This is a genomic window from Longimicrobium sp., from assembly GCF_036388275.1.
Classification (GTDB): Bacteria; Gemmatimonadota; Gemmatimonadetes; order Longimicrobiales; family Longimicrobiaceae; genus Longimicrobium.
Genome location: NZ_DASVSF010000076.1, coordinates 1 through 55,489, shown reverse-complemented (window position 1 = coordinate 55,489; position 55,489 = coordinate 1). Strand labels below are relative to the sequence as shown.

Annotated in this window: 58 protein-coding genes (1 of these 58 cut by a window edge); 27 read left to right on the top strand and 31 right to left on the bottom strand. The window is 70.2% G+C overall.

The genetic code is table 11. The features are described 5' to 3' along the window. The 4 genes from VF632_RS15720 to VF632_RS15705 all read left to right on the top strand — a co-directional run. Window positions 1-72, top strand: the final stretch of a protein-coding gene (locus VF632_RS15720) for a PAS domain S-box protein (protein ID WP_331023868.1). The gene continues 3,273 nt to the left of window position 1, outside the view; only the last 72 of its 3,345 coding nucleotides appear in the window; its start codon lies beyond the left edge, outside the window; its stop codon occupies window positions 70-72. Next, the gene (locus VF632_RS15715; protein WP_331023867.1) at window positions 56-481 is read left to right on the top strand and encodes a response regulator; all 426 of its coding nucleotides are present in this window, start codon (window positions 56-58) and stop codon (window positions 479-481) included. Before VF632_RS15720 ends, VF632_RS15715 begins: the two co-directional genes overlap by 17 nt. Before the next feature lie 2 nt (window positions 482-483). Further along, window positions 484-1,980 (top strand): ATP-binding response regulator, encoded by a 1,497-nt coding sequence (locus tag VF632_RS15710; protein WP_331023866.1) that lies wholly within the window; start codon window positions 484-486, stop codon window positions 1,978-1,980. Between the two features lie 184 nt (window positions 1,981-2,164). Further along, a complete protein-coding gene (locus tag VF632_RS15705; protein WP_331023865.1) occupies window positions 2,165-3,181 on the top strand; it encodes a transglutaminase domain-containing protein in 1,017 nt (338 codons plus the stop codon). Between the two features lie 80 nt (window positions 3,182-3,261). Here VF632_RS15705 and idi read toward each other — a convergent pair whose 3' ends face one another. Genes idi through VF632_RS15675 form a run of 6 tightly spaced genes read right to left on the bottom strand, consistent with a single transcriptional unit; the run spans window position 3,262 to window position 8,899 of the window. Then, on the bottom strand, window positions 3,262-3,786 hold the full coding sequence (gene idi, locus VF632_RS15700; RefSeq protein ID WP_331023864.1) for an isopentenyl-diphosphate Delta-isomerase: 525 nt from the start codon (window positions 3,784-3,786) through the stop codon (window positions 3,262-3,264). After that, window positions 3,783-4,916, bottom strand: coding sequence for a glycosyltransferase family 2 protein (locus tag VF632_RS15695; protein ID WP_331023863.1), 1,134 nt, complete (start codon window positions 4,914-4,916; stop codon window positions 3,783-3,785). The genes idi and VF632_RS15695 overlap by 4 nt, the downstream gene beginning before the upstream one ends. Next, the gene (locus VF632_RS15690; protein WP_331023862.1) at window positions 4,913-5,572 is read right to left on the bottom strand and encodes a lysophospholipid acyltransferase family protein; all 660 of its coding nucleotides are present in this window, start codon (window positions 5,570-5,572) and stop codon (window positions 4,913-4,915) included. Before VF632_RS15690 ends, VF632_RS15695 begins: the two co-directional genes overlap by 4 nt. After that, window positions 5,569-6,147, bottom strand: a complete 579-nt coding sequence (locus tag VF632_RS15685; protein ID WP_331023861.1) for a hypothetical protein — start codon at window positions 6,145-6,147, stop codon at window positions 5,569-5,571. The genes VF632_RS15690 and VF632_RS15685 overlap by 4 nt, the downstream gene beginning before the upstream one ends. Further along, window positions 6,138-8,048 carry a squalene/phytoene synthase family protein gene (locus VF632_RS15680; RefSeq protein WP_331023860.1) on the bottom strand — a complete coding sequence of 637 codons (1,911 nt, stop codon included), beginning with the start codon at window positions 8,046-8,048 and terminating at the stop codon, window positions 6,138-6,140. The genes VF632_RS15685 and VF632_RS15680 overlap by 10 nt, the downstream gene beginning before the upstream one ends. Further along, window positions 8,045-8,899, bottom strand: coding sequence for a carotenoid biosynthesis protein (locus VF632_RS15675; protein WP_331023859.1), 855 nt, complete (start codon window positions 8,897-8,899; stop codon window positions 8,045-8,047). Before VF632_RS15675 ends, VF632_RS15680 begins: the two co-directional genes overlap by 4 nt. 146 nt (window positions 8,900-9,045) lie before the next feature. Here VF632_RS15675 and VF632_RS15670 point away from each other — a divergent pair, with 146 nt between their 5' ends. The 8 genes from VF632_RS15670 to VF632_RS15635 all read left to right on the top strand — a co-directional run bounded on the left by VF632_RS15670 (window position 9,046) and on the right by VF632_RS15635 (window position 17,186). Next, window positions 9,046-9,987 carry a MerR family transcriptional regulator gene (locus tag VF632_RS15670; RefSeq protein ID WP_331023858.1) on the top strand — a complete coding sequence of 314 codons (942 nt, stop codon included), beginning with the start codon at window positions 9,046-9,048 and terminating at the stop codon, window positions 9,985-9,987. Beyond that, window positions 9,984-11,471, top strand: a complete 1,488-nt coding sequence (locus tag VF632_RS15665; protein WP_331023857.1) for a phytoene desaturase — start codon at window positions 9,984-9,986, stop codon at window positions 11,469-11,471. The genes VF632_RS15670 and VF632_RS15665 overlap by 4 nt, the downstream gene beginning before the upstream one ends. Further along, window positions 11,468-12,172, top strand: coding sequence for a lycopene cyclase domain-containing protein (locus tag VF632_RS15660; protein ID WP_331023856.1), 705 nt, complete (start codon window positions 11,468-11,470; stop codon window positions 12,170-12,172). Before VF632_RS15665 ends, VF632_RS15660 begins: the two co-directional genes overlap by 4 nt. After that, window positions 12,169-13,716, top strand: a complete 1,548-nt coding sequence (locus tag VF632_RS15655) for an NAD(P)/FAD-dependent oxidoreductase (protein ID WP_331023855.1) — start codon at window positions 12,169-12,171, stop codon at window positions 13,714-13,716. The genes VF632_RS15660 and VF632_RS15655 overlap by 4 nt, the downstream gene beginning before the upstream one ends. 1,050 nt (window positions 13,717-14,766) lie before the next feature. Beyond that, the gene (locus VF632_RS15650) at window positions 14,767-15,114 is read left to right on the top strand and encodes a hypothetical protein (RefSeq protein ID WP_331023854.1); all 348 of its coding nucleotides are present in this window, start codon (window positions 14,767-14,769) and stop codon (window positions 15,112-15,114) included. A gap of 261 nt (window positions 15,115-15,375) precedes the next feature. Continuing rightward, entirely contained in the window at window positions 15,376-15,825 is a 450-nt protein-coding gene (locus VF632_RS15645; RefSeq protein WP_331023853.1) for a hypothetical protein, read from the top strand. Window positions 15,826-15,907: 82 nt separating this feature from the next. Next, on the top strand, window positions 15,908-16,684 hold the full coding sequence (locus tag VF632_RS15640) for a metallophosphoesterase family protein (protein WP_331023852.1): 777 nt from the start codon (window positions 15,908-15,910) through the stop codon (window positions 16,682-16,684). Between the two features lie 25 nt (window positions 16,685-16,709). Next, the gene (locus VF632_RS15635; protein WP_331023851.1) at window positions 16,710-17,186 is read left to right on the top strand and encodes a DUF4112 domain-containing protein; all 477 of its coding nucleotides are present in this window, start codon (window positions 16,710-16,712) and stop codon (window positions 17,184-17,186) included. A gap of 121 nt (window positions 17,187-17,307) precedes the next feature. Here the strand turns inward: VF632_RS15635 and VF632_RS15630 are convergent, their stop codons facing one another. From VF632_RS15630 to VF632_RS15580, 11 genes are all read right to left on the bottom strand, one after another. Beyond that, a complete protein-coding gene (locus tag VF632_RS15630) occupies window positions 17,308-17,640 on the bottom strand; it encodes a hypothetical protein (protein WP_331023850.1) in 333 nt (110 codons plus the stop codon). Between the two features lie 899 nt (window positions 17,641-18,539). After that, window positions 18,540-19,151 (bottom strand): GTPase domain-containing protein, encoded by a 612-nt coding sequence (locus VF632_RS15625; RefSeq protein ID WP_331023849.1) that lies wholly within the window; start codon window positions 19,149-19,151, stop codon window positions 18,540-18,542. A gap of 6 nt (window positions 19,152-19,157) precedes the next feature. Beyond that, a complete protein-coding gene (locus tag VF632_RS15620; RefSeq protein ID WP_331023848.1) occupies window positions 19,158-19,655 on the bottom strand; it encodes a roadblock/LC7 domain-containing protein in 498 nt (165 codons plus the stop codon). Then, window positions 19,652-20,005, bottom strand: coding sequence for a roadblock/LC7 domain-containing protein (locus tag VF632_RS15615; RefSeq protein WP_331023847.1), 354 nt, complete (start codon window positions 20,003-20,005; stop codon window positions 19,652-19,654). Before VF632_RS15615 ends, VF632_RS15620 begins: the two co-directional genes overlap by 4 nt. Beyond that, window positions 20,002-20,922 carry a roadblock/LC7 domain-containing protein gene (locus tag VF632_RS15610; RefSeq protein ID WP_331023846.1) on the bottom strand — a complete coding sequence of 307 codons (921 nt, stop codon included), beginning with the start codon at window positions 20,920-20,922 and terminating at the stop codon, window positions 20,002-20,004. The genes VF632_RS15615 and VF632_RS15610 overlap by 4 nt, the downstream gene beginning before the upstream one ends. Next, window positions 20,919-22,073, bottom strand: a complete 1,155-nt coding sequence (locus VF632_RS15605; protein WP_331023845.1) for a DUF4388 domain-containing protein — start codon at window positions 22,071-22,073, stop codon at window positions 20,919-20,921. Before VF632_RS15605 ends, VF632_RS15610 begins: the two co-directional genes overlap by 4 nt. A gap of 3 nt (window positions 22,074-22,076) precedes the next feature. Then, window positions 22,077-24,818 (bottom strand): tetratricopeptide repeat protein, encoded by a 2,742-nt coding sequence (locus VF632_RS15600; protein ID WP_331023844.1) that lies wholly within the window; start codon window positions 24,816-24,818, stop codon window positions 22,077-22,079. Between the two features lies 1 nt (window position 24,819). After that, a complete protein-coding gene (locus VF632_RS15595; protein WP_331023843.1) occupies window positions 24,820-25,440 on the bottom strand; it encodes a chemotaxis protein CheC in 621 nt (206 codons plus the stop codon). Window positions 25,441-25,481: 41 nt separating this feature from the next. Further along, complete coding sequence (locus VF632_RS15590; RefSeq protein WP_331023842.1) at window positions 25,482-27,437, bottom strand: chemotaxis protein CheA; 1,956 nt, start codon at window positions 27,435-27,437, stop codon at window positions 25,482-25,484. Window positions 27,438-27,535: 98 nt separating this feature from the next. Beyond that, window positions 27,536-27,898: a response regulator gene (locus tag VF632_RS15585; RefSeq protein WP_331023841.1), complete on the bottom strand. Its 363-nt coding sequence runs from the start codon at window positions 27,896-27,898 to the stop codon at window positions 27,536-27,538. Window positions 27,899-27,932: 34 nt separating this feature from the next. Further along, a complete protein-coding gene (locus VF632_RS15580) occupies window positions 27,933-28,424 on the bottom strand; it encodes a chemotaxis protein CheW (protein ID WP_331023840.1) in 492 nt (163 codons plus the stop codon). Window positions 28,425-28,681: 257 nt separating this feature from the next. Between VF632_RS15580 and VF632_RS15575 the strand changes: the two genes are divergently transcribed. Further along, entirely contained in the window at window positions 28,682-29,119 is a 438-nt protein-coding gene (locus tag VF632_RS15575) for a hypothetical protein (RefSeq protein ID WP_331023839.1), read from the top strand. A gap of 70 nt (window positions 29,120-29,189) precedes the next feature. On the opposite strand, the gene VF632_RS15570 is transcribed toward VF632_RS15575, so the two are convergent. Together VF632_RS15570 and VF632_RS15565 are read right to left on the bottom strand one after the other, a co-directional pair. Then, window positions 29,190-30,182 (bottom strand): hypothetical protein, encoded by a 993-nt coding sequence (locus tag VF632_RS15570; RefSeq protein ID WP_331023838.1) that lies wholly within the window; start codon window positions 30,180-30,182, stop codon window positions 29,190-29,192. 139 nt (window positions 30,183-30,321) lie between these two features. Further along, a complete protein-coding gene (locus VF632_RS15565) occupies window positions 30,322-30,579 on the bottom strand; it encodes a hypothetical protein (RefSeq protein WP_331023837.1) in 258 nt (85 codons plus the stop codon). Between the two features lie 262 nt (window positions 30,580-30,841). Between VF632_RS15565 and VF632_RS15560 the strand changes: the two genes are divergently transcribed. The 6 genes from VF632_RS15560 (at window position 30,842) to VF632_RS15535 (ending at window position 34,936) form a co-directional block, all read left to right on the top strand. Then, on the top strand, window positions 30,842-31,393 hold the full coding sequence (locus VF632_RS15560; RefSeq protein ID WP_331023836.1) for a DinB family protein: 552 nt from the start codon (window positions 30,842-30,844) through the stop codon (window positions 31,391-31,393). A gap of 87 nt (window positions 31,394-31,480) precedes the next feature. Beyond that, on the top strand, window positions 31,481-32,269 hold the full coding sequence (locus tag VF632_RS15555) for a cyclase family protein (protein WP_331023835.1): 789 nt from the start codon (window positions 31,481-31,483) through the stop codon (window positions 32,267-32,269). Between the two features lie 32 nt (window positions 32,270-32,301). After that, complete coding sequence (locus tag VF632_RS28265; RefSeq protein WP_414682899.1) at window positions 32,302-32,922, top strand: serine hydrolase; 621 nt, start codon at window positions 32,302-32,304, stop codon at window positions 32,920-32,922. Window positions 32,923-33,092: 170 nt separating this feature from the next. Then, complete coding sequence (locus tag VF632_RS15545) at window positions 33,093-33,791, top strand: DUF433 domain-containing protein (RefSeq protein ID WP_331023833.1); 699 nt, start codon at window positions 33,093-33,095, stop codon at window positions 33,789-33,791. Window position 33,792: 1 nt separating this feature from the next. Further along, a complete protein-coding gene (locus tag VF632_RS15540) occupies window positions 33,793-34,266 on the top strand; it encodes a hypothetical protein (protein WP_331023832.1) in 474 nt (157 codons plus the stop codon). 223 nt (window positions 34,267-34,489) lie between these two features. Next, a complete protein-coding gene (locus VF632_RS15535) occupies window positions 34,490-34,936 on the top strand; it encodes a hypothetical protein (RefSeq protein ID WP_331023831.1) in 447 nt (148 codons plus the stop codon). Between the two features lie 36 nt (window positions 34,937-34,972). On the opposite strand, the gene VF632_RS15530 is transcribed toward VF632_RS15535, so the two are convergent. Further along, complete coding sequence (locus VF632_RS15530) at window positions 34,973-35,149, bottom strand: hypothetical protein (RefSeq protein WP_331023830.1); 177 nt, start codon at window positions 35,147-35,149, stop codon at window positions 34,973-34,975. Window positions 35,150-35,490: 341 nt separating this feature from the next. Between VF632_RS15530 and VF632_RS15525 the strand changes: the two genes are divergently transcribed. Beyond that, the gene (locus tag VF632_RS15525) at window positions 35,491-35,664 is read left to right on the top strand and encodes a hypothetical protein (protein WP_331023829.1); all 174 of its coding nucleotides are present in this window, start codon (window positions 35,491-35,493) and stop codon (window positions 35,662-35,664) included. 150 nt (window positions 35,665-35,814) lie between these two features. Here the strand turns inward: VF632_RS15525 and VF632_RS15520 are convergent, their stop codons facing one another. Next, a complete protein-coding gene (locus VF632_RS15520; RefSeq protein WP_331023828.1) occupies window positions 35,815-36,123 on the bottom strand; it encodes a hypothetical protein in 309 nt (102 codons plus the stop codon). 846 nt (window positions 36,124-36,969) lie between these two features. After that, window positions 36,970-37,377 (bottom strand): OsmC family protein, encoded by a 408-nt coding sequence (locus VF632_RS15515; RefSeq protein WP_331023827.1) that lies wholly within the window; start codon window positions 37,375-37,377, stop codon window positions 36,970-36,972. Window positions 37,378-37,640: 263 nt separating this feature from the next. Here VF632_RS15515 and VF632_RS15510 point away from each other — a divergent pair, with 263 nt between their 5' ends. Continuing rightward, the gene (locus tag VF632_RS15510; RefSeq protein ID WP_331023826.1) at window positions 37,641-38,387 is read left to right on the top strand and encodes a hypothetical protein; all 747 of its coding nucleotides are present in this window, start codon (window positions 37,641-37,643) and stop codon (window positions 38,385-38,387) included. A 131-nt stretch (window positions 38,388-38,518) separates the two neighbouring features. On the opposite strand, the gene VF632_RS15505 is transcribed toward VF632_RS15510, so the two are convergent. Next, window positions 38,519-39,703: a class I SAM-dependent rRNA methyltransferase gene (locus VF632_RS15505; RefSeq protein WP_331023825.1), complete on the bottom strand. Its 1,185-nt coding sequence runs from the start codon at window positions 39,701-39,703 to the stop codon at window positions 38,519-38,521. Window positions 39,704-39,807: 104 nt separating this feature from the next. On the opposite strand from VF632_RS15505, the gene VF632_RS15500 reads away from it, so the two are divergent. Continuing rightward, window positions 39,808-41,001 (top strand): HAMP domain-containing sensor histidine kinase, encoded by a 1,194-nt coding sequence (locus tag VF632_RS15500; protein ID WP_331023824.1) that lies wholly within the window; start codon window positions 39,808-39,810, stop codon window positions 40,999-41,001. Window positions 41,002-41,065: 64 nt separating this feature from the next. Next, window positions 41,066-41,683, top strand: coding sequence for a hypothetical protein (locus VF632_RS15495; RefSeq protein WP_331023823.1), 618 nt, complete (start codon window positions 41,066-41,068; stop codon window positions 41,681-41,683). 182 nt (window positions 41,684-41,865) lie between these two features. Here the strand turns inward: VF632_RS15495 and VF632_RS15490 are convergent, their stop codons facing one another. Both VF632_RS15490 and VF632_RS15485 read right to left on the bottom strand, forming a co-directional pair. Continuing rightward, entirely contained in the window at window positions 41,866-42,750 is an 885-nt protein-coding gene (locus VF632_RS15490) for a DUF72 domain-containing protein (protein WP_331023822.1), read from the bottom strand. Window positions 42,751-42,805: 55 nt separating this feature from the next. Next, window positions 42,806-43,141, bottom strand: coding sequence for a hypothetical protein (locus tag VF632_RS15485; RefSeq protein WP_331023821.1), 336 nt, complete (start codon window positions 43,139-43,141; stop codon window positions 42,806-42,808). A 148-nt stretch (window positions 43,142-43,289) separates the two neighbouring features. Between VF632_RS15485 and VF632_RS15480 the strand changes: the two genes are divergently transcribed. Beyond that, the gene (locus VF632_RS15480) at window positions 43,290-43,823 is read left to right on the top strand and encodes a hypothetical protein (protein ID WP_331023820.1); all 534 of its coding nucleotides are present in this window, start codon (window positions 43,290-43,292) and stop codon (window positions 43,821-43,823) included. An 80-nt stretch (window positions 43,824-43,903) separates the two neighbouring features. Here VF632_RS15480 and fusA read toward each other — a convergent pair whose 3' ends face one another. Continuing rightward, on the bottom strand, window positions 43,904-46,012 hold the full coding sequence (fusA, locus tag VF632_RS15475; RefSeq protein ID WP_331023819.1) for an elongation factor G: 2,109 nt from the start codon (window positions 46,010-46,012) through the stop codon (window positions 43,904-43,906). A gap of 721 nt (window positions 46,013-46,733) precedes the next feature. On the opposite strand from fusA, the gene VF632_RS15470 reads away from it, so the two are divergent. Beyond that, window positions 46,734-47,417 carry a hypothetical protein gene (locus tag VF632_RS15470; RefSeq protein ID WP_331023818.1) on the top strand — a complete coding sequence of 228 codons (684 nt, stop codon included), beginning with the start codon at window positions 46,734-46,736 and terminating at the stop codon, window positions 47,415-47,417. An 80-nt stretch (window positions 47,418-47,497) separates the two neighbouring features. Here VF632_RS15470 and VF632_RS15465 read toward each other — a convergent pair whose 3' ends face one another. The 5 genes from VF632_RS15465 to VF632_RS15445 form a co-directional block, all read right to left on the bottom strand. Next, on the bottom strand, window positions 47,498-48,631 hold the full coding sequence (locus VF632_RS15465) for a carboxylate-amine ligase (RefSeq protein ID WP_331023817.1): 1,134 nt from the start codon (window positions 48,629-48,631) through the stop codon (window positions 47,498-47,500). 557 nt (window positions 48,632-49,188) lie between these two features. Further along, window positions 49,189-50,559 carry a hypothetical protein gene (locus VF632_RS15460; protein WP_331023816.1) on the bottom strand — a complete coding sequence of 457 codons (1,371 nt, stop codon included), beginning with the start codon at window positions 50,557-50,559 and terminating at the stop codon, window positions 49,189-49,191. Next, window positions 50,556-51,680: a hypothetical protein gene (locus VF632_RS15455; RefSeq protein ID WP_331023815.1), complete on the bottom strand. Its 1,125-nt coding sequence runs from the start codon at window positions 51,678-51,680 to the stop codon at window positions 50,556-50,558. Before VF632_RS15455 ends, VF632_RS15460 begins: the two co-directional genes overlap by 4 nt. 75 nt (window positions 51,681-51,755) lie before the next feature. Beyond that, a complete protein-coding gene (locus VF632_RS15450; protein ID WP_331023814.1) occupies window positions 51,756-52,475 on the bottom strand; it encodes an esterase family protein in 720 nt (239 codons plus the stop codon). Window positions 52,476-52,665: 190 nt separating this feature from the next. Further along, a complete protein-coding gene (locus VF632_RS15445; protein WP_331023813.1) occupies window positions 52,666-53,907 on the bottom strand; it encodes a 6-bladed beta-propeller in 1,242 nt (413 codons plus the stop codon). Window positions 53,908-54,162: 255 nt separating this feature from the next. On the opposite strand from VF632_RS15445, the gene VF632_RS15440 reads away from it, so the two are divergent. Next, the gene (locus VF632_RS15440; RefSeq protein WP_331023812.1) at window positions 54,163-54,357 is read left to right on the top strand and encodes a hypothetical protein; all 195 of its coding nucleotides are present in this window, start codon (window positions 54,163-54,165) and stop codon (window positions 54,355-54,357) included. Further along, on the top strand, window positions 54,354-54,971 hold the full coding sequence (locus VF632_RS15435) for a hypothetical protein (RefSeq protein ID WP_331023811.1): 618 nt from the start codon (window positions 54,354-54,356) through the stop codon (window positions 54,969-54,971). Before VF632_RS15440 ends, VF632_RS15435 begins: the two co-directional genes overlap by 4 nt. The last annotated feature ends 518 nt before the right edge of the window (window positions 54,972-55,489 follow it).

Below are 55,489 nucleotides of genomic sequence, written 5' to 3'. Positions count from 1 at the left end.
TCTCCCCCCCAGGGGGGCGCCACCTTCCGGTTTACGTGGCCCAGGAGAGCGGACGATGTCACAGGCCGATGAGAAAATGCTGAACATTCTGCTGGTGGAAGACGACGAGGTGGACGTGATGAACGTTCGCCGCGCCTTCAAGAAGAACAACATCTGCAACCCGCTGTGGGTGGCCGGCAACGGGCTGGATGCCCTGGAGATGCTGCGGACGGGCGACATGCCCCGCGAGCGCCGGCTGGTGCTGCTGGACCTGAACATGCCGCGGATGAACGGCATCGAGTTCCTGCGGGAGCTGCGCGCGGACCCCGAGCTGCGGCCCGTGCCGGTGGTGGTGCTCACCACCAGCGACGACGAGCGCGACCGGGTGGAGGCATACAACCTGAACGTGGCGGGCTACATCCTGAAGCCGGTGACGCTGATGAACTTCGTCGAGGCGATGGCCACGCTGAACAAGTACTGGTCGCTCGTAGAGCTGCCGTAGCCATGGAGCCGGAAGAAACGCTTCGCATCCTGATCGTCGACGACGACCAGGTAGACCGCATGGCCGTCCGCCGCGCCCTTCGCGCCGGCGGGGTGACGGCCGAGGTGACCGACGCCGTGGACGTGGCCAGCGCGCTCGACGCCGTGAAGGGCGAGCCGTTCGACTGCGTGTTCCTGGACTACAACCTTCCGGGGGGCGACGGCCTGCGGGTGCTGCGCGGCATGCGCGAGTCGGGGGTAGACGCGCCCGTCATCATGCTCACCGGCCAGCAGGACACGCAGACGGCCGTGGGGCTGATGAAGGAGGGCGCCTCCGACTACCTGCAGAAGGACGGGCTGACCCCCGAGCGGCTGGCCCAGAGCCTTCGCCACGCCGTGCGCCTTTTCCGCGCCGAGGCCCAGGCGCGCGAGGCGGAGATCCGCTTCCGCACCGTGCAGGAAACCTCCCCCGACGCCTTCGTGGTGCTGCACAGCGTGCGCGGCGCGGATGGGGCCATCCAGGACTTCCGCTTCGAATACCTGAACCCCGCCGCCTGCCGCATGCTGGGGCGCACGCCCGAGGAGCTGCGGGGCCGCGCCATCATCGAAGAGTATCCCGGCAACCTCGACGCGGGGCTGTTCCGCCTGTACGCCGACGTGGTGGAAACGGGCGAGCCGCGCGAAAGCGAGGTGCACTACGCGCACGACGGGCTGGACCTGTGGCTTCGCGTGACGGCGGTGAAGCTGGGCGACGGCATCGCCGTGGGCGCCGCCGACATCTCGGGCCGCAAGCGGGCCGAGCAGGAGCGCGAGCACGCGGTGCAGGCGCGCAGCCGCTTCTACACGGTGATGAGCCACGAGCTGCGCACCCCCATCAACGCCATCCTGGGCTACAACGATCTGGTGCTGGCCGAGGTGTTCGGCCCGGTGGCCGGCGGGATCCAGGAGAGCATCGAGCGGTCGCAGCGGGCCACGCGCCACCTGCTGGAACTGGTGAACGACGTGCTGGACCTGTCCAAGCTCGAGGCGGGAAAGATGGAGATCGCCTCGGAGCCGGTGCACGTGCCGCAGCTGATCGAGGAGCTGCTTTCCACCGTGCGCCCGGTGGCCGAAAGCCGCAACACGCCGCTGGACGTGGCCGAGGGCGACTGCCCCGACCCCATCATCACCGACCCGCGGCGCGTGCGGCAGATCCTGCTGAACCTGGTGTCCAACGCCATCAAATTCGGCGAGGGCAAGCCGGTGGTCATCCGCTGCAAGCGGCGGGAGGGCGGCTGGATGGAGCTGGAGGTGGTCGACATGGGGCTGGGGATTCCCGCCGAGGACCTGCCGCGCATCTTCGACGAGTTCGTGCAGCTTCCGAATTCCGCCGAGGGAGGCACCGGGCTGGGGCTTCCCATCTCGCAGCGCTTGGCCCAGCTGCTTGGGGGCGAGCTGCAGGCCGAGTCCACCCCGGGCGCGGGCAGCCTCTTCCGGCTTCGGCTTCCGGCCGTGCACCCCGGCCACGTCGCCGTCAACTAGCGGCGTCGACGGCTGACGCCGGACTTTGGCGAAGGACGTAGGGCGCCTCCGGGATGATCTCCGGGGGCGCCTTCTTCCGTTCTCGCGAGAGTTGGATCTAGCGGAATTTCTCGAAACGCCCGATTCTACCGGCGTAGAGTTCCCCGCTGCCAGCCCCGTCCTGTCTCGCCCCCGTTTCTCCAACATGACCTTCCGCGGACCATCCCTCTGCGCGGGCCTGCTCGCGCTCGCGACGCTCGTTTCTCCCGTCCAGGCACAGAACGCGAGCATCTACGCCACGGCGGACTCCGTCGCGCTCGCCACGCCGGAGACGGTGACCCGCCAGATCGCCACGCTGGGCGCCCACTTCCAGGCAGCGCTCCCCGGTGAGCGCGACCGGGCGCGGGCGATCTATCGCTGGATGGTGGAAAACATCGCGTACGATGCGCCGCTGTTCTTTCGCGGCGGGGGCGTCCTGGCGACCAACTCACAGTTCCCGGAGCGAGTGCTCCGGCGCCGCCTGGGGGTTTGCGAGGGATTCTCCGGCCTGTACACGGCCGTGGCCCAGGCGGCGGGGCTGGAGGCGCGCTCGGTGGTGGGTGACGCCAAGGCGTACAGCACGGACCCGCGCCGGCCGTTCCGCATCCAGCAGCATGCCTGGAACGCGGTCCGGGCCGATGGCGAGTGGCTGCTCCTGGATGCATCCTGGGGAGCGGGCGACATCGAGGGGCGGCAGTTCGTCCGCCGGCCTCGCGACTTCTACTTTGCCACCCCACCCGAAATCCTCGTGTGGTCGCACCGCGGCCGGACCGCGGCCGACCAGCTCCTCGACCAGCCGGTTTCGGCCCAGGAGTTCGAGCGGATGCCCTTTACGCACCCGGGGCTCTGGTCGCTCGGTTTTTCGCCGGACCAGCTTCGCCAGGCGTACCAGCAGCCGCGGTGGCCTGGCCTGGTGAGCGCGTACGGCGCCCCCGGCCTGGACGTCACCGTGGTGGAAGCGCCGCTGACGGCCAACCTGCCCAGTGGCGTTCCGCAGCGGTTCTCGCTGCGCGCGGGCGCGGCGACCGAGGTGGTGGTGGTGAGCGGAACCACGTGGACCAAGCTGCAGCGGGAGAACGACACGTTCACCGGAAACGCGGCGCTGACGGGACCTGAACTGGTCGTGATGACCCGGTATCCCGAGCGGCCCGAAGGCGTCATCGTGCTGAAGTACACGCAGTAAGCCTTGTCCCGTGGATCGATGGACGGAGGGCCGGCCCCGCGATGCGGAGCCGGCCCTCTCCTTTTCTCCCCCGGACGCGATCAGTACCGGGCGCCTTCCGCGGCAAGCTCGTCGACCAGCAGCGGGAACCACGCCGTGTAGCGTTCCGGCTCCTCGTCCACGTCGCGGCGGATTTCTTCCAACGGCACCCAGCGCCATGCCTGCACCTCCGCGGGGTTCGGCCGCGGCTCGTCGCCGTCGTACAAGGCCGTGAACACGTGGTCATACTCGTTCTCCACCAGGCCGCCGCCGACATCCGCGTGATAGCGAAGGTGGAACAGGGGCTTCAGCTTGCAGTCGATGCCCATCTCTTCGGCCAGGCGGCGCCGCGCGGCCTTGCGCACGTCCTCGCCCGGGCGGGGATGCCCGCAGCAGGCGTTGGACCACAGCCCGGCCGAGTGGTACTTGCCCGCGGCGCGGCACTGCAGCAGCATCTCGCCCGCGCGGTTGAAGACGACCACGGAAAAGGCGCGGTGAAGCGCGCCCTCAGCGTGGGCGGCCAGCTTTTCGGCCGTCCCGCACTCCACGTCGTCCCCATCTACCAGGATCACCCGTTCTTCGCTCACGCCGCGCTCCTCATCCGCGCACCCGCCTCGCCAATCCGCCTTCCCTTCCACTCCATGGTACCCCGCCGCGTTCCCACGTACGACTTCAGCGCGATCGCCGTCAGCAAAATGCTACCCGCAGGATGGAGGAGCGCGGAGCGGATGCCGTGCCGAAACAGAAGCACGCCGCACGCCCGCACCGCCGCCAGCAAGGCCAGCGGCACCAGGGCGCCGCGCACCCCCAGAGCGACGCCCAGCCACGGGTAGATGGCCACGATGCCGAACACCGCCAGGGCCGCCACGAAGGGCGCGGGCCGTCCTCCCGCCAGCGCGTAGACGTTCTTGCCGAAGCCTTCCCACAGCGCCGTGGGATCGCGGTACATCCGCACGCTCACCATCGAGTGGGAGACGAGGGGTAGCAGGCGATGCCCCGCCTCCTTCACCCGTCGGCCGAGCGCGACATCCTCGAGAACCGTCTCCCTCACGCCGGCGTGCCCGCCGCACGCGGCGTACGCGGCGCGGGTGAACGCCAGCCACTGCCCGTTCGCCATGGACAGCGACGGTGCGCGCACCCGGGGGACCAGGGCCAGCGGCAGGAGCGCCAGCACGGGCAGCTGCGCCACCAGCGGCACCACGGCGCTTTCGATCCACCCGTCCAGCTGGTGCCGGGGGATGACGGTCGCGGCCCCGGCGTTCGCGGACTGCATGGCGGCGATCGTCCGCTCCAGCGCGGTGGGGAGGGGAAGGACGTCCGCGTCGCAGAACACCAGCACCTCACCGCTGGCGGCCGCGGCCAGTTGGTGGCACGCCCACGACTTTCCCATCCACCCCGGCGGCGGCGGGCGTCCCGGCAGCAGGCGGAGCCGCGCACCGCCGATCGACGCGTGCTCCTGGACCACGGCCGCCGTGTCGTCGTCCGAGCCGTCGTCCAGCACCAGGATCTCCAGCTTGGGATAGTCCAGCCGAAGCAGGGCGGGGAGCAGGGCGCGCAGGTTGGCCTCCTCGTTCCGCGCGGGCACCAGGATGCTGACCACAGGGTGCGAAGACGGATCGCCCGCCGCTTCCAGCCGTCGTGCGGCTGCCAGGTTCCACAGTGCGACCGCCAGCATGACCGCGAGCAGGATGGTGGAGGCCAGTGATACGACCATCATCGCGTCCCCTCCGACCACGCATCTCCGGCTTCCTCGCCGTGCTCCGCCAGGAAACCGAGCACGGCATCGATCTCCTTTTCCACACGCCGCTCCAGTTCCTCCGCCGCCACGCGTCCCTCGACACCTTCGCCGACGGAGACGAAGAACGTCGGCGCGACGGTATTCAGTGGCTCGGCGTGGATGCCTACGGGAAGGACGTGGGCGGAGAGGCGCCGGGCGAAGACCTCCACCCCGCGCCGGAAGCCCAGCGGACGGCGGTGCGAGGGCCAGATGCGCCCCTGCGGAAAGAAGACGACCGTGGATTCCGGTCGTTCCCGGAGCCGCGCCCGCAGGAATCCCAGGGCGCGGGAAACGGAGCCCGCAGACGTGGGATCTACGCCCACGACGCCCATCAGCCGGAAGTAGGGAAAGCGCGCCAGCTCCGCGCTCGACATCACCGTGTACATCGGCGCGCCCGGGCGAAGAGTGCGCTGCACCTCGCGCAGCACGAAGCCGTCCCACCAGCTCACGTGGTTGGTGGCCAGCAGCAGCGGCCGGTCCGTCGGGGGAGGAGGCGCGGCGAAGGAGACGCGCACGGCGTGCACGCGCCGCCGCATCCACGGGCGAAAGAACAGCTCGAACGCCGCCACCGCCGGGCGCGAAAAGCGGCTGTTCATCCGCCCGATGCCTCCAACGCCGCCTCCAGCGCAAGCCGCTGCCCCGCCGTGGGGTTGCCGTGCCTGAGGACGAATTGCGTGATGGCAGCGTACAGCTCCGGCGGATACTCCCCGCGCGCTTCCGGGAGCAGCCGCGCCAGCGCCGCGAAGTCTTCGCGCACTGATGCGGTCCGGCCCAGGATCGCCGGCAGGTAGTAGCAGCTCATCAGCCGCAGATAGCGCACTTCCGGGTGATCCGGGTGCGCGGCGACGACGGCGTCCATCGCGGCCAGCCCCTCGCGAAGGTGCCGCAGGCGGGCGGGGGGCCAGGTGCCGTGCTTGGCCCGGAGCGTCGCCAGCGCGCCATCGTACGCGGTCAGCGCGGCATCCAGGCCGCTCCCCGCCCGTACCGCGCCGGCCGCGCGCACCTCGCGAAGCGCCCGCATCCCCCGTGCGATGGCCGACTCGTCCTGGACGGCGGACAGGTAGAGCTGGCGGACCCGCTGCAGCGGGTCCTGCCCGTGCGCCCGTGCGGGGACGGTGGAGAGCACGGCCGCGAGCAGCAGCGGAAACGCGAGACGCTGGATCAGTTCCACGTGCCTGCCTGCAGGGTTCGGCTCCGGCCGAGGCTCGCCGAGCCGCGGGAGGCGCGGAAGAGCTCCCAGAGTGCAGCAAGCGCCAGGCTCACCTTGGCGCTCGAGCGGGTGTGTGCGCGGCGCCGCAGGTTGTCGTGGCCGTTGCGTCGGATTTCGCGGTGGATGCCGCGGTACACGTGCGCCGCCACCGCCACGGGGCGGGCGAACGACGGCGGAAGGGAGGGCACCGCCTCCAGCGCGGTGCGGTAGTCGTCCTCGGCCACGGCCATCAGCTCCTCCACCAGCGCGCGCCAGGCCGGGGAGATCGTCCCGCCCGCGCACATCCGCGCCAGCATCGGCTCGGTGATGCCATGCTTGGCCATCAACTCCGCGGGCAGGTACATCCGGCCGTTCGCCCGGTCTTCGCCCACGTCGCGCAGGATGTTCGTCAGCTGCATGGCGTGCCCCATCCGCTCCGCGCGCTCCAGCACCACGGCATCGTCCACCCCCATCAATTGCGTGAGCCACAGGCCAACGGTGGATGCCACGCAAAAGGTGTAGCGGCGCAGCTCGGCCAGGGTGGCGTACCGCTCGCCGCGCAGGTCCATCCGCATTCCCTCCACCAGCGACGCGGCGTGGCGAAAGGGCACGCCGCGCGCCCCCATCTCTCCCATCACGCGGTCCAGCAGCGGCAGCCCCGTGGGATGCCCGTCGTACGCGCGGCGGGAGAGCCCGAGCCAGGCGTCCAGCAATTCCGCGGCGTCGACCCCGGCTGGCGGATCGTCCACCAGGTCGTCAGTGACGCGGCACCAGGCGTACACCCGTGCCACCCGCCCAGCGTCGTCGGGCGAGAAGAGACGAGAGGCGAAGCGGAACGAGCGGCTCCCCGTCGCCAGGTAGGCATCGACCGCATCCAGCGCCGGCACACGTGCCCGCAGCGCCGCCGCCAGGTCCGCCGCGGGGACGGTGGGAGGGACGGCGATCGGGGTCTCGACGACGACAGCCTCGCGCGCCACCGCCTCGCGAGCGCGGCCGATCCATTCATCGACGAGGCCGACCGTCGTCACGTCGTCCGGCAGGTGGCGGGAAAGCGCGTCGCGAAGCAGCCTGCCCTCCGCCTCCAGCTGCGTCAGCGCGCGCGCCATCGGGCAGCCTCGCGGCGTCGAGCGGTGAAGCGCACGCGCCGCGTGGGCCGGCTCGCCGCCGAAGCGAAGGTCCGGCGCCTGGCCGAGGATCCAGGTCCACCGCCCCTGCGCGTAGTCGCCCAAGGGCGGCTTTCCGGTGTCCGTCTGCGGGCAGTAGTCCAGCAGGTCGTCCAGCATCTGGTACAGCAGCCCCAGCCGGCGGCCCAGTTCGAACACCTCTCCCGCGTCCGCCCGCCCCTCCAGCACCGCCGCGGACGCCAGCGCGCACCCCAGCAGCTCGCCCGCCTTGCCCAGGGCGATCTCGTCGTATGCGGCGCGGGTGAGCACCTGCCCCACCGCGCGCCCCTGCGCGGCCTCGGCGGCGACGGTGCGCTCCACGGCGCGGGCGAAGAGCGTCACGAATTTCAGGCTGCCGGTGCGCGCCGCGGCCCGGTAGGCGGCGGTCAGCAGGTGGTCGCCCTGCACCAGCGCGCAGGCCACGCCGCGCGCCTTCGCCAGCGTCGGCTGGCCGCGGCGCACCGCCGCCTGGTCGATCACGTCGTCGTGAAGCAGCGACGCCTCGTGCGCCAGCTGCACGGCCAGCACCGCGTCCCAGAACCCCGCCGGCGGCTCGCCGCGCACGCCGGCGAAGGCCACCATGGGCCGCAGCAGCTGCCCCGCGGCGTCCGTCCCGGGCAGCCCCTGCGCGCCGGCCGCGGCGGACGCACCCAGGAGTCCTTCGCGAACCCGCGGCAGCAGCTCCCGCTCGCGCTCGGCGGTCACGGTCGGCGCGCTCATGCGGTCGCCCCCACCATGCTCGCGTGCGCCTGCCCGCTTCGGCCCAGCGCCCGCGCGACGAAGGCCGCACCGGCCAGCGCGGCGGCGGTGGCGGCCACGGCGCCCCACATCCCCGCGGCGACGCTCATTCCCACGGGAAGCAGCAGGTTGGCGCCGTAGAAGGCCAGCATCCACCGCGTGGGCACCCGGGCCACCCACGCATCCGCCCGCAGCGCCGCCAGCGCCGCCATCAATCCCAATCCCGTGACGTACCAGCCGAACAGGTTCAGCCAGGGCATTCCGTAGTACGCACCCGGCTGGCCCCACACCCAGTACGCGGTCGCGTGGCTCATGGCCGGGTCCAGCGCCAGGTCCCAGCTCAGCAGGATCAAGGACGCGACGAGGACTCGCGCGACCGGCCGCTCCGGCAGTGCCGCGCGTGCAGCCGCGTACGAGGGCAGCGCCATGAAGAACCAGCTGAGCGGAATGACGATGGGCACCGCGCCGAACCACCGTGCGCCCAGCGCCTCGGTGTAGTGGTACTCGCCGAAGGGAATGCCCGCGCCGGTGCCCAGCAGCTCGCTACACAGGCTCAGCAGGTACAGCGCGCAGAAGGCCGGCACCCAGCGCCTCCCCGCGTACAGCGACAGCACCGCGGCCAGCACCGCCCAGGCAAGGTAGATCTGCGCCTGCGCAAAGAACTGGAAGGAGATGCCGTAGAAGCGCGCGAACTGGGGATAGCGGGCCAGGAGCCCGGGATGCAGCCCAAAGGTGGCGTAGCCGAACAGGGCGAACGCCGTGAACGCGTACAGCACCATCAGCCCCGCGCCGGGAAGGCGGGCCGACAAGGATGGGGCGGATGAGCTGCGCATTCGGTATTTCCCTGCGGCTGATGTCACGCCGTGCTCGCCCGGCCGGGGACGGCCGTGAGCGTCGCAGGGACGATACATGGTTTGTATAAGGCTTGTCAAGCATCTGTTCATAGGGTAGCTTGACGGTACTTCGACAGGGAGCGCAGATGCAGGCGTCCGAAACGCTGCCGCGGTACCCCATCCGCGTCGCGGCCCGTATGACCCGGCTTTCGCCCCACGTGCTGCGCGCCTGGGAGCGCCGGTACGACGTGGTGCAGCCCGGGCGCGACGCCGCGGGAGGCCGCCTGTACTCCGAGGCCGACATCTCACGGCTCCGCCAGCTGCGCCTGGCCACGGAGGCGGGGCACGGCATCAGCCAGGCGGCCTCGCTGTCTGTCGGCGAGCTGGCCGCGCTGGTGGGCGACGATGACCTCCCCCGCGCGCCGCAGGGCCGGCCGCGCGCGGGGGCGGGCGCCTTCGTCTCGTCCGCGCTCGATGCGGTGGAAGCGATGGACGCGCCGCGCCTGTATGCCACGCTGATGGGTGCCGCGGTGACGCTGCCCTCGCACGAGTTCACCGACGGCGTGGTGGTTCCCCTGCTGCACCGCGTGGGTGACCGGTGGGCGCAGGGCCGCATCACCCCGGCGCACGAGCACGTGCTTTCCGCGCAGGTGGGCCGCGTGCTGGCCTGGCTGGCGGAGTCGCTTCCCGTGCCGCGCGGCGCCCCGGACGCCGTAGCCGTGGCGCCCCGCGGCCACCGGCACGAGTTCGGCGCGCTGCTGGCCGCCGTGGCGGCGGCGCAGGAGGGGTGGCGCGTCACCTACCTGGGCGCCGACCTCCCGGCGGCCGACATCGCCACGGCCGTCGCCGTCCGCGGCGCCCGCGTGGTGCTGCTGAGCGCGGTGCTGGAAGACGATGCGGATGCGCTTCATACGGAAGTACGCGAAATACGCGCCGCCGTGGCAGAGGGCGTCACTCTTTTCGTGGGCGGGCCCGGCGCCCAGGCGGCGGCCGTGCCCCTGCGGCGCGCGGGCGCCGTGCCGCTGCGCGACCTCGACGAGCTGCGCACGGCGTTGAACGACCTTCATCCTGGTGGGGCAGAGGCATGAGCGGCAGCCGCGCGGTGGTCATCGGCAGCGGGTTCGGGGGATTGGCGGCGGCGGTGCGGCTGCGCGCCCGGGGCTACGCGGTCACGCTCCTGGAGGCGCTGGACCAGCCCGGGGGCCGGGCGCGCGTCTTTCGCCAGGACGGCTTCACCTGGGATGCCGGGCCCACGGTGATCACCGCGCCCTACCTGCTGGAAGAGCTGTTCGCGCTCGCCGGCCGCGACATGGCGGACTACGTCAAGCTGGTGCCGGTGGATCCCTTCTACCGCATCCTGTATCCCGACGGCAGCACCTTCGACTACGTGGGCGACGAGGAGCGGCTGATCGCGCAGATCCGCGCCATGAGCCCGCGCGACGTGGACGGCTATCGAAAGCTGGCCGCCCACGCCGAACGCATCTTCGACGTGGGCTACACACAGCTGGCCGACCAGCCGTTCGATCGCGTGGCGGACATGGCGCGGGTGATCCCCCAGATGATCCGCCTGGGCAGCCACCGCAGCGTGTACGGGATGGTGTCGCGCTACATCCACGACGAGCGGCTGCGGCAGGCGCTCACCTTCGAGCCCCTGCTGGTGGGCGGCAACCCGTTCAGCACCACGTCCATCTACCTGCTGATCCACTGGCTGGAGCGAAAGTGGGGCGTGCACTTCGCCCTGGGCGGCACCACCAGCATCGTGGCCGGGCTGGTGAAGCTGCTGGGGGAGATGGACGTGGACGTGCGGATGAACTCGCCCGTGGAGGAGATCGAGGTGTCCGGCGGGCGGGCCGTGGCGGTGAGGACGGCGGATGGGCAGCGCTTCGCCGCCGACGTCGTCGTCAGCAACGCCGACCCGTCGCGCGTCTATGGGCAGATGATTGCGCCCGCGCATCGGCGGCGGCACACGGACCGGTCGCTTCGCCGCCGCAGGCAGTCGATGAGCCTGTTCGTCGCTTACTTCGGCAGCCGCAAGCAGTTCCCGGAGCTGGCCCACCACACCATCGTCCTGGGAAACCGCTACAAGCCGCTGCTGGACGACATCTTCACCCGCCGCGTGCTGGCCGACGACTTCTCCCTCTATCTGCACGCGCCGACGAGGACGGACCCGTCGCTGGCGCCGGAGGGGAACGAAGGGTTCTACGTCCTGTCCCCCGTCCCCAACACCCGCGCGGGGATCGACTGGAGCCGCGAAGCGCAACCGTACTGGGAGCGCATCCGGGACTCGCTGGAAAAGCGCCTCCTCCCCGGCTTGGGGGAGAGCCCGGTGAAGCCGTTCTTCCTGACGCCGCACGACTTCGAGCACACGCTGCGGTCGGAGGATGGCGCGGCGTTCGGGCTGGAGCCCATCCTCACCCAGTCCGCGTACTTCCGCTACCACAACCGGTCTGAGGATGTGGGCGGGCTGTACTTCGTCGGCGCGGGAACGCACCCGGGCGGCGGCGTTCCCGGCGTGCTCTGCTCGGCGCGGGTGCTGGACCGCGTGGTCCCCGCTCCCCGGCGCGCCGCGTGAGCTATCTCGCCTTTCTGCTGGTGTTCATCGTCCCGCCCCTTCTCGTCCTGGCGTGGACGCAGCGGCGGCGCCTGCCCGGCATCCATCTGCGTGCGGGGCGGTTCCTGGCACTGATGGCGCTGATCGCGCTCGTCTACACCACGCCGTGGGACAACTACCTGATCTGGCGCGGGGTGTGGAACTACGGAAGCGACCGCGTGGTGGGCACCATCGGCTACGTGCCGGTGGAGGAGTACCTGTTCTTTCTCCTGCAGCCGCTGCTGACCGGCCTGTTGCTCTGCTCGCTACTTCCCACCAGCCCATCGATGGCGGGCAACGCCAGCCGGTGGACGGGCGCGCTGGTCTACGCCGCCGCGGCGCTGGCGGGCGGGCTGCTGCTGACGTTCGAGAAGGGCACCTACCTGGGTCTGATCCTGGCCTGGGCGGCGCCGGTGCTGGCGCTGCAGTGGGCGTACGCCGGGCGCGAGATCTGGGCGCGGCGCCGCGTCTTCGCGCTCGCCGTCGGCATCCCCACGCTGTACCTGTGGATGGCGGACGCCGTGGCCATCCACCTCGAAATCTGGCGGATCAGCCCGGCGCACACGCTGGGGCCCTCGCTGGGCGTGCTGCCGCTGGAGGAAGCGGTGTTCTTCCTGGTCACCAACCTCCTCGTGGTGCAGGGGATGATCCTCTTTCTCCATCCACCCGCGAGGGCCGCGTGAGGGGCGGGCACGATTACGACGTCATCGTGGTCGGCGCCGGGCACAACGGGCTGATCACGGCCGCGTACCTGGCGCAGGCGGGCTACCGCGTGGGGGTCTTCGAGAAGCGTTCGATCGTCGGCGGGGCCGTGGCCACGGAGGAGATCGTCCCCGGCTACCGCTTCGACCTGGGCGGCAGCGCGCACATCCTCATCCGCCTGACGCCCGTGGTCGAGGAGCTGGGGCTGGAGCGCTTCGGGCTGGAGTACCTGGAGCTGGACCCGCTCTTCTTCGCCCCGTTCGAGGACGGCGACTCGCTGTTCATCCACCGCGACGCCGACCGCACGGCCCAGGAGCTGGAGCAAAAGTACCCGGGCGAGGGCGATGCGTACCGCCGCCTGATGGACGACTGGCGCCCCTTCGCGCGGCTGGTGAAGGACGCCTTCCTGGAGGTGCCCAGCCCTTTTCAGCTGGGGAAGCGCTTCCTCTTCAACCGGGCCTTCGGGCGCGACTGGCAGCGCGCGCTGCGCACCATCCTGCGCCCGTACGGCGAGGTGGTCGACGAGTACTTTCGCGAGGAAAAGGTGAAGGCGCCGCTGGTGTGGATGGCCGCGCAGTCCGGCCCGCCGCCCACGGAGCCGCTGACGGCGCCCTTCCTCCTCTGGCAGCCGCTCTACCACGAGGGCGGCATCGCCCGGCCGCGCGGCGGCTCGGGGGTGCTCACGCAGGCGCTGGCCCGGCACGTAGAGGCGCACGGCGGCTACGTCCACACGGGCGCGGGGGTGGACGAGATCCTGGTCGACGACGGACGGGCCGTGGGAATCCGGGTGCGCGGCCAGCCGTACACCGCCCGCGCCGTGGTGTCGGGAACGCACGCGGTGGAAACGTTCGGACGGCTGCTGCCGGTGGAGCACCGGCCACCCGCCGCGCGCGGGATGCAGGTGGGGAACGGCTTCGGCGCGGTGCTGCGGCTGGCGCTGGACTCGCCAGTGGAGTACGTGGCGCACCCAGGACGCGAGGCAAGGGTAGGGCTCCAGCTGCTGTGCCGCGACCGCCAGCAGATCCTGTCGGCGTACGGCGACTACCTGCGCCGCGAGCCCACGCGCGACCCGCCCATCGTGGCGATGACGTTCAGCGCCGTCGACGACTCGCTGGCCCCGCCCGGGGGCGAGGTGCTGTGGCTGTGGGCGCAGTACTACCCGTACGAGCTGGCGGGCGGCGCCCATTGGGACGACATCGGGGAGCGCGTGGCCGACGGCATCCTGGACGCCTTCGAGAAGTACGCGCCGGGGACGCGCGGCAAGGTGGTGGGCAGCCTGTTTCAGCATCCGCTCTGGCTGGAGCGGGAGCTGGGGCTGGTGCGGGGAAACGTGATGCACCTGGAGATGAGCGTCACGCAGATGTTCGCGCTGCGGCCGTTCGGGGGGATGGCGCAGTACCGGGGGCCGCTGCGCGGGATGTACCTGACGGGCGCCAGCACGCATCCGGGCGGCGGGATCATGGGCGCCTCGGGCCGCAACGCCGCGCGTGTGGTGCTGCGGGATCTGGAGAAGCGGAAGGTGTGATGGGGTGGAGCCCCTCTGGCTTCACCTGCACGCACATCCGATCCGCCGAAGCGCAGCTGTTGTAGGAATCTTCACCCCACCCGTCTAAGCGCACCTGGTGTGGGAATCTCCACCCCACCCGCCGAAGCGCACCTGTCATCCCGATGGAGCGGCCCCGGCGAACCTGCCCGTACGCCGAGATCAGCAGCGACTGAGGGATCCGCCACACAGCGCGCACGAACGCTCCAACGCTGAGGAAACACCTTGGCCAGCGGGGTTTGGGTGCGCTTCGATTGGTTGCCGGTGCATGCCGCGGGAGGCCCCTCCCCCGGCCCCTCTCCGCATGCTGCGCATGCGGAGAGGGGAGAATTCGATCGCGAATCGGCAGGTGCGGTGCGCGTGAAACACCTTGGCCGGGGTCTGGGCGCGCTTCACCGGCTGCCGGTGCACGCCGCGGCAGCCCCCTCTCCCCGGCCCTCTCCCCCGCTTCGCAGGGGAAAGGGAGAATTCGATCGTGCTCCGGCAGGTGCGGTGCGCGTGCAGGTGAAGCTCCGAACAGGACGACGCGCCAGCGGCCTGTGTCGGGGCTTTCCGCACTTCCAGCGGCGGGCTCACCCGCTCAACGCAGCGGCGACGCCACTCGCCACCGAGATGCAATCGGTAGCGGGAGGGCGCAATTCAGGTCTCCCCCTCCCCTGCGCAGCGGGGGACGGGGGCCGGGGGGAGGGGGCTCCCAAGGCATGCACCGACACCCCGTCGAACCCCGACCGACGTTCCCCCCTCTCCCGGCGCAGTTTGCCGGGGGAGGGGCCCATCCGCGGCATTCACCGACACCCTGTCGGACCCCGATCGAAGGTCTCCTCTCTCCCGCGCTGTTTGCGGGGGAGAGGCCGGGAGAGGGGCCGTTGGCGGCAACCGTGTGCCGCCTGCTTCACGGCACTTGACCCGGCCGGGACGGGACTTTACGCTGTGTTCCGCCGCGCCGAACACGGCCCGGCACCAAACCTGGCGGCCCAGGCGCGGACGCCGCGCGAGAGCGCCAACCCAACCGTGAAGAGAGACGTAACCGGGATGAGCAATTCGAAGGTGGAAGAGCGGTTCGATTCGCTGGTGGCCGAGGTGCACGACTGGGTCGAGTCGGCGGTGGCGCTGGACGAAGGCCACTTTCCCACGGAGCTGGTCAGCGACTTCAAGGACCTACTCGACGAGCTGAAGGCGTTCCTGGACGACGAGGAGTCCGTCGACTACAAGCGGAGCGAGGTCCTTGAGATCTTCGTGACGCCTGAAATGGCCGAGGTCATGCGCCGCTTCCCGCGCGTGCGGCGCCTGCTGGAGAGCGCCTGGGGCAGCGGGCTGACCGAGCGCATCGAGGAAGAAGCCTCGGGCTTCGAGTCCGACGACGAAGAAGACGACGACTGAGCACGCCGCGCGGTGGGCGGGGCTCGCGCGGCCCCGCTCCAGCCCTGCGTTCTCCGCTCCTTCGGACGCAATCGGAACCGATAACCGCGGCGTTATACGCCACGTCTGGTACGGAGTTGATCGGGATGGCGTCACGGGGCAGGGTCTCGCCTTGCGCTGGGGGGACCGCGCTTCTACAATCCCCAGTGTCCGAAAACGCTTAGTGGACAAAATGGTCGCAAGACCGGCGCCCCCGTCAGCTATGACGAAGAGTGGCGCTCGGTGCGACTCGAAGAGCTGCGCAGCTTCATGCGCGAGCTCGTACTCGAGTCGTCCCTGCGTCCCGCGGCCAAGCGCGTGGGCCTGGGGCACGAGGCGCTGCGCAAGTTCATCATCGGCGAAACCGAGCGTCCGCACGAGCGCAGCCGCCGGGCCATGGGCCAGCTGTACCTGGAGCGGAAGCGGCTTTCGGTGGCCGAGGGCGAGGCGGCGCCCACCGCGGGGCAGCTGAAGCTGCTCCTGCCGCGCGGGCTGGAAAAGGCCAGCGCCGAGATCAGCGCCGTATTCGAAGTCTTCCGAGGGATGTCGCGGCCGCCCGCGCTGGCGGCAGACCTGGAGCGCTGGCTTCTGCGGCGCCTGCAGGCCGAGTACGCGCGAGAGGTGCCCTACCCCTCGGCCAGCCGCAGGCGCCGCGAAAAGGCGCCACCGGGCGACGCCGCCCCCACGAAGTGAGTCCGCCCGCCCTCGTTCGCGACGGCGGGCGTTCTTTTTGAGGAGGGGGCGATCGGGCCCGTACGTTCCTTGGATTCTGCTGATGCGCATCTACGCGATTTCCGACCTTCACACCGACTTTCGCGAGAACCGCGAGGCGCTCGAACGCGCGGTGGGGCACGGCCACCGGGGCGACGCGCTGATCATCGCCGGTGACGTGGCAGATTCCGAGGCGGTGCTGCGCGACACGCTGCAGCTGCTGGTGTCGCGCTTCGCCGAGGTGTTCTTCGTTCCGGGCAACCACGAGCTGTGGGTGCGGGCGGAGGAGCGCACGTCGGTAGACAAGTTCCACGCAGTGCTGCGAGTGTGCGAGCAGGTGGGGGTGCGCACGCGCCCGGCGCGGGTGGGCGGCGCGTGGGTGGTGCCGCTCTTCTCGTGGTACGACGCCTCGTTCGACGTGCGCGGCGAAGGCGTGCAGGCCGAGCTGGAGGCGTGGTCGGACCTGTACTTTTGCCGCTGGCCGGACGACGTGGAGCGGGTGGACCAGTTCTTCCTGGCGATGAACGAGCCGCACGTGCACGAGTACGACGCCCCGGCCATCACCTTTTCGCACTTCGTCCCCCGGCCGGAGCTGCTGCCCCGCGTCCACTCGCTGAGCTTCAAGGGCCTGCCGCTGGTGGCCGGATCACTGGGCATCGACGAGCAGGTGCGGCGCGCCGGCGCGGCGGTGCACGTCTTCGGGCACTCGCACATCGCACGGGACGAGGTGATCGAGGGCGTGCGCTACGTGCAGAACTACTTCCGCCGCGCCGAGGTGGCCGCCGGCGCCAGCCCCTTCCAGCTGGTGTGGGACGGAGAAATGCATCCGCTCTCCTCCTGACCGCTCACCCGTTCCCCGGCCCGCCATGGACGCACCTACCCCCGCCCGCCAGACCGCCCTGCGCCGCCTGGACGCGCTGAGCCACCTGCTCGACAACTCCATCCGGGTACCCGGAACGCAGGCGCGCTTCGGGCTGGACGCCGTGATCGGGCTGATCCCCGGCTTCGGCGACGCGGCGGGCGCCGTGGTTTCGGCCTACGTGGTGGTGCAGGCGGCGCGGCTGGGCGCATCCGTCCCCACGCTGATCCGGATGCTGCTGAACGTGGGGGTCGAGGCGGTGGCGGGGGCGGTGCCCGTGCTGGGCGACCTGTTCGACGCGGCGTTCAAGGCCAATGCGCGCAACGTGACGCTGCTGCGGCGGGAGATGGACCTGCCGGGCAGCACGCGCCGCTCCAGCAAGTCCGTGGTCGGCGCGGTGATCGTCGCCCTCGTCGTGATCCTGGGCGGCATCGGCATCCTGGCGTACCTGGCGGCGCGGGCGGTCTGGAACGTGATTACCTGAACGGAAAAGAAGGCATCACACGGAGGGCACGGAGGGCACAGAGGAGGAAACAACGGAGCCCTCCGCCGTTCCCCCGTGACCTCCGTGCCCTCCGTGTGAGACCCGCAGTTGCCGTTTAGCTTTAGCTGAGGCCGCCGCCTGACGCGGGGTCTTCGCGCGGGGCCGGGCGCGCGCTGCCCGAAGTTCCCGGCATGGGATCGCTGCGGTCGCCCGGACGGTTCTCCATTCCGCCGGAGCGGCTGCCGTTCAGGATGTTCTCGCGGCCCACCTGCCCCGGCCCGTCGAACGCCTCGCGCGGGGTGATCTGCCCGCCGTCTTCCCGCTCGCGCTCCCTCACGGGCCCGCCGCGCAGCCCCTCGTTCTCGCTGTTCTCCGCGCCCTGCGTGGGCGCCGCGTCCAGGCCGCGCTCCACGCGGCCGGGGTTCACCTCGCTCTGGGCTTCACGATCCTGCATCTGCGCCTCCTGTCAGGGTTTCCGTCATCCGTCTGGGAACCGGGACGTCGCAAGCCACGGGCCGGAGGGGGCCCCTCGCAAACTGCGCGGGAGTTGGGAGCCAGCCATCTGTCATCCAGAGGCCCAAGCGCGTCAGACCAGCCCCGAGCACATCCTTGGCGGGCCGAAGGATCTTGCCTGGGGCACCTTGAAGCTTGGGCGCGGCAGCGGCACGGATGCGTGGGCCTCGGTCTCGGCGCGGATGGGGGATGGTGGGGCGTTTCGATGGGCGCCGGTGCATGCCCCGGGTGGCCCCTCCCCCGGCCCCTCCCCGCATGCTGCGCATGCGGAGAGGGGAGAATTCGATTGCGGTTCGATCGGCACCGGTGCATGCCTCTGGGAGCCCCCTCCCCCCGGCCCCCCTTCCCCCGCTTCGCAGGGGAGGGGGAGACCTGAATTGCGCTTCGGCAGGCCGCGTGCACTGAAGCACGCGTGCAGTCCGCGAAGGCGGACTTCGTGATGTGCCAGCTGCGCTTTCAACCGCCGGGCGCAGGGCCGAGGCCTCAACTGTGTGCCCGCTGCCGCGCCCGAGCGTCGAGGCACCCGCGGCTAGATCCTTCGGCGCGCGAAGGTTGTCGTACGGGAGGGTTCGGTGCGCCTGCGCCTCAGGATGACAAGCCCTCGCGACTGGGCGGATGTCGTGCGCTCGACTGCGCATGCAGTCCGCGAAGGCGGACTTCGGGCCGTTGTTGCCGCGAAGCCGCGAATTCATTCGCCCCAGCACAGCCGAGGCCGGGGCATCGCCGAGGACCAGAACGGCACCCATCCGCCTGGACAGGTGCCGTTCGCATTGACGAGGGCCGCAGTCACCCTCCCGACCGTGGTGACCGTAGTTACCGTCCCGACCGTAGTGACCGCAGTTACCCCGCCGCCGTCACCGTCCGCCCGAACCGCTGCGAAAGCCGCCGCAGCACCAGCTCGCTGATCCCCTTGAGCGTGTGGAATACGCCGTCCCCGCTCAACGCCTCGGCCTCGAAACGCGGCAGGTCGCGGTAGTTCAGCAGGTCGTCCATCTCGTCCAGCGACATCACGTCCGGCAGGTCGCGCTTGTTGTACTGCAGCACGATGGGAATCGTCCGCGGGTCTACTCCCTGCTCCAGCAGGTTCACCTGCAGGTTGCGGAAGCTTTCCACGTTCTCGTCGCGCTGCGCGCGCTGGCTGTCGGCCACGAACACCACGCCGTCCGCCCCCTGCAGCACCAGCTTGCGGGTGGCATCGTAGTACACCTGCCCGGGAACCGTGTACAGCTGGAACCGCGTCTGGAACCCGGAGATGGTGCCCAGGTCCAGCGGCAGGAAGTCGAAGAAGAGCGTGCGGTCCGTCTCGGTGGCGAGCGACACCATGCGGCCGCGCCGGTCTTCGGGCACCTGGCCGTGGATGTACTGGAGGTTGGTGGTCTTGCCGCTTCGCCCAGGACCGTAGTACACGATCTTGGACGTGATCTCGCGGGTGCTGTAGTTGACCAGCGACATGGTTCCTCAGGGATCGCTCGGGCGGACCTGGCCGCTGAACACGTTCTCCACGCCGGCATTCAGGTCGCGCTCGAAGGCGCGCGCGTCGGCCGTGGGCCTCACCACGTTCCACCCGGGCAGCTGCGCCACCTGCCCCGTGAACTCGGCGAAAAACACCTGCACCAGCCCGATGGACGAGTCTTCGCCAAAGACGGCGATGACGATCAGGTTTTCCGCCGGGGTGCGGAACGGGCCGATGAACACCTGCGACTGCGCGCCCCCCTGGTGAAGGTGGGCAAAGCCGGCCTCCCCCAGCATCTGCGCCAGCGCGCGCGACGACGCGTGGATGCCGGCCCCGAGCGAGGCCACCCCCATCACGTCCAGCGCCCGCGCGAATCCCCGCTGCGCCAGCACCTGCCCGCTCTCGTTGATCAGCAGCACCAGCCGCAGGCCGGCCTCGCGGGCAAAGCGCTCCACCGGCGCCTCCAGCGCGCCCACGAACTCGGCAAGGTCGCCGCGCCTCATGCCAGCGCCTCGACCACCTTCTGCGCCTCCAGCCGTACGAGCCCCACGTTCACCCGGCTGTCGGCGATCACCACCAGCAGCAGGTCGCCCAGCTGCGGCGGCGCGGCGGCGAAGAGCAGGCCATCGTCGCCCTCCACCTGCATGTACGAGGCGCTTCCGAACTCCGCCGCCTGCACGGACCGGCGCGCGCGGCGGAAGAGCGAGGCCACCAGGGCCGCGGCGGCGGGGCCGGGAACGCCCACCATCAGCTCCTCTTCCACGATGAGCCCGTCCGCGGCCGCAACCACCATGGAGCCGCGGACGCCGGGGATGCGGTTGATGCGCCCCAGCATCTCGCCGAACGCGCTCACGCCCCCCCTCCCAGGAACTTCAGCGCCGACTCGCGCGCCCGGGCGGCCACCCGCAGCACCCATCCCGTGGGCACCTGCCGGCTTCCCGCGACGGCGACGAGCCCGTCTCCCGCGGGGGCGATGCGGACGATCGCCTCCGGCGTTTCCACCAGGATGCCCTTCCATCCGCCCAGCCCCAGGTGGCGCAGCGCCCGTTCGGCCTCGGGTGACGCGCCGGAAAGGACGGCGGCCACGTCCGGCGCGCGGTCCGTGCCGCCCACGCGGATCTCCCCCGCCAGCACGAACCCCTGGTCGTCCAGCAGCACCGCTCCCGCGATCCCCCGCTCGCCCGCGATGGCGTGGAACTCGTTCATCACCACGCTGAACGGGTCCGCCGCGTCGGTCGAAGGCGCTGGCGGGGCCGCGGGCGCCGGGGGAACGGCGTCCACGGGGGGAGCGGCCGCGGGGGCCGGTGGAGGCGCGGGCGGTGTCGCGTCCACAGGCGCGGAAGCGGACGGCGCACCGCCGTCGCGGCGGGCCCACGCGTCCTCGAGCGCGGACCGCACCTCCTGGTCGAAGGAGTCCAGCTCCAGCGCCTTTTCCAGATGCCGAACGGCCGCGCCCCAGTCGCCCTGGGCGTGGCACAGCAGGCCGATTTCGCGGCGCGAGCCCGCGTGCTCGGGCGAAAGCGCCAGGGCAATGTCCCACTCGTCGAACGCCTTGACGGTGTCGCCGCCCTCGCGGTACAGCAGCCCCAGCAGGTAGTGCGCGTCGACGTTGTCGGGGTGCCGCTCCAGCCCGCGGATGCACAGCTTCTGCGCTGCCTCGCGGCGCCCCTGCTCGCGGTACGCCCGGGCCAGCGGCAGGAACGAGAGCGAGCCGCGGTCGGCGGCCACCTCTTCGCTCCACTGGTGCACCTGCGTCGCGGAGGCGCTCACTGGCCCTCCTCGCCCATGACGGAGAGCAGCGCGTCGGCCGCGTCGCGGGCGCGGGCCGCGCGCTGGCGGCGGGGCGCGTCGCCGGCGTCGTCCAGGCGCAGGTAGGTGTCCCACGCCTCGCGGGCCCGGTGAAGGTCGCCCGTGTGCGCGGCGGCGAAGCCCATCTGGTAGTGCACCGGCCCGGCCAGGGGATCCAGCGCGGCGGCCCGGCCCAGCGAGATCATGGCCTCGCCCCAGCGGCCCAGCCGGCGCTGCGCCTCGGCCAGCAGGGTGTAGACCTCCGGCCGGTCCGGGTGCGCGCGGGCCAGCTCGTCGAGCACGCGGCGCGCGCGGTCCGCGGCCCCGTCGGCCAGGGCCAGCTGCGCCTCGCCCAGGGCGTCGCGCAGCGGACGGTCCAACCCCCCGGCGGTGGGAGTGAGCACGCGCTCCGCCGGCTCTTCGCGGATGTCGGCCACGCCGGTGGCCACCAGGCCGTAGGCGATCTTGGCGACGTCGAAGTCTGCCCGGCCCAGCGTCTGGGCGATCTCCTTCAGCGTGCGGGTGCCGTCGATCTCGGCCAGCACCTCCCACTCCTTGGGGTGCAGGTCCAGCGTGGGCCCGTCGGGCGAGTCCATCACGAACACGGGGATCACCCCCATGTGCGGGATCTTGGTTTCCAGCGTGGACCACTCGTCCACCCGCCGCGCCGCCTCCATCAGCAGCGACTCGGTGCTCACCCGCACCGGCACGTTGCCGTTGGCGGTGACGGTGCCTTCCTCGAAGCGGAAGTAGCCGTCCTTCCACTGGATCAGCTCGAAGACGATCTCCTGGATCTGGAACTTCAGCTGCCGGCGCACCTCGTCGGCCGACACCGCGCCCTGCTCCACCAGGATCGCCCCGAGACCCCGCCCCGGCGCGTACTTCTGCGCCAGGTGGGCCGCCTCGATCTGCGCCTCGGTCACCTTGCCGGCGCGCCGCAGCAGGTGGCCCAATCGCTCGTGCGCGTGCCCCAGCTCGGCCGCGACGACGGCGCCGCGGTCGAAGCGCACCAGCGCGGGGCGGCTGCGCCCGTCTTCGGGGGTGATGGTGAGCGTGCCCGTCTTGCGCGACAGGTCCAGCAGCTGAAAGACGTCGGTCAGCGCCAGCTCGCGGAGCGGCCCTTCGATGGCCATGCGCTACACCCCCGCCGTCTCGGTGCGGAACACGCGCGCGACGTCCAGGGCCGTGGCGATGTTGTCGCGCGCCGCCTCGGAGAACGGGCCGCGCGGGTCTTCGTCCACCACGCGGCGCCAGTGCTCGATGGCTTCGCGGAAGTGCCGGTCGGCCGCGGCCACCACGCCCAGGTGAAAGTGCGCGTCCACCCGCCCCGCGTCGAACTTCAGCACCCGCCCGAAGGCCCGCCGCGCGTCGTCGCGCCGCCCCTCGTCGGCCAGCGCCTGGCCCAGCAGCACCAGCCCCTCCATGTGGTACGGATCGCCGCCCAGCAGGTCGATCAGCGTGCCCACCGCCTCGCCCGGTCGCCCGGCGCGGCGCAGGGCCATGGCGAGGAGAAGCGCGGCCTCGCTGTACGTGGGCAGCACGTCGAGCGCGGCGCGGCACTCCACCACCGCCTCTTCCACGCGGCCGGCGGAAAGGAGGAGCCGACCCAGCTCCACGTGCGCGGCCACGAAGTCGGGGTCCAGCGCCACGGCCCGCCGCAGCGCCCGCTCGGCGTCGTCGGCCCGGCCGGCGGCCAGCGCGGCGCGGCCCAGGTGGCGGAGGAGCGAGGGATCGCGGGGGGCAAGCGCGCAGGCCTGGGAAAAGACGCGCACGGCCCCGACGGCCTCGCCCTGCAGGAGCAGCACCTCGCCCAGCACCTGCAGCGTCTCGCCGTCGTCCTCCACGTGCTCCAGCACGGTCTCGGCCGCCTCGCGCGCGTCCGCCAGCCGGCCCAGTCGCAGGAGCGCGCGGGCGCGGCCGCCCAGGACGCGGGCGTGATCGGGGGTCCACGCCTGCCCCTCCAGCCGAATGAGCGCGGCGTCGAAGCGCTCCAGCGCCTCGCCGTCCAGCCCCTGGCGCAAGAAGATGCGCGCGGTCAGCAGCGCGGCCTGCACGGGGTTGGCGCCGCCCACGGCAGCCCGGCGGATCTCGGCCAGGGCGCGGTCCAGCAGCCCCTTGGAAAGGTAGTCCTCGGCCAGGGCGAACGCGTCGGCCGCGGGGGCCGGGGCCGCGGGGGCGGCGACGGGCTGCAGCTCGGCGAAGATGCTGTCGAGGGCGCCCTCCTCGAAGGTGAACGCCTCCACCCCCCGCTCCTCGCCGCTGATGCGCTCGGCGGCGTCCAGCTCGGGCGCCAGCACCTCGGCGTACTCGAACTGCAGGTCGATCGCCAGCTTGTAGCGGGGCGTGGTGTAGTACGGGTTCAGCTCCAGCGCGCGCTTGGTTTCGCGCAGCGCGCCCTCGAAGTCGCCCAGGTTGCTGAGGACGAACGACAGGTTGTAGCGCGCCTCGGCGTGGTTGGGGTCGCCCTCCACCGCCCGGACGAAGGCGTTGCGGGCCTCCTCGTAGCGCCGCGTTTCCATCAGCACGGCGCCCACGCCGTTCCACGCGGCCGCCGCCTCGGCGTTGGCGCGCAGGGCGGCGCGGTAGGCATCCAGCGCGGGCGAGTGGCGGCCGCGGCGCAGGTACATCAGCCCGCGGTTGCACCACGCGTCCACGAACTCCGGGCGCAGCCGCACGGCCTCGGTGAACGCCGCATCGGCGCCGTCGGGGTCCGAGCGGTGCAGGCGGACGACGCCCAGGTTGTTCCACGCCAGCGCGTACCCGGGATCGGCCTCCAGCGCGCGGCGGTAGCTGATCTCGGCCCCGCCCACGTCGCCCGGCTGGTGAAGGCAGGCGCCGCGCTCGTTCCACAGCTTGGGGCTGCGCTCGTCCTCGGCCAGCAGCCGGTCGTACAGGTCCAGCGCCTGCCCCGCCTTGCCCTGGAGAAGGTAGACCTCGGCCATGGCCTGGCGGGTGAGCGAAGGCTCCTCGCCGGCGTCCAGCGCGCGGGTGAACTCGCGCAGCGCCTCTTCGTACAGCGCCTTCTGGCGGAAGGCGATGCCCAGGTTGTAGTGCGCCAGCACCCCGTCGGCGGCCACCTCGGGGCGGCGCACCCGGCCGCCCACCATCTCCTGGTACCGGGCCGACGAGTAGCGGTCCAGCGACAGGTTGGTCTGGGCCTTGGCGTAGTTGGGGTTGAGCTGCGTGGCCCGGCGCGAGCTGGCGGAGGCGCGCTCCATGTCGCCCATGTCGCCGTACACGAAGGCCAGGACGTAGTGGGCGTCGGCCAGGTCGGGGTTCAGCTCGATGGCGCGGGTGAGCGCCCGCAGCGCCTCTTCGTTCAGGCCGCGGTTGTAGTACAGCTCGCCCAGGGAGAAGTGGAGGACGGCGCTGCCGGGGTCGCGGCGGACGGCCTGCTGGAACCACTCCATGGCCGCCTCGAAGTGCCCGCCGGCCTTTTCGGCCTGGCCCAGCGCGATGAGCGTAGCCAGGTCGTCGGGGTGCTGGGCCAGGACGCGCTTGAGCTCGGCGACGGAGCCCGCGCTGTCGCCGGTGTGCAGGTAGGCCTGGGCCAGGCGGCGCCGTGCGCCGGCGTCGGTGGGGTCTTCGCGCAGCCGCTCGCGAAGCTCGCTGATCAGCCGGTCGTAGTAGCCGGTGTTGAAGTAGGCGATCTCCAGGTTTCGCTGGGCCACCTGCATCTTGGGATCGATGGCCAGCGCCCGCTGGAACTGGCCGATCGCCTCCTCGTACATTCCCTTGTTGAAGTACAGGACGCCGAGGTTGTTGTGCGCGCCGGCATCGGCCGCGTCGATGCGCTGCGCGAAGCCGCGCAGGATGCGGAGATCCCGCTCCGAGTGGGGCGGGCGGGCCGCCGCTTCGGGTGCGGTGGTATCCGTCACGTCAGGCGAGCCTGATGCTTTCGAGGATCTTCTGCAGCGACTCCACGTCGGGCAGCAGCAGGAACTGGCCGTTCACCCGGTCTTCGCCGTTCATGGCGAACTCGGTCTGAATGCAGAACACCACGTCGCGCTCGTGCCCGAAGTTGGTGTACGCCGTGGTCATCACCGCGCCGCACAGGTCGATGACCAGCGACGGCACGCTGGGCAGCAGCATCAGCCCCATGAAGTCGGAGATGGCGTTCATGTACGCCGCCGACAGGATGTTGCCCGCCTCCTTGATGGCGCTCTGCTCCAGCTCGCCGAAGACGTGCGCGCTCCCCTCCGGCCGGCGCAGCAGCATCTCGGCCAGGCGCATGGCGGCGTTGCGAGGAAAGATCAGCAGCGTGCGCCCCGTCAGGTCGCCCAGCATGTGCATCAGCACCGCGGCCACCACCTCGTCGGGGTTGCCGATGACGTCGGGCACCTCTTCCAACGGCACCACCGTCAGGCGGGGGACGTTGATCATGATGCGCGTGTTCGTCATCTGCGAAAGCGCCGTGGCCGCGTGTCCCGCGCCCATGTTCGACACTTCGCGCAGGCCGTCGAGCTGAACGGCTCCCAGTTCCCGCAGGTCGAGCGTCATCGGACCCTGTCCGTTTCGTCGTCGGAGGAAAGTTCAGCGCGTTACGCCGTGAGCGCCGCGGCGCCCAGCAGCGAGCCGGCGTCCAGGATCAGCGCCGGGCGCCCGTCGGAAAGGATCGTCGCGCCCGAAAACAGCTTCAGCGTGTCGGCCGTGGCGTCGAACGCCTTGACCACGATTTCCTGCTGGCCCAGCAGCTGGTCTACCTCCAGCCCCACCCGCTGCTCGCCCACCTCCAGGATCACCGCCGGCCGCTTTCCGGTGTCGGGCCCGGCGCCGTTGGTGCTCAGCAGCCGCCGCAGCGAATGGAGGGGAATCACCTCGTCGCGCAGGAAGGCCACCGTCCGGCCGTTCACCGCGCCCACCTCTTCCGGCAGCAGGTGCACCGTCTCGCCCACGTGCGTCAGCGGCAGCGCGTAGGTTTCGCCGGACTGGCGGACCAGGAGCGCGCGGACGATGGCCAGCGTGGCGGGAAGCTGCAGCGTCATCGCCGTGCCGCGCCCCGGCTCGCTCTCGATCTCCAGCATCCCCCCGAGCGCGCGCACACGGGTCGCCACCACGTCCAATCCCACGCCGCGCCCGGAGACGTCCGTCACCGTCTCGGCGGTGGAGAAGCCGGGGCGCGTAAGAAGACGATACACTTCCTCGTCCGTCATCCCGCGCGCCTCGTCGGGCGTGACCATGCCGTTGGCCATGGCCTTGGCCAGCACCCGCTCGCGCACCACGCCCCGCCCGTCGTCTTCCACGCGAATGACGATGCGGCTGCGCTCGCGGGCGGCGGACAGGCGCAGGGTGCCGGTCTCGGGCTTGGCCGCCGCGCGCCGCTGGGCGGGCGACTCGATGCCGTGGTCCAGCGAGTTGCGCAGTAGGTGCACCACGGGGTCGCCGATCTCGTCGAGCATGGAGCGGTCGAGCTCGATCTCCTTGCCCTCGATGACGAAGTCCACCTTTTTCCCCAGCGACCGGGCGGCGTCGCGCACCAGCCGGGGAAAGCGGTCGAACACCTGCGTCACCGGCGCCATGCGCGCCCGCATGATCTCGTCCTGCAGCTCGCCGATCAGCCGCCCTGCCTGGTCGATGGTCTCGGCCAGCTCGGGCTCGGCCTGGCCCGCCAGCCGCCGCATGCGGTCGCGGACGATCACCAGCTCGCCGACGCCGTTGACCAGCGCGTCCAGGCGCTTCAGGTCTACCCGGATGTTGCGCGCCCGCCCCGCCGCCCCCGCCCGCTCGGCCGCTTCCTCCCCCGGCGTCTCGGACAGCACCTCGTCCGCGGACGGAGATGCGGGCGCGTCGGCCAGCCCGCGGCGGATCTCCACCTCGCTGATCTCGCCCGCGGCCAGCAGCGCCACCTCGATCTCTGCGTCCGTCTTCTCGGAGCGCAGCACCAGGCGGACGGTGCCGGCGAAGCCGTCCTCCTGCATGGCGGCCTCGGAAGGCTCCAGCCCGGAGACCTCGCCCAGCCCGCGCGCAGCGCGCAGCGCCATGAAGGCGCGCACCCCCGGGAGAGGCGAAGCCGGATCCACCGTGAACCGTACCCGCACGGCCCCCGCGGGCGCGTCCGGGGCATCGGCGAACGACCCGGAGAAGGCGGCCGCGGGGGCCGGCTCCGGCTCCGCGGCTGGCAGGCCGGCCAGGGCGCGCAGGCGGGACACGACGGGGGCGACGACGGATTCGTCGTCGCCCTCTTCCACGGCCAGCTCGATGCCGCGCTCCAGGGCGTCGCAGGCGGCGAAGAGCGTGTCAACCAGGTCGCCGCCGGGGGTGGCGCGGCCCTGGCGCACGCCGTCCAGCAGGTTTTCCATCTCGTGGGCCAGCTCCGCCACGGCGCGGTAGCCCATGGTGGCCGACATCCCCTTGATGGTGTGCACCGCCCGGAACAGCCCTTCCACCGGCTCGCGCGAGCGCGGGTCCGCCTCCAGCGCCAGCAGCAGGTGGTTGATCGCGGAGACGTGCTCGCGCGACTCGCTCAGGAAGAGCTCGGCGTACTGGGAAAGTTCCATCGTGGGGAGAGGCCCGGTGAGGGAGTACCTAGTGCCAAGTACCCAGTATCAAGTGTGCTCGCGTACTTGGCACTGGGTACTCCGCACTTGGTACTCTCCTATCCCAGCACCCGCTGCACGGCCTCGAGCACGCGCGAAGGCTGGAACGGCTTCACCACGAAGTCCCGGGCGCCCGCCTGGATGGCCTCGATGACCAGCGCCTGCTGCCCCATGGCGCTGCACATGAGGATCTTGGCGTCGGGAGATTCCTTCACGATCTCGCGGACCGCGTCGATGCCCCCCATGTCGGGCATCACGATGTCCATCGTCACCAGGTCGGGCTTGAACTGGCGGTACTTTTCCACGGCCTGGACGCCGGTTTCGGCCTCGCCCACGATCGTGAAGCCCGCCTGGGTGAGGATGTCGCCGATCATGGTGCGCATGAAGATGGCGTCGTCGCAGATCAGCACGGTCTGGCTCATGAGCGTCCGTTCAGGTGTCCAGGGGTGGGGCGATTCAGGCGGAAAGGATGGGGGAGATCACTTCGTCGGGGTCTACGGCCACGAACACCTCGCCGTCCACCTCTCCCACCCCGCGCAGGTACGACCGGTCGATGCGCAGCGCGCGGAGCGAATCCGCCGCGTCGGCCAGCGCCGCCGGGTCAACGTTCACGATCCGGGAAACTTCTTCCACCGCAAGTCCGGCCAGCTTTCCCCGGTGTTCCACGATGACGATGCTGTGGTCCGGGTTGGCCGACGCGGGGGGAAGGTGCAGACGGGCGCCCAAATCCACCACCGTCACGATGCGCCCGCGCAGGTTGATCAGGCCGCATACGTGGCTTCCGCTTCCCGGCAGCGGCGTGTACGGCCGCGCCGGAATGATCTCGCGGATGCGGTCGATGCCCACGCCGAAGCGGTGCTCGCCGACCACGAACAGGGCCATCCGTTCCAGCACGACCTCACCCCCGGCATCCCCCGCCGGCTCCTGCAGTGCTTGGGTTGGGAGCATTTCCCGCCTGGGGTGATGCCTGGAAGGTGAGCGGACAGTATAGCGGCGGGCCGGGATGGGGTCAAGAAATGCGGGCGGGGATGGCGCCTATGACAACGTGGGGCGGAAAATACGGAAAGTCGGGGGCACGCGGGGGCCCGCGGCGGTCCTTGCCGCGCGCTGGGCCCGTGGCTAGCATCCGTAGCTGAAGCATCAGCGTTTCTATGGTGCTGTTTCGGCGTCGTTACGCGCCTTCCCGCTCCCGAGATTCCCGGCTTATGAAGCTGAAGCCCCTCGCGCTGGCCCTGGCCTGCGCCGCCCTGTTCTGCGCCACGCCCGCCCCGGCCCAGCAGGGGCAGGGCCTGGTGCGGGTGCTGCTGGATTCGGCCACCACGCTGGTGGAGAACGGGGACTTTGAAGAGGCCCGCGGCCCGGTGTTCGGCCACCTGGAGGAGGACCAGGACGAGGAGTTCCAACTGCGGGTGCGGGCCGGGCACACCTACATTTTCGTCGGCGTGTGCGACGAGAACTGCAGCGACCTGGACATCGTCATCACCGACGAGGACGGCGACGAGCTGGAGTCCGACGTGGAGCTGGACGACACGCCCATGGTGGTGCTCGAAGCGGAGGAAACCACGACCATCACCGTAAAGGTGTCTATGGCCACCTGCAGGGACGACTGCCACTACGGGATGGGCATGTACACGGGCAAGTAGCCCGCGGTTTCCGAAAAACACGAAGGGGCTGCCCGTCGAGGCAGCCCCTTCGTCGTCTCCGCTCGCGCCGCTACGGCGTGGCGCGTTCGCCCATGCTTTCGCGCCAGGCCAGCAGGCGCGGCGCCAGCGACCGGCCGTCCGCGGCCGCGCGATGGGCGGAGAGCGAAACTAGCGACGGGCGCTTGAACGAGCGCCAGCGCCGCATGCCCACCTGGTCGCCACCGTCGCGCGCCAGAGTGTGCAGCCGGGTGCGCGCGTGGTCCTTCTGCGGCGCGTCTCCCCAGGCGAGCGCGATCAGCAGCGCCTCACGCGCGGCGCCTACGTCTCCCGCGGCCAGCGCGGCGCCGGCCAGCTCGTGGCAGGCGCGGGCGCGGTCCACGGGATCGGTGTAGCGCGCGGCGGCCACGGCCAGGTCGCGCGCGGCGCCCTTGCGGTCTCCCCGCCCGCGCCGCAGCCGGGCCCGCTCCTCCAGCCCTACGCCCGCCGACTCGGCGTCGCCCGCCGTCAGCGCGCGGCGAACCACCCGTCCCAGCGCCGCCTCGGCCCCGGGGGAGACCACCGCCTCGCCGATGGCCGCCAGCCGCGCGATCTGCCCGTCGCCGCCCTCCAGGTCGCGGGCCGCGCAATACAGCGCCAGCGCCCGCTCGGCGTCGCCCAGTTTGCGCGCCAGGCGCGCCGCGTGGAGCGCCGTGGCGCCGCTGGCCACGTCCAGGGCGAAGGCCAGCGACACGGCCGCGTTCGCCTCCGGCAGGCGGCGCGTGGTCTCCAGCTCGCAGGCGTAGCTCACCAGCGCGCCCGCCAGCCGCGAGGCGGGAGCCGCGTCTTCCAGCACCCGCACGATCCGCAGGAGGATGGTGCGCTCGGCGCCCGGGTCCAGCGCCGCCACTTCGGCCGACGCGCGGCGCAGTGTGAACTCGTCCGCGGCGCCTTCGCCCGCCCGCTCCACCGCGCTCAGCACCAGAGCGCCCGCGGCCGCACGCCGGGCGCGCTCGCCGCGCTCCGTCTCGCTGATCTGCCGGAAGGTGTCCGTCGCCGCAAGCGCGGCGTGGGGCGTCTGGGTCATGTCTCTGCGCGATTGAGAATCGTTCTCAATCCAATGTAGCTAGGGAATGCGCACCGGGGAAGTGGGCTGGAACGGCCCGGGGGCCGGACCGCGTGCGCGGTCCGGCCCCCGGAACCCACTGCGTCCGGCGTGGAGCGAATCAGCCGGTGACGGGCGTGGTCAGCGGCAGGGTGTCGCGGGGCGTTTCGCACACCAGCTCGATCGCCTCTTCCAGCAGGACGGGATTCAGCTTGGGATAGAAGCTGCGGGCGCACTCCTCGATCTCGGTGCGCGACGAGCCGGGGCGCACCGTGGCGCGGATGGCCCGTGCACGGGCCTCGCGAAGCTGGCGCTGCGTCAAATCATCCCGGCGCTTGCGCGCCGCCGCCATCTCGGCCGCTAGATCAATTGGGGACACCGAAACCTCCGGAAAAGGGAATATCGTCAGCGTTCGTAGAAACAAGAACGCCGCCTGCTGCGGATAATATAGCACACTTGGCGCGATTTCGCCTGTCCCGCCTTTCACCGCTTGCAGCTTGGGCGGGCGGACGCAAGGTTGCGGCTCGCGTGAGGCATTTCCCCGCGCCGCGTCCGGCAGCTGCCGATGGCGCCGCGCCGCCCCGACGCCGAACGTGCACGCTTCCGGTCCCCGTCCCTCCGCTTTCCTTCGGAGAAGCCGCATGAATCCCCAGCTGCAGGCCGTGATCGACGAGCTCCACTCCGCCAGCGAGCGCCTGCGCCGCCTGGCCGACACCATCCCCGCCGAGCGCTGGGCCGAACGGCCCGGGCCGGAGCGCTGGTCGGTGGGGGAGTGCATCGCCCACCTGAACCTCACCTCGCAGGCCTACATGCCGAAGATCGCCGCGATCCTCGCGGATGCTCCGCGCACCGGTGCCCCGGCCCGCTTCCGTCGCGACTTCCTGGGATGGCTGATCTGGCGGGTGCTGGAGCCGGGAAAGGGTGGCAAGGCGAAGACGACGGCGGCGTTCATCCCCACGGGAACGGAGCCGGCGGCGGACATCATCGCCACCTTCGAGCGGCTGCAGCGGGAGCAGGAGGAGATGATCCGCCGGTCCGAAGGAATGCCGCTCCACAGGCTGAAGGTGGGCTCGCCCTTCAGCGACAAGCTGAAGTACAGCGTCTACTCGGCGCTCACCATTCTTCCGCGCCACCAGCACCGCCACCTGCTGCAGGCGGAGCGCGCCTGGGCCGAGATTTCCGCCCGGGGTTGAGCGGCGGGCCCCGCTGCACGAGATTCGCAGCGTGCGCCGCGGCCGATGGGGCTCGCGGCGCCGCACCGTCCCGTGGAGATATTCTCAATGTGCTGCCCGGAGCTGCTCCGCTCGATCCCTGCCGCATCCGACCGTGCGGATGACCGCCACGACGCCGCGCTCGCCGTTCCGCCCGAGGCGCTGGGGCGGCTGCGGCGCGTGTGCGACCTCACCCACACGCTGACGCCGGACTTTCCCGTCTTTCCCGCGTACCGCCCCTTCCGCTCCACGCGCCTGTTCTCGGTGGAGGCGAACGGCTTCTCCGCCGGCGAGGTGGCCTATGCGGAGCACACGGGAACGCACCTGGACGCCCCCGCGCACTTTTTCGCGGACGGCGCCACGACGGACGTGCTGCCGGTGGGACGCTTCGTGGCGCCCCTCGCCGTCGTCTCCATCGCCGAGCGCGCGGCGCGCGACGAGGATGCGCTGCTCACGGTGGACGACCTGGCGCAGTGGGAGCGGCGGCACGGGCGCATTCCGGCGGGTGCGGTCGTGGCGCTGCACTCCGGGTGGGAGGCGCGGCTGGGCCAGCCCGGCCGCTTTCTGAACGCCGACGCGATGGGAGTGATGCACGCCCCCGGCTTCAGCCGCGAGGCGGCGGAGTTCCTGGTGCACGAGCGCGAGGTTGCGGGTGCAGCCACCGACACGCTGAGCCTGGACTTCGGCCCCTCCGCCACCTACGACGCGCACCACGTGCTGCTGGGGGCGAGGCGCTACGGGCTGGAGAACGTCGCGTCGCTGGACCGGGTGCCGCCGTCCGGGGCGGTGATCATCGTCGGGGCCCCCAAGCACGCGGGCGGCACCGGCGGCCCGGCGCGCCTGCTGGCCCTGTACTGAGCCGCCCTCCATCGCCCCCACCGCCTCGTCCGATGATCCCATCTCGTCTTCCCGCGACCGTCCTGGTCCTGGTCCTCGCCCCCGGTGCCCTGTTCGGCCAGGCGGCGCGAGTGGACTCCTTCTTCGCGCGATACGCGGCGCCGAACGCGCCCGGGTGCGCCGTCGGCGTGGCGGAGAACGGCCGGACGGTGCTGGCCCGCGCCTACGGCATGGCCAACCTGGAGCACGACGTGCCCAACACGCCCGAAACCGTGTTCGAGGCGGGGTCGGTGTCCAAGCAGTTCACCGCCGCGGCCGTCGTGCTGCTGCGGCGGAAGGCAGGCTGTCGCTGGACGATGACGTGCGCAGGCACGTGCCCGAGGTGCCGGACTACGGTCGGACGATCACCCTGCGCCCCCACGCAGGATACAAGGCTGTCGCCAAGGGCTTCGCCGGTCGAGACGGTGAACCACAGCGAAAAGGAATACGCTCGCGGTGACGTGACGACGAACAGCGCGAAAGGGTTCTTCGCCCGTCTGGAGCGCTCCGTTATGGCATCCATCACCGGATGTCCGCCAGCACCTGCACCGCTACGTGACTCACATGGAGTTTCTGCACAACACGCGGCAGACCACAGACGGCGAGCGCGTCCGGCAGGCTATCCAGATGGCTGACGGAAAGCGCCTGACGCGGAAGCGGCTCTTGCTGCCCAGCGCGATGATCCCCGTCTGAGTCCGCCGAGGCGGCGATAGACTGGGACTCGGCAGTACCGTCATACTGGCGGAGCGGAAAATGCTGCTATATTATACGTAGTTTTTTGCTCGCCCCGCACCTTTGTCTGCTGATGCGACGATCGATATATGGCGGGCGCGATCCCCGCGACCTACCCGCGTACCGCATCTCAGATGCGGCGCGTTACCTTCACGTACCTGCGGCTACCCTCCGGTCATGGTTCGCGGGGCGCACTTACCCGCGTCAACAGGGCGGCCCTGGTTCGTTCAAGCGGCTCATCAATCCGGCCGACGAGGAGGGGTGTCGGCTCTCTTTCCTGAACCTTGTCGAAGCCCACGTACTTCGGGCGCTTCGCACCGAGCACGGCATCGCCCTGCACGCGGTGCGGTCCGCACTAGATTACGCCGAGAACAAGCTCGGTATAGAGCATGTGCTACTGAGTGATTCCCTGTTGACGGGCGCAGGGGAAGTATTTCTTGACCACTATGGACACCTGATCAGCCTGAGCCGCTCGGGGCAAATTGCGATTCGGCGCGTGCTGGAGATGTATCTACGGCGGGTGGAGCGGGACGATAGGCACATCCCGCTACGCCTATTCCCGTTTCTCAGTGAAGCCCAGATCGAGTCGCAGTCTGTAGTCATTGATCCGCGCATTTCCTTTGGTCGGCCCATCATCAACGGTTCTGGGATTACCACCTCGATTCTCGTTCGAAGAGTAGACGCCGGGGAGACGGTTGAGCACCTTGCTCACGATTATGGCCTATCTGCTGATAAGATCGCGGACGCCTTGGTTTTTGAGAAGGCAGCGTGATTTGAACCAGTATTTCACAGACCGCAATCTGGGTAGGTACGACTTTCCGGAGTACTTACGGCGCAATGGCCTGCCGGTTCATGTTCACGCGGACCACTTTGCGGACGACGCGCCGGATGAGGAATGGATCCCAGAAGTGGCCGACCGGGGCTGGATCATCTTGGCGGCCGACAAGGACGTGCTCCACGTCCCGATTGAGCTTGCAGCCGTGATGTGCTCGTCCGCGCGGTTTCTAAACCTGATTGGCGGGCATGTGAGGGCCATTGACCTTGCCCGTAACTTCGTAAATACTCGCCAGAAAATAGAGACTTTCATAGCTGAACACGATGCTCCATTCATCGCCAAGGTCTATCGCCCGACGCCCGTATCCGGAGTGCTAAAGGGCAAGCCCGGGTCTGTCGCGCTGAGAATGGATTACGATGGCTGGGTTCGTAGTCCGCGGTCTGCTGGATTTCCACGGAGAGGCGAATCGTGAAAGCGCAATTCAGACGAAATGACGATGCCGGGCCACAGCGACCCGGAACCAAGCCCGACGAATTGCACCTCCCGTTGACGTTTGAGGAAGCCGTCAGCCGGGCCATGAAGGTGCCGAAGCCCCAAGAGGAATTCCCTGACTTCAGGAAGCGCAGAGGCGCGGAAAGGGGTGAGCAGGAAGGATGAACCCGCCGCCAGAGGGATGGCACCTCGTATTGGAGTTCGTGAAGGTGCTGGCAGGCCCAAGTGCCGCCGTGCTGGCTGTGTGGGTCGCATCACTGCGGGCTGTGCACGGGTTTCGTGCACAGAAGCTCATCGAGCGGCGGCTGGACTGGTATGTTGAGATGATGACGACCGCGCGCGCCGTCGTCATCGCCTTGCAGCGAGCGGTGGATCAGCGAGAGAGTGGCGCCGATACAACCGAGGCGGTCGCCACCGCCGCCGAAGAGTGGAACAGGGCAGTTGCCGTAACAGTCGGCGGTGTGCTCTGGGCGGATGCGCGGGGCGCAGCTGCAGTGATCGACTACACGGAGCAACTGAAGCGCATTGACCCGCCCGCTTCGGCACCCCGCGAGCAAATCCGGGCGCTTTCCACCGCTTCGCAGAAGTTGGTGACAATTTTGGTGTCGGAAGTACGCAAAGACCTTCGGTTGAAGGCACTTCCGGAATGAGACACTGAGGGGCGGCGAGTAGCCACCCATTTGCTTTTATCGAAGCCAGTCCGGCACGGGGTGGCCGGTGGTGTTGTAGGCGTCGCGGATCGCGCTCAGAAAGAGGCGGCGGGTAGCGGAGCGCTGGGGTTCGGGTAGGCCGTCCAGCAGCAGCGACAGCGCCGCGTGTGCCGTGCTCGCGTCCAGTTCGCCCGCGCCCGCAGCTTCCCGCACGTCCCCTCGGTTAGCTTGCGGAGCGTGCCCGCGCGCGGCTCGCCCCCTTCCAAGAAGTATTTCAGTCCCTGGTCACTGAGGCCGGAACCCGCTCGCGGAACGAGTGCGGATGCGGAAGGCGCTCGCGGACGTGCTGGTGCCCGCGCTGGGCGGCCTGCGTTGCGAGGTGGGCAGTCCATGAACGAGCACAGGGCCGTGCCTCTGGACTTGACGGGGGAATGGGCGCGGGATGGGGCGGAGCGCGCGTCATTGCGGTCGCTGGCCGCGCGTGCCGGGCTGGGGCACACCACGCTTGCTTCATTGACGGGGAAACGTCGCCTCACCCGCGCGTACGGCGGGCGGTGGCGCTCCTGTACCTTGCGGGGCGTCCCGACCCGGTGGCCGATGCGCTGGCGTGTATCCTTGGCGGTCTGCCGGACGAACGGCAGGCGAACGCGCGGCGGGGCTTGCTGGACGCGGTAGCGGACGTGTACCGGTCCACGGCGGCGCCGCCGCCGTGGACCGGGCACGGATGATCCGGATACACCCGCCCCGGTCCGGCTATATCCGGTTTCGTCAAGTACACAATTCCGAATTCAAATTCATTCGCCCGACGGAGCCGAGGCCTCGGCGGTATCCGCCGGAACGCGAAGCGGGGCGGGCCGTGGTGGCCCGCCCCGCTCGGCTTACTCGCCGTCTTCGTCGCCGGTTCGCTTGACCAGCTTGTTGAAGCGGTCCAGGCTGCCGTCGTCACCCTTGATGTCGCGGTGAAGGAAGGCCAGCTCCGATTCCTCGAACTTCTCGAACCACTCGTCCCAACTGATGGGCTCCAGCGAGTCGCTTCCCGAGTAGCCGGGAAAGTCGATGCGTAGCACGCCGATCTCCTCCTCGCCGGTTCCACGGACGCAGGCGGGGTGTCCTCCGCGCTCCGTCACCCACTCCTTGATGAACTCGTGGTTCGTGGTCGTATGTCCACTGCGTTCCGTCTTGCTCATCGTCGCCTCCCGAAATGTCGGATCCGTCTGCCCAGATCGGCGCTTCAAGCACACTGCGTACCGTTTCGCGCGCGGACGGTCCCACCACGGCAGGGCCTCGAGGTTCCAGGAGCGGGTGAACCCGCGGCTGGGACAGCGGAAAGCCCGACACAGGCCGCTGGCGCGTCCCCTTCGGGCTTCACCAGCACGCGACCGCACCTGCCGAGGCACGGCACTGTCCCGCCCAGTCCGCGCAGGCGGACTTCATGATTTTCCAGGCGCGGTTTTCAACCGCCCGGACGGATGTGGCGGCCTCTGCATTGGTGGCCGCTGCCGCGCCCGGGCTTGTACGCATCCGCGGTTAGATCCTTCGGCCCGCCGGGTATGGTTTGCGGGCGAGCGCGGCGTGGCTTGGCCTCAGGATGACAGGGCTGTTGCGCGTCAAGGACTTGGATGCGCACCCAGTGCTGAAGTGTACCCCCTCTCCCACGCTGTTTGTGGGAGAGGGGGGCACGCGTGTCAGCGCGGCCGGGTGAGGGCCCCACGGCAGCCGAGGCCTCGGCCACGGTGACCGCTGCCGCGCCCGGGCTTGTACGTGTCCGCCGCTAGATCCTTCGGCCCGCCGGATTCGGTTTGCGGGCAGGTCTGGCGTGGCTTGACCTCAGGATGACAGGCTGTTGCGTATCAAGGACTTAGATGAGTACCCAGGCCTGAAGTGTACCCCCTCTCCCACGCTGTTTGTGGGAGAGGGTGGCACGCGTGTCAGCGCGACCGGGTGAGGGCCCCACGGCAGCCGGGGACGCCCGTGTTGTTTCTCCCCTCTCCGCACGCAGTTTGTGCGGGGAGGGGCCGGGGGAGGGGCACCCCTCACTCGTACACGAACGTCACGTCCTTGCTGATCTCCGGCAGCAGGCTGCGGTGCACGGGGCAGGTGAGCGCCACGTGCTCAAGCTTCTTGCGCTGCTCCTCCGTCAGCGCGGCGGGCATGCGGATGGTCACCGGTAGCGACTCTACCCGCCGCGGGTCGGCGCGCATGTGCTTTTCCAGCGAAAAGCTCACGCCCTCGAACGGCAGGCCGTTGTGCTCGGCGTAGATGGCCATCACCGTCACCATGCACGCGCCCAGCGAGGCCGCCAGCAGGTCCGTGGGCGAGAACGAGCTCCCATCGCCCGCGTTGTCCACCGGCGCCGCCGTCCGGATCTCCGCGCCCGAGGGCCCGTGCCGCAGCTCCGTCTTCAGTCCGCCGGCGTACCGGCCCGTCATCTCCACCGCCATCGGTCAGGCCTTCCCTGTCGCGATCGCCGCGACCTTGAACGTTGTTGGATTCGTGGACACCCGGGGACGGCAGTGCTGTCCTCCAGAGCGGTCACCCACCAGGCACGGCCCGCATCGCCCGAAACAGGTAAGTCGATACACCGTATTGCGATGCCGTTCCGCGGCCCCGGCGGCCCGCGCGTTGCCCCTGTGCTACGGTGTCCGGCGGCAGATCGCCGGGCCCCGAACCTTTCCGATTCTCGTCCCCGCACGAGGTTGAAGCCATGAAAGCCCGCATCATCGTCGCCGCCGCGGCCGCCCTGCTGATCGCCGCTCCCCTCGCCGCCCAGGACGACGACTGGGACTGGGACGACGACGACGAGGAGCACTACGAGAAGCAGCCCACGGGCGGCTTCTTCGGCGGAAGCTTCATCGCCGCCCGCACCGAGGGCGAGTTCAGCGACTACGTGAACGGCGGCTTCGGCGGGCAGGTCAACTACATCCACCAGCTGGACCGCGACGGATGGCTGGGCCTCCGCGCCGACGCCGGGCTCATCGTGTACGGCCACGAGCGGCAGCGCGTTCCGCTGAGCCCCACGCTGGGCGGGCGCATCCTGGTAGACCTGACCACGTCGAACAACATCGCCTTCGTGGGCGTGGGGCCGCAGATCGGGGTGCCCAACGGGCGGCTGCGCCCGTACGTGAACGGCTACGCGGGCTACTCGTTCATCTGGACGCAGTCGTCCGTGTCTGGAACGTACGACGACGAGGACTTCGCCAGCACCACCAACTTCGACGACGGCAGCTTTTCGTACGGCGGCGGCGGGGGAATCTACATTCCCGTGGGTCCCCGCTCGTCGCGCGCCAGCATCGACATCGGCGTGAAGTACCACAACAACGGTGTCGCCGAGTACCTGCGCGAGGGCGACATCGAGGACCACCCCGACGGCAGCATCACCCTGTATCCCGTGCGAAGCGACACCGACCTGCTGACCTTTCACATCGGCTTCAGCTTCGGCATCTCGCACTGAACGGATAAACGGAAGTACCTGAACGGCAGTACCAAGTGCTCAGTACCAAGTGCCAGGACAAACCCGGGGTTCCAACCAGGCACCTGTCATTTGGCGCTGGGCACTTGGTACCTGGTACTTGGTACCTGGCCCTATCCCACCCGAGCGACGAACGCTTTCAAATACGCGGTCTCCGGGATGGCCGGGTGCACGGGATGGTCCGGCCCCTGGTGGCCCTCTTCCAGCACCTGCAGGTCGCGCCCCAGGCGGCGGCTGGCGCGCAGCATGGCGTCCATCAGGCCGTCGCGGTGCAGGTGGTACGAGCAGGACGCGGAAACCAGGATGCCGTCCGGCTCCAGCAGCTCCATCGCCAGCTGGTTGGCGCGCCGGTACGCTTCCGCCCCGGCCTGGGCATCCTTCTTCCGCTTGATGAAGGCGGGCGGGTCCAGCACCACGGCGCCGAAGCGCTCGCCGTCGGCCACCATGCGGCCGAGCACGTCGAAGGCGTCGCCCCGGACGGCGGATACGCGGTCGGCCACGCCGTTCAGATCGGCGTTGCGGCCCACCCACTCCAGCGCGGGGGCCGACGCGTCCACGCAGACGACGGACGACGCGCCGGCGGCGGCGGCCTGCACGCCCCATCCGCCCACGTAGGAGAAGACGTCGAGCACGCGCCGCCCCCGGACGTACGCCCCCATGCGGGCACGGTTCATCCGGTGGTCGTAGAACCAGCCAGTCTTCTGCCCCGAGACGGGAACCTGGAAGCGGACGCCGTTCTCTTCCAGCGACAGCACCTCGGGCACCTCGCCGAACGCGGGGCGCACGTACGGCTCCAGCCCCTCGAGCGCGCGGCCGGAGGTGTCGTTGCGCAGCAGCAGGCTTTCGGGGGCCACGGTGTCGCGCAGCGCCTGCACCAGGTCGTCCAGCACCCGCTCCACGCCGGCGGTGGTCACCTGCGCGACCAGGTGCGGGCCGAAGCGGTCCACCACCAGGCCGGGAAGCCCGTCGCCCTCGCCGTAGCACAGGCGGTAGTACGGGCCGGGGAAGACGGCCTCGCGCAGGGCCAGGGCGCGGGCCAGGCGGCGGCGCAGCAGGTCGCCGTCCAGCGGGCGGTTGCGCTGGCGGCTGACCAGGCGCGCGGCGATCAGGGAGCGGGGGTTCACGTAGGCGGTGCCCATGGGCGCCCCGCGCGCGTCCTGCACCTCGGCGGGCTCGCCGGGCTCGAAGTCCGTCAACGGCGTGGCGCGGACGTCCACCTCGTTGCTGAACACCCACAGGTGGCCCGCGCGCAGGCGGCGGTCCTCGTTCTTCTTCAGGCGGAGCGGACGAAGGGTCATGTCGTTGGACGTCGGTTGGCTTGCCGGGGCGCCGTGCGGCCCCCAAGATAGCCGGAGCCCCTGGCCGCCGCACGCGGCCCGCACTCCGATCAGCGAGGAAACCGATGGCCGACGGCAACTCCCAGTCCACCCCGGCACACGCGCCGGCCGCCGCGGCCGACTGGGAAACGCGCGCCCGGCGGCTGGAGGCGCTCTGCGGGCTGGCCACCGAGTCAGCCTCGATGGTGGACGCCGATCGCATCTGGGACGGCCTGTGCAAGCGCCTTCCCCCGGTGCTGGGCGCCGGCGCGGCCGCGCTGTCGACGCCGCTGATCGAGCAGCCGCGCGCGTGGGTGGCGGACGAATGGTCCATCGGCGCCGACGAGCTGACGGCGCTGGTGACGGCGCCCGCGGGGGAGGGCGGGCGGGTGGAGGTGGGGGGCGGCGCGGGGTTCGTCTTTCCGCTTCACCACGCGGGCGAGGCGGTGGGCACGCTGCTGGTGGCCTGGCGCACCCCGGGAGAGGCGGACGACGAGATGCATGCGCTGGCCGGGATGCTGGCGGGGCAGGCCGCCGCGGGGCTGGCCAATGCCCGCGCCTACGCCCGGCTGACCGAGGCCGCCGTGCGCCGCGAGCGGTTCTTTTCGGCGATGAGCCACGACCTGCGGACGCCCATCACCGCCATCGTGGGCTACAGCGAGCTGCTGGCCGACGGCATCGTGGGCGAGCTGAACGGGCAGCAGCACGACATGGTGGAGCGCATCTGCCAGGTGTCGGGCCACCTGTCGCAGCTGGTGAACGACATCCTGGACCTGGCCAAGCTAGACGCGGGACGGATGGAGTTCAACTGCGAAGAGGTGACCCTGGGCGCCCTGGTGGACGACGCGCTGGTGGTGGTGGAGCCGCAGGCGCGCAGCAAGGGGCTGGACCTGCGCACCGAGGTGGATCCGCTTCGCGACGAAACGCTGTGCGTGGACCCGCCCCGCGTGCGCCAGGTGCTGGTGAACCTGCTTTCCAACGCGGTGAAGTTCACCGCCGCGGGCGCCGTGTCCGTCGCGGCCGGGTGCGACGAGGGCGGGCGCGCGTGGATCGAGGTTCGCGACACCGGCCCGGGGCTGCCCTTCGGCAGCGAAGAGGCGGTGTTCGAGGAGTTTTTGCAGCTGGGCTCCGCGCCCAAGAGCAAGGGCGAGCCCGGCAGCGGGCTGGGGCTCGCCATCTCCCGCCGCCTGGCCCGCGCCATGGGCGGCGACCTGGTGGCCCGCAACGCGCCCCCCGCGGGCGCGGCGTTCACCTTCGTCCTTCCCGCCAGGGGCGAATGAAGCCCGGCGCTCCGCATGCCGCGGAGCGCCGCACCGACCTGATACGAAAGAAGGGATTCCTTCCATGCGCACATCGAAACGCACCCTCCTGGCCCTGGCCTCGCTCGCGCTGCTTCCGCTGGCGGCCTGCAAGGATTCCAGCGGCCCCGGCCGGAACCTGGTGGGCGAGGTGCACTTCACCTACAGCGGCGCGGTGAGCGGCGCATTCGAGGCCGAGGGCAAAGTGACCGCCGCCAACTCCGAAAGCGGCACCTTCGCGTTCGCGGAGCTGGCGGAAGATCCCCAGGGCGGCGACGCCCTGGTGCTCTACTCCCAGGCGGGCCGCTCCGGCAACAACAAGTACGACGCCCTGCTGGTCGTGCTCGAGGATCCGGCGAAGGGGACGGTCACCTGCACGGAGTCCAACGCCGACTGCGCGTTCCTGTCGGCGTTCGTGCTGGGCCAGGACGACACCTCCGCCGAAGACGCGGATGCGCTGTTCTTCGGCACGTCCGGGCAGCTCACCATCACGCACCTGGACGACGAGCGTGTCCGCGGCACGTTCACGTTTTCGATGTCGGGCTTCGTGGGCGTTGACGAGGACGCGGAGGTGGAGGTGCAGAGCGGGACGTTCGACCTGCCGCTGCTGGAGGAGGGCGACGTGCCGTTCAGCCAGGCCGCGTTCGGCGTCCTGCAGCGGTGACGGGACCGGCGTGACCGGGATGGAGGGCAGCGACGCGGTCGGCCGAGCCCGGCGCACGCCCCGGCGCCCCCCATCCCCAACCCTTCCCCCACAAACTGCGTGGGGGAAGGGAGCCAGTTCGGTGCGCGTCCGCGGCACCGAGGCTTGGGCCGGTTACCCGGGCTCTGCTCCTTCCTGAACTTTCAGCGCAGGCGCTCGGCCAGGCGCAGCGCGTCGAAGGGGGCGTGCACCTTGGCGTCGTTGTCGAAGTAGATGAACACGTCGCGTCCCCCGTGGACGTCGGCGGTGCGATCGGCCACGCACATGGCGTCGCGCGGATGGCACCCGGTGCGCCACTCGCGGATGCGCGACGCCCACCAGTCCAGCTGCGAGTCGCTGTATCCGCTGGCGTACAGTTCCTCGGCGCCGTGCAGCCGCACGTACACGAAGTCGCTGGTCGTGTCTTCGGCGTACGGCCACCGCCCCGCCGTGTCGGCGAACACGAAGGCGGCGTTGTGGGCGCGCAGCAGGTCTACGAAGCGGGGAGAGAGGAACCCCGGGTGGCGGATTTCGAAGGCGTGGCGGATGGTGCCCTGGTGCTCGGGCTCGGTCCACGCCCGCGCGTCCAGCCGGGCGTCGTGCCCGCGGGCCAGGCGCGACGCTTCGTCGTGCGTCTTGGGGATCAGCGCCAGGAAGTCGGCGAAGCGTTCCTCGTCGAACCGCATCCGCTCCGGGAACTGCCACAGCACGGGCCCCAGCTTTTCCGCCAGCCGCAGCACGCCCGACGCCAGGAAGTTGGCGAGCGCCACCTCCGCGTCCTTGAGCTTCTTCATGTGCGTGATGAAGCGGCTTCCCTTCACGGCGAAGACGAAGCCGGGGGGCGTGGCCTCGTACCACGTGCGGTAGCTGGTGGGGCGCTGAAGGGAGTAGAAGGAGCCGTTGATCTCGATGGTGTTCAGCCGGGACGCGGCGTAGGCCAGCTCGCGCTTGCGGGCCAGCCCCTCGGGATAGAAGACGCCCCGCCACCCGGCGTACGTCCATCCCGAAATCCCCACGTACGTGCTTCCACTCGTGCGTCGCGTGTCCATGCCGCGCGTATTCCGCAAACATGAAACCGCTGGTCTCCGTGTGAGGCTTTCTTTGTCAGTGGCCGGTGTGCCCCGTGTCGGCCGGCGCGGCGGCGGGGGCTGCGGCGGGCGGGGCCGTGGACGATCCGCCCTGGGCCGCCGCGTTGCTGGACGCGGGCACGTTCGACGGGGCGGGGGTCTGCACCGCGGGGGCGGCGCCGGTGTCCGCCGCGGGGGTGGTGGCCACGGGGGGCTGCATGGAGGGCGCGCTGTCGACGGTCAGCGGCAGCGGCGGGGCGGAGCCCGCGCTGACGGTGTTGTCGGTGGGCTCGGCTTCCTTGGCGCACGCGGCCACCGCGGCCGCGCAGGCGAGGGCCATCACACTTCCGCGGATCGCGGCGAAACGGGCCATGGGTCCTCCAGATACGAGAATCAGGGTCACGAAGGGCGACACCATACGCGGGGCATCCACGGAAGGCAACCGTGCCGTGCGATGCGGACCGCCGGGGAGTATACTGAATGCCTCCTTCCCTCGAACATTGCCTCCCGACCGCAATCCCATGCAGCAGATCCACCGGCTTCTCTCGCTTGCCGCCCTGTCGTTCTTCATGACCGCGTGCGGCAAGGACGGCGGCCCCACCGACCCGACGGGTCCCGCACCCGGCGAGCTCCGGTTCGAGTACTCCGGCGCGTACACCGGCACCTTCAGCGTAAGGGGCGATGTCATGACTAGCCGCGTGGCTGCCGCCGCGGTCGATTACGATGATGAAGACGAGCTGTACATCGTCGGCTACCGATACCCTCCGCAGGGGGCCGCTTTCGACGATTTCGGGATCGTGGTCCCGAATCCGAAGGTTGGAACCATCAATTGCATCACCATGGCTTCGTGCCCGGTGACGCACGCGTTCGTCGCGTTCAACGCCACTTCGCCCGGCAGCGGCTATGGAGACGCCACGTCGCTGCGCCTTACGATCTCCACCTTAGGTGCAGACAGCGTGAAGGGCACGTTCGAGATGCAGGTGCGGATGCGCGAGTCGGGAGCCATGCTTTCCGTCACCAACGGGGGGTTCAGCCTCCCGCGTCTTCACTTTTAGCAGGGACTCCCCTCTCGCAGCACGGCCCCGCCTCCGAGCTGCCTGGAGGCGGGGCCGTTGCTCGATCTTTCGCGAAACGTCTACCGCGTGGAGGCCAGCTCCTCGCGCTCCTTCTTGGCAGACTCCACCACGCGCGGCACCTCGTGGCCGGGCACCTCCTCGTACGCGTGGAAGGTGCGCGTGTGCGTGGCGCGCCCCTGCGTGAGCGAGCGCAGGGCGGTGGCGTACTTGTACAGCTCCGCCTGCGGCACCAGGGCGCGGACGCGCTGGTTCCGGCCCATCGGCTCGATGCCCAGGATGTGCCCGCGCCGCTGGTTCAGGTCGCCGATCACGTCGCCCAGGAACTCGTCGGGGGTGAACACGTCCACCTGCATCACCGGCTCCAGGATCACGGGCTGCGCCTTTTCGGCGGCGGCGCTGAAGGCCAGGATGCCGGCCATCTTGAACGCCATCTCCGAGCTGTCCACCGTGTGGTAGCTGCCGAAGTACACCTCGGCCTCGAAGTCCACCATGGGGAAGCCGGCCAGCACCCCGCGCGCCGACGCCTCCTGCACGCCCTTGTCCACCGCCGGGATGTACTTGCCCGGGATCACCCCGCCCACGATGGAGTCGGTGAAGCGGTAGCCGACACCGCGGTCCAGCGGCTTCAGGCGCAGGTGCGCGTCGCCGAACTGGCCGCGCCCGCCCGTCTGCTTCTTGTGGCGGCCCTGCGCCTCGGCCACCGCGCGGATGGTTTCGCGATAGGGAATGCGCGGCGCCTTTACCACCACGTCCACCCCGTTCTTGCGCTTCAGCCGCTCCAGCTGCACCTCCAGGTGAAGCTCCCCCAGCCCCCGCGCGATCGTCTGCCCCAGCTCGGGGACGTACTCGGAGGTGAAGCAGGGATCTTCCTCGTGAAGCGTGTGAAGCCCCACGGCGAGCTTGTCTTCTTCCCCCCGCGTCGCGGGCTCCACCGCCACGGCGATGTCGGGGTCGGGAAAGCTCACCCCGGCCAGCACCAGCGGGTGCCCGGGGGCGGAAAGCGTGTCGTTGGTGTGCGTGTCCCTGAGCTTGGCCACCACGCCGATGTCGCCCGCGCGCAGCCCGTCTACTTCCTGGCGGTCGCGGCCCTGCGGGATAGACAGGTGGGCCAGCTTTTCGGGCTTTTCGCGGGTGGCGTTGAACACCTCGCCGCCGCTGCCCACCGAGCCGCCGTAGATGCGGAAGTACGAGAGCTCGCCCACGTGCGGCTCGCTGGTGGTCTTGAAGACCAGCGCGGCGAACGGGTCGCTGTTCAGGTTCCGCAGCTCCACCACGGTGTCGGTGCGGCCCTGCGCCAGCTCGGCCGGGCGCTCCTGGGGCGAGGGCATCAGCTCCACCAGCTTGCTGAGCAGCGCCCGCGTCCCCCACGTCTTCGTCGGCGCGCCGCAGAACACGGGGTACAGGTCGCCCCGCAGCATGGCCTGCTTCAGCGCGTGCAGCGCCTCGTCGCGGGTGATGGTGTCGCCCTCCAGGTAGTGCTCCAGCAGGTTGTCGTCCGTCGCCGCGATGGTCTCGATCAGGTCGTTGTAGTAGCGGTCGACGATGGGCTGCAGCTCGGGCGGAACGTCGTGCTCCTCGTACTCGCCGGCCGTGGTGCCCTCGTTGTAGTAGTGCACCTGGTCGCTGAACAGGTTGACGATGCCGCGAAACTCGTCCCCCGCGCCCACGGGCACCTCCACCGGGATGGCCTTGGGCGTCAGGTGCTCGCGGATGTCCTGGTAGACGCGCTCGAAGTCGGCGTTCTGGCGGTCCATCATGGAGACGAAGAGGATGGCCGGCAGGTGCCTTTCCTCAACCAGGTCCCACACGCGCTCGGTGCCCACCTCCACGCCGTTGACGGCCGACAGGCACACCAGCGCGCCGTCGGCCACGCGGATGCCGGCGCGCGTTTCGCCCAGGAAGTCCAGGTAGCCGGGGGTGTCGATGAAGTTGATCTTGCTGTCCATCCACGCCGCCCAGGCCACGGACACGTTCATGGAGATGCCGTGTGCGTTTTCTTCGGGCGTGAACATGGTGAGGGCGGTTCCGTCATCCACCGACCCGTGGCGCTTTGTGGTGCCCGCCACGTAGCAGGCCGCGTCGACCAGGGTGGACTTTCCCGATCCGCCGTGGCCAACCACGCACACATTGCGGATGCGGTCCGTTGTGAATGAGGGGGCTGAAGCCATACGCACCTCCTGGAGAAGGGGGAGGGGTGGGAATGCCGCCCGTTCCCACACGCGGGCGGGTAGTGCAGGGTGGTTCCGGCGATGGTCTTCGTCAAGAGTTTTCGATGCGGCGCGAGGGTGGGGCGGGATGCAAGAAATGTACAGCGTTCCCCCTCCCCCGGCCCCTCCCCCGCATACTGCGCGGGAGAGGGGGGAACTTCGATCGTCGGAGGACAAGGGTGGGCGCATGCCGCGGCGGGGGGCCCCTCCCCCGGCCCCTCCCCGCACGGTACTGCTGTGCGGAGAGGGGAGAACTTCGGGCGAGGTTCGACCGGGACTGGCGCATGCCGCGGCTAGGCCCCTCCCCCAGCCCCTCCCCCGGCAAACTGCGCCGGGAGAGGGGAGTGTCATCCTGAGGCGCAGGCGCACCGGACTCGCCCGTACTGCACGCCCGGCGCGCCGAAGGATCTAGCGTGAACCACTACTCAGGCTGGGCGCGGCAGCGGCACGGAACCCCGAGACACTCCGTTCCCTTCGCGCGGTGAAACCTGCCTCGGCGCATGCCGCGGGTGGCCCCTCCCCCGCCCCTCCCCGCACGGAACTGCTGTGCGGAGAGGGGAGGACTTCGAGTGTCGTTCGATCGGATCGGCGCGGGCCGGCCGGGACGGAGACGGCCAAGCGGCCGGTTTCGTGCGGTCGTGGGTCGGTGCCATGAGTGGCCCCCCGACACGAAGGAATTCCGATGCGAATCCGTTTTGGACTGCGCTGGCCGCTGGCGGCCGCGCTGGCGTGCGCCGCGCTTTTCGCGACGGAGGCGCCGGCGCAGGACGACGAGGCGGCGCCCCAACGCTTCTGCCGCACGGGCCGCCCAGCCGCCGAATGCCGGGTTTTCCTCGTCCTGGAAGGGAACGCCTACATGGCCGTGGCGGGATCCCGCTTCCAGAGGCTGGATCATGTGGGCGTGCGCAGGCAGAGCCTGGAGCTTACCGGGTACGTAGCGTGGGAGGCGGGGGCCATGGTGAACGTGGCGAGCGACAAGGCAGTCGGAGGCACGTTCATGCTGGGAGGTGACGCCAACGGCTATCGCGTTGCGCTCAAAGGGCGCTACCGCCGCTGGCACGATCGCACCACGGCGATCGACCTGGGCGCGGGCATCATGGGGGCGGGCCGCAGCGTCGCCTACACCGACCGCGACGGCAACTACCACGTGCCCGCGGTGGGGCTGACCGCCGACGCTTCCATCGGCCTTGTGGACTGGGCCTCGGCCGGTGTGCGCGCCGACGTGCTGTTCAGTGAGAAGGGCGAGGGTCCCGCCATCGCGTACTACGGCGGCGTGCGGCTGGGCACCAAGCCGATGCTGGTGGCGTCGGCGGCGCCACTGGTACTCGCCGTGATCATCTTCGTGTTTGCCGGCTCAGGCGGGTAGCGAGGCTGCCGCATCACGCTCGACGAAAGCGGCCCTCCCCGATACCGGAGAGGGCCGCACTCACGCACTCACGCACGCACTCACGTCCCCGCCATCGCCGGCTGCTGCTCGAACACGCCCTCTTCGGTCTCGGCGATCAGGTGGTCCACCACGTCCTTCAGGTCGCCCGTGCGCTCGAAGACCTTCACCTGGCGGTCGGCGCTGGAGCCCTCGTCCATGATGCGGAAGGCGTACGACACCTCGGCGCGGCTCCCCAGGTCGTCCACCACGTCGTCCACGAACCACTCCAGCATCTCGCGGATCAGGTGGCGGGCGGGGCTCTCCTTCTGCTTGCCGAAGTCGATCAGGTTGCCGTCCAGCCCGTACCGCACCGAGCGCCACTTGTTCTCTTCGATCAGGTCCGACGGGTACAAGCGGAACGTCATGTTGTCGCGCCGCAGCTTCCACAGCTTGGCGATGATGGCCTGCAGGATGGCGCCCACGCACACGGCCTCGTCCACGCGCGTGCACACGTCCAGGAAGCGGAACTCCAGCGTGGGATACGCGTGGTGAGGGCGCAGGTCCCAGTAGAGCTTACTGCCGTCGGGAATGCACCGCGTGGAGACGAGCGTTTCCTGCAGCTCGGCAAAGTCTCCCCAACTGCGCATGATGCGGGGCACGCCCGTCCGCGGGAAGTTGCGGAACACCACGCTGCGGTAGCTCTTGAGCCCCGTGTTGCGGCCCATCCAGAAGGGCGAGCTGCTGGACAGGCACAGGATGTGGGGCAGGAAGTAGCGCGACACGTTCATCGCGTCGATCAGGAATTCCGGGTCTTCGATGCCCACGTGCACGTGGGTGCCAAAGATCAGGAGCTGCTGCGCCAGGTCCTGCATGTCCTGCTTGACGCCGATGTAGCGCTCCAGCGGCGTGATCTCCTGCGTCATCCAGCTGCTGAAGGGGTGCGTGCCCGCCGCGACGACCTTGAGGTTCTTTCGCGCGGCCAGCCCCATCACCATTCCGCGCAGCCGCCGCAGCTCGGCGCGCACCTCCTGCGGCGTGCGGCAGACGGTGGTGCCCACTTCCACGATGGACTGGTGGAGTTCGGGCTTGATCTCGCCCAGGATCATGTGGTCGTCTTCCAGCAGCTCGGTGATGTACGACCGTAGCTCCCGGGTTTCGGGGTCGATGATCTGGTACTCTTCTTCGATGCCGAGCGTCAGCGAAGGAGCCTTCATGCGGACAATCCCTGGGATGGTGTTGCGGGCCGATGCTGCGTTTACCTGGGCACTCGCTTCGTTTGGTGCTCCGGCTGCACGGATCGCGCCGGTTCCCCCTCCCCCGGCCCCTCCTCCGCAAACCGCGCGGGAGAGGGGGGAACTTCGTCGCGGGCCGACCGGGTCCGGGCGCTGCCGCGGCGGGCCCCTCCCCCAGCCCCTCCCCCGGCAAACTGCGCCGGGAGAGGGGGGAACTTCGGTCCGGGTTCGACTGGCTGCCTCGCATTCCGCGGGAGCCCCCTCCCCCCGGCCCCCGTCCCCCGCTGCGCAGGGGAGGGGGAGACCTGAATCGCGCTTGGGCCGGCCCCGCGCACTCGACTGCGTGTGCAGTCCGCGCAGGCGGACTTTGGGCCGTTGTTGCCGCGACTTTAGTCGCCCCAGCAGGGCCGGGCCTGTACCTCCATGCTCGTCGCCGCACCTCGGCCTGAAGTGTATCCCCTCTCCCACGCTGTTTGTGGGAGAGGGTGGCGAGCCTAAGCGAGCCGGGTGAGGGCCCCAGCGGAGCCGAGGTGCGCCCCCTACCGCGGCTCCACCAGCATCGTGGCCACGCTCGAGCCGCCACCGGCCGTGACGTTCAGCAGCGGGTCCGTGGCGATGCGGGTGAGGGCGCCGTCCACGTGCGCCGTCATCGTTACGTACGGCGCGATGTCGAGCATGCGGTCCGTCACCTGTACCTGCCCGTCCACCCAGCTGGGGAACGGCTCGGTGGGCAGGATGATCCGCTCCTGCACCACGTGCGGACGCGTCAGCGCCGTCTGCACCGCGGCCGTCCACTCGTCGTCGGACACGAGCCACCCCAGCACGATGCCGTGCCCGCCGTAGTCGTCGTTGGGCTTCAGCACCAGGCGCTCGCGGTTCTGCGCCATCCACGGCAGCAGGTCGATCTGCTCCGCGCCCCGGCTGGTGCGGCGCTCCTCCACCACGCGCGTCCACGGGATGCACGCGTCGATCACTGCCCGCTCGTCTGCATCGAACATCTCCGCGTTTCGCTCGTCGCCCAGCACGGCCAGGCCGGCCTTCTTGTAGATCACCTTGCAGCGGAACGGGTTGATCATGCACACGGCTCCGTCCTTGACCGCCTTCACGACGGGGTTGTCCATCCCTATCCGCATGACCAGCTCGTCGATCAGCACGCGCTTGTAGATGAGCGTGATCTCGAAGCCGCCGGGGGCGATCAGCTTGCCGTCGCGGTACTCGCACTCGCGCGGATCCGCGATCTGGGCCTCGATGCCGTGCGCGCGGAAGTAGTCGCGGAAGAAGACGAATTCGCTGACCGTCGGCACGTCGGCCCAGTCCAGGATGCCGATGCGGGGCAGCTCGCGGCGCCCCGACCATTCCTGGAACGACTGCAGGAGCGCGTGGAGCACGCCGTGCCTGGCGGGAAGCGGATGCAGCACGTGCGTTCGCATGAACTCGCCCGTCACCGGCAGCGCCAGGAACGTTTCCGACAGCACGTCCACGTACGCCGGGCCGGCGGGCGTCTCGGCGTTGTACTCCGTCACCTTGAGCGTGCCGTCCTCGGCCGAGAAGAAGGTGTCCAGCCGCGACGTGGGGCAGGGCGAGCGGAAGCCGGGATCGAAGTGCACGATCTCTTCTTCCCAGTCCAGCAGGTGGAACTGGGCGCGGAAGCCGTCATCCGCCATCGCGCGCTCGTGGATCTTGCGATACGCGCTCATCAGCGTGCCCACCTGGCGCCGGATCCAGGCGTACTGGGCGTGCGTCAGCATGCGCGGGCGCAGCGTCGAGCAGAGCGGCCGGTCGCCGAAGTACATCCCGTGGCGCCGGTGGTCGTCTTCCATCAGCTCCGCGCTCCCCGACGCCAGCCCCTCGTCGCCCAGCAGCCGGTGCCAGGTGTCGATGGCCTGGCGAACGGTGGCGGCGTCGTTCACGCGTGCCCCTCTTCGGCCTCGGCGCGGACGATTCGGTCCGGCGCGTCACCGGGGTCGGCGGCGGACCGGGAGGTCGATACGGAGCCGGAACCCGCCACGGGCTGCGCGGCCGGGGCCTCGGCCGGAGCCTCGACCGGCGGAGGCGAGCCGGAGCCCAGGACCGCCGCGCCGCCCACCATCTCGGCCGAGTGGCGCGAGCCGGCGAACAGGTCTTCCCACTTGAGCTCGCGCACCTGCGGCCGCGGGTTCTTGGCCAGGTCGATGGCCATGTCGGCCATGTGCTTGACCACCCAGTCGAAGTAGTGCGGGGTGAGCGAGTAGATGTCCATGTCGGGCGCGGGGTTCATGAAGTCGATGGCGTAGGGAACGCCGTCGCGCACCGCCCACTCCATGGAGTTCATGTCGTATCCCAGCGCCCGCACCAGCTTGCGCGAATCGTCCACCACGCGCCGGCCCAGCTCCTCGCCCATGTGGGCGTGCTCCACGTGGTACTTTCGCTCGCGCGGATCGTACTTGATGGGGAGGATTTCGTCCTGCCCCAGGCAGATGCAGCGGATGAAGTGGTCCCAGTGGATGAACTCCTGCACGATCATCGTCAGCAGGCCCGACGTGTCGTAGTTGTCGATCAGCTCGCGCATGGTGCGGCAGACGTACACGTCCTTCCATCCGCCGCCGTGCGCGTCCTTGAGAATGCAGGGCAGGCCGATGTACTCGACGATGGCCTCCCAGTCCAGCGGGTACTTGAGGTTGCGGAGCGACTCGTCGTGAACGATGCCGGGGATGTACTCCTTGTTGGGGAGCACGATGGTCTTGGGATGCGCGATCCCCAGGCGGGTGGCGAGCGCCGCGCCGAAGAACTTGTCGTCGGCCGTCCACATGAACGGGTTGTTGACGACGGTGCAGCCCTGGATGACGGCCTGCTTGAGGTAGGTGCGGTAGAACGGCACCTCGTGCGAGATGCGGTCGATGATCACCGCGTACTCGCTGGGGTCGTCCATGCGCGGCGCGCCCAGCTGCACGAACTCGGCGGTGACGCCCTCGTTCCGCCGGTTGACCTCTTCGATGAAGGCCGGGGGAAACGACCACTCCCGCCCCACGATCAGCCCCACTTTCAGCGCCATCTCCGCTCCTCCGGTTCGTTTGATTGCCGGTTCCCGGCGTTCACTCCCGCACTGACGCACTCCCGCACTTCCCGATCAGTCGCTTCCGTTGATGTAGGTGCGGATCATCCGCTCCCAGTACGGCCAGTCGTGCGACCACCCGTCCCACAGCCGCAGCGCGTTGCCCACGCCTTTTTCCCACAGGATGCGCGAGAGGTGGCGGTTGTTGTCGACGAACTGGTCCGTCTCGCCCGTGGCCAGGATGATGTCCATCCGGCGCAGCGCCTCCAGGTGCCCGTGGTCGTGCAGCTCGCTGACGAAGTGCGACGGGTTGTTGCCCTTGATCGCGTCGTCGTAGTAGCCGTCGGCGAACTGGCGGATGTCGTACATTCCGCTCAGCCCGATCACCCGGTTGAACAGGTGCGGGTGCCGCAGCGCCATGGTTACCGCGTGGTACGCGCCGAAGCTGGCGCCGGTGGCCATCAGGAACGGGTTGTCGTTGCGGCTTCGCGAGAATGGAACCACCTCGCGCACCACGTAGTTCTCGTAGTCGTACTGCCGCTGGGCGCGGTCGCGCGGATGCTTCCAGCGCGCGTACCAGCTTTCGGCGTCTACGCTGTCGACGCAGAAGAGCTGAAGCCAGCCGTTGCGCAGGTGGTCGCCCAGCACGTTCGTCATCCCGCGGTCTTCCCACTCGAAGTAGCGCCCCTGCGAGGTGGGAAACACCACCATGCGCGCGCCCGAATGGCCAAAGACCAGCATCTCCATGTCACGCCCCAGCGAGGGGCTGTGCCAGCGGTGGTACTCGCGGTTCACGTGGGGCTCTTTCTCCGGTCAGGTCCACTCGTCGTCGCACGGGGCGCGGCTGCACCCGCAAACCGCGCACCGGCGGCAACGTAGGGGCGCGCGGGGCCGGACGGAAGGGGCGGGGAACGGCGGCGTTGGACGCGAAAACGGGCGCGGATCCGCTCCGCGCCCGTCCCGCATCTCCAGCCCTTCCGCGTTCTTACCGCCAGGGCTGCGGCAGGCGGCGTACGACGACGCGGTCCACCCCCAGGTCGTCCACCTCGGTGAAGGCGACCAGCCCACCCCGGCTGATGGCCGCCGGCAGGCCCAGCCCGGTGATGGTGCCCAGGTACTGCCCCTCGGCCGTCAGCAGGTCCACCGGGCCGTCTTCCGCTCCGAACGCCGGTGTGCGCTCCACCCACAGCTTGCCGGACGGGGCCACGCGCAGCCCCTTCAGCGCCGGAATGGTGTCGGCGAAGCGCATCTCGGCGAGCTGCTGCTCGAGGCCGGGGAGGCGCGGCGCGCGCGGCGGGGGACCGCTGCCACCGCCACGGTTGATGGTGATCCTGCCCCGGCCGCTCTCCACCATCTCGCGCCGCTCCGCCCGGGCACGCTCGCGGTCGCGCTCCGTGGTCCGGCGCACGGGCATGGGCCGCTGCAGGTAGCGCACGGTCTGGCCGTTGGCGTCCAGGATGCGCACCGTGTAGCCCGAGGTGAAGCTCAGCGCCATCTGCCCGCCCGGAAGCACGCCGAACAGCACCGCGGGAGAGAACGTGGGCGGCGGCGACACGCGGATCACCATTTGCCCGGGCGAGCTGCTGGAGCTCTGCGTAGTCCACTGCTGCGGGATCTGGTACAGGCTCACCGGGTTGCCGCCGCCGAACGGATAGAAGGTCAGCGGTACGATGTTCTGGGTGTGGGTGCCGGTCCGCGGATTGGCGGTGGGAGCCGCGCGGAAGGTGCTCACCACGCCGCCGCGCGGGTGCCAGGCCATCGGGGTGTTCATCGCCGGCATCAGGCCCTCGACGGCCACGTTGCGGATGAACGTTCCGTCGGGCCGGAACAGGCTGTACGCGGGGCGGGCCATGTCCATCACCACCACGGTGCCGTCGCCGGTGATGGCCAGCTGCATGGGCACGGTCAGCTCGCCCGGGCCCTGGCCCTTGCGCCCGATCTGGCGGATGAAGCGGCCGTTCGGCCCGTACACCATCACCCGCGCATTGGGGCGGTCGAGCACGTACAGGTTGTCGGATGCGTCGAAGGCCACGCCCGCGATCTCGCCGAAGATCTCGTGCTCCGCCCCCTCCGCCGCGCCGATGGCGTACACCTGCGGCGCCGTTCCCGACAGCACGCGGTCCTGCCGCGGCAGCTGCACCACCCGTCCCTGCGCCGCCGCCGCGCTGGCCGCCATCAGCGCCGCCGCCAGCAGCGGGGCCGCCGTGGTCCTCATCCTGATCATCATCCCGCTCCTGGTGGGTCTGTTCGCGGAAGAACGCCGCGCTTCCGAGTTCCTGTCGCGGGTTTGGACGCCGCCATGAACCGCACTGTTGCCGGGGGTGGATGAGGGAATGATGAAGGGCGAGCGGGGGAGGCGCGCATCCGGGGACCGGAAGGTGCAGGAACGAGAGATGGAACTGAGCGCCAGACGCGTCGGCGAGCTAGATTCAGCCATCGCGCGACAGCAGCGGCGAGCACGCACCTACGAACCGGAGCAAAAATGGCGAGGCGTCCCAACTACAATTTCGAGAAGCGCCAGAAGGAAATCGACAAGCAGAAGAAGAAAGAAGAAAAGGCCGCGAAGAAGCTCGCCCGCAAGGAGGGCGGCGACGACGACGAGCTGGGCGGGGTGATGGACGAGGGCACCGAGGGCCCCGGCGGCGAGACCGAGCCGTCCGACGAGGACGACGCGTGAGCGCTGGGGCACCCCCCCGGCCGGCCGGCGTGGACGCGGAGCTGCGCGCCAGGATTTCTGCCCTGAGTGAGGAGGGGTGGGAAATCTGGCGCCGCTTCGATACCGAGGTGCGCCAGAACGAGTGGCACCCGTTCGTCCCGGCCGACTACGAGGTGGTGCTGGACGCGTTGATCGAGCTGCGTGCGCCGGGGCTCCGCTTCCTGGAGTGGGGCTCGGCCACGGGCGTCATCACCATCATGGCCGACCTGCTGGGGTTCGAGGCGTACGGGCTGGAGCTGGACGGCGAGCTGGTGGACGTGGCGCGCGGGCTGGCGGAGCGCTACGGCTCGTCCGCGAAGTTCGTGGCGGGCAGCTTCATCCCGTCGGGCTACAAGTACCGGCCCAAGGGCGGGGACGGGCGCATCGGCACCATCGGGGACGGCGCTTCGGGATACCCGGCGCTGGGGCACCCGTTGGAGGACTTCGACCTGGTGTTCGGGTACCCCTGGCACGGCGAAGAGCCGCTGATGCACGACCTGATGCGGGCCTACGGCGGACGTGGCGCACGGCTGTTGATTCACGGTGGTGGCGAGGCGGGCGTGCGTGTGTTCAGGGACGGCAAGCAGGTGGTCTGACGCGGACCGTCCGCGCGGAAGAACGACGTACCGGATGAGGCCGGGTGTGGCGCATACCGCGGCGCCCCCCATCCCCAGCCCTTCCCCCGCAAACTGCGCGGGGGAAGGGAGCCAGTCCGGCGCGCTTCCTCAGACGTGGGGTGGCTCGGGTCCCAGCGCGCACCAGCTGTCATCCTGAGGCGCAGGCGCACCGTCCCATCCCGTACACCATACCTCGCGCGCCGAAGGATCTAACCGCGGATCCGTACAAGCCCGGGCGCGGCAGCGGTCACGAAAGCGGGGGCCTCGGTCTCCTCGCGGTGTGCGGAGGGCGGGGCGTTTCGACTGCTCCGGCGCATTCCCCGGCTGCCCTCTCCCCCGGCCCCTCTCCCGCAAGCGGGCTACCCATTACCCACATCTCTGATAGGGGTGTCAGGGCCGAAATACAAGGCGCAGTCTGCAAAAATGCCGTGGGAGCGTAGGTTTGAGGCCGCGTCAAACCCGTCGTCGACGTAGGAGTGTGTGGCGTCTACGCACCG

Bases quoted from the DNA above. Each gene is read 5' to 3' on its own strand.
- VF632_RS15710 (WP_331023866.1), top strand. From the start codon at position 484: ATGGAGCCGGAAGAAACGCTTCGCATCCTGATCGTCGACGACGACCAG.
- VF632_RS15520 (WP_331023828.1), bottom strand. From the start codon at position 36,123: ATGAGCAAGACGGAACGCAGTGGACATACGACCACGAACCACGAGTTC.
- VF632_RS15490 (WP_331023822.1), bottom strand. From the start codon at position 42,750: ATGGACACGCGACGCACGAGTGGAAGCACGTACGTGGGGATTTCGGGA.
- VF632_RS15625 (WP_331023849.1), bottom strand. From the start codon at position 19,151: ATGTCGCTGGTCAACTACAGCACCCGCGAGATCACGTCCAAGATCGTG.
- VF632_RS15470 (WP_331023818.1), top strand. From the start codon at position 46,734: ATGCGAATCCGTTTTGGACTGCGCTGGCCGCTGGCGGCCGCGCTGGCG.
- VF632_RS15545 (WP_331023833.1), top strand. From the start codon at position 33,093: ATGCGACGATCGATATATGGCGGGCGCGATCCCCGCGACCTACCCGCG.
- VF632_RS15560 (WP_331023836.1), top strand. From the start codon at position 30,842: ATGAATCCCCAGCTGCAGGCCGTGATCGACGAGCTCCACTCCGCCAGC.
- VF632_RS15595 (WP_331023843.1), bottom strand. From the start codon at position 25,440: ATGACGCTCGACCTGCGGGAACTGGGAGCCGTTCAGCTCGACGGCCTG.
- VF632_RS15495 (WP_331023823.1), top strand. From the start codon at position 41,066: ATGCGCACATCGAAACGCACCCTCCTGGCCCTGGCCTCGCTCGCGCTG.
- VF632_RS15580 (WP_331023840.1), bottom strand. From the start codon at position 28,424: ATGCTCCCAACCCAAGCACTGCAGGAGCCGGCGGGGGATGCCGGGGGT.
- VF632_RS15670 (WP_331023858.1), top strand. From the start codon at position 9,046: ATGCAGGCGTCCGAAACGCTGCCGCGGTACCCCATCCGCGTCGCGGCC.
- VF632_RS15680 (WP_331023860.1), bottom strand. From the start codon at position 8,048: ATGAGCGCGCCGACCGTGACCGCCGAGCGCGAGCGGGAGCTGCTGCCG.
- VF632_RS15480 (WP_331023820.1), top strand. From the start codon at position 43,290: ATGCAGCAGATCCACCGGCTTCTCTCGCTTGCCGCCCTGTCGTTCTTC.
- VF632_RS15485 (WP_331023821.1), bottom strand. From the start codon at position 43,141: ATGGCCCGTTTCGCCGCGATCCGCGGAAGTGTGATGGCCCTCGCCTGC.
- VF632_RS15665 (WP_331023857.1), top strand. From the start codon at position 9,984: ATGAGCGGCAGCCGCGCGGTGGTCATCGGCAGCGGGTTCGGGGGATTG.
- VF632_RS15440 (WP_331023812.1), top strand. From the start codon at position 54,163: ATGGCGAGGCGTCCCAACTACAATTTCGAGAAGCGCCAGAAGGAAATC.
- VF632_RS15465 (WP_331023817.1), bottom strand. From the start codon at position 48,631: ATGAAGGCTCCTTCGCTGACGCTCGGCATCGAAGAAGAGTACCAGATC.
- VF632_RS15695 (WP_331023863.1), bottom strand. From the start codon at position 4,916: ATGATGGTCGTATCACTGGCCTCCACCATCCTGCTCGCGGTCATGCTG.
- VF632_RS15635 (WP_331023851.1), top strand. From the start codon at position 16,710: ATGGACGCACCTACCCCCGCCCGCCAGACCGCCCTGCGCCGCCTGGAC.
- fusA (WP_331023819.1), bottom strand. From the start codon at position 46,012: ATGGCTTCAGCCCCCTCATTCACAACGGACCGCATCCGCAATGTGTGC.
- VF632_RS28265 (WP_414682899.1), top strand. From the start codon at position 32,302: ATGATCCCATCTCGTCTTCCCGCGACCGTCCTGGTCCTGGTCCTCGCC.
- VF632_RS15675 (WP_331023859.1), bottom strand. From the start codon at position 8,899: ATGCGCAGCTCATCCGCCCCATCCTTGTCGGCCCGCCTTCCCGGCGCG.
- VF632_RS15445 (WP_331023813.1), bottom strand. From the start codon at position 53,907: ATGATGATCAGGATGAGGACCACGGCGGCCCCGCTGCTGGCGGCGGCG.
- VF632_RS15605 (WP_331023845.1), bottom strand. From the start codon at position 22,073: ATGGCCATCGAAGGGCCGCTCCGCGAGCTGGCGCTGACCGACGTCTTT.
- VF632_RS15590 (WP_331023842.1), bottom strand. From the start codon at position 27,437: ATGGAACTTTCCCAGTACGCCGAGCTCTTCCTGAGCGAGTCGCGCGAG.
- VF632_RS15455 (WP_331023815.1), bottom strand. From the start codon at position 51,680: ATGGCGCTGAAAGTGGGGCTGATCGTGGGGCGGGAGTGGTCGTTTCCC.
- VF632_RS15630 (WP_331023850.1), bottom strand. From the start codon at position 17,640: ATGCAGGATCGTGAAGCCCAGAGCGAGGTGAACCCCGGCCGCGTGGAG.
- VF632_RS15505 (WP_331023825.1), bottom strand. From the start codon at position 39,703: ATGACCCTTCGTCCGCTCCGCCTGAAGAAGAACGAGGACCGCCGCCTG.
- VF632_RS15715 (WP_331023867.1), top strand. From the start codon at position 56: ATGTCACAGGCCGATGAGAAAATGCTGAACATTCTGCTGGTGGAAGAC.
- VF632_RS15585 (WP_331023841.1), bottom strand. From the start codon at position 27,898: ATGAGCCAGACCGTGCTGATCTGCGACGACGCCATCTTCATGCGCACC.
- VF632_RS15570 (WP_331023838.1), bottom strand. From the start codon at position 30,182: ATGACCCAGACGCCCCACGCCGCGCTTGCGGCGACGGACACCTTCCGG.
- VF632_RS15705 (WP_331023865.1), top strand. From the start codon at position 2,165: ATGACCTTCCGCGGACCATCCCTCTGCGCGGGCCTGCTCGCGCTCGCG.
- VF632_RS15575 (WP_331023839.1), top strand. From the start codon at position 28,682: ATGAAGCTGAAGCCCCTCGCGCTGGCCCTGGCCTGCGCCGCCCTGTTC.
- VF632_RS15515 (WP_331023827.1), bottom strand. From the start codon at position 37,377: ATGGCGGTGGAGATGACGGGCCGGTACGCCGGCGGACTGAAGACGGAG.
- VF632_RS15640 (WP_331023852.1), top strand. From the start codon at position 15,908: ATGCGCATCTACGCGATTTCCGACCTTCACACCGACTTTCGCGAGAAC.
- VF632_RS15650 (WP_331023854.1), top strand. From the start codon at position 14,767: ATGAGCAATTCGAAGGTGGAAGAGCGGTTCGATTCGCTGGTGGCCGAG.
- VF632_RS15555 (WP_331023835.1), top strand. From the start codon at position 31,481: ATGTGCTGCCCGGAGCTGCTCCGCTCGATCCCTGCCGCATCCGACCGT.
- VF632_RS15690 (WP_331023862.1), bottom strand. From the start codon at position 5,572: ATGAACAGCCGCTTTTCGCGCCCGGCGGTGGCGGCGTTCGAGCTGTTC.
- VF632_RS15500 (WP_331023824.1), top strand. From the start codon at position 39,808: ATGGCCGACGGCAACTCCCAGTCCACCCCGGCACACGCGCCGGCCGCC.
- VF632_RS15510 (WP_331023826.1), top strand. From the start codon at position 37,641: ATGAAAGCCCGCATCATCGTCGCCGCCGCGGCCGCCCTGCTGATCGCC.
- VF632_RS15620 (WP_331023848.1), bottom strand. From the start codon at position 19,655: ATGAGGCGCGGCGACCTTGCCGAGTTCGTGGGCGCGCTGGAGGCGCCG.